The following is a 50597-nucleotide window of genomic DNA, read 5'->3' on the forward strand; positions in this document are numbered from 1 at the left end:
GCGCACGCGCGTCGGAGCGGCCAGGCCATCGGCCAGGGCGAGCGCCCGGCGCAGCGCCGCCGGCACCGGGTCGCCTTCGACCGCCTCGTCCACGATGCCGTGGCGCAGGGCATCCTCCGCCGTGACCGGCTCGCCGCTGACCACCATGGCCACTGCCGTCGCGGCCCCCGCCAGCCGCGGCAGGCGCTGCGTGCCGCCGGCGCCGGGCAGCAGGCCCAGCTTCACCTCCGGCAGACCGAGCTTCGCACCGCTCGTGGCCACCCGCTCGTGGCAGGCCATTGCCAGCTCCAGCCCGCCGCCCAGCGCGGCGCCGTTGATCGCCGCCACCAGCGGCTTCGGGCACGCATCGAGGAGTTCGACCACCTCCGGCAGGGTCGGTGACACGGGCGGCTTGCCGAACTCGCTGATGTCGGCCCCGGCCACAAAGGTGCGCCCGCTCGCCGCCAGCACGATGGCCCGGATTCCGGAATCGGCGGCTGCCTGCTGCATGGCATCCGCGATGGCGGACCGGAGGGCGGCGCTCAGCGCGTTGACTGGCGGATTGGCGATCCGCAGCACCGCGACCGCGTTGTCCACCGTGACGCCGACCAGCATGCGCTGTTCCATGCCCGTTCCCTTCCTCCGCAGTGATTGGCCTTATTCCGCATTGCGGAATTGAGTTCTGCGATTATGCTCAGACCTATCGGTCCGCGGACGGCCTCGTCAAGCGCTGGCTTTGGAAAGTGCGGGAAAGGACAGGTCATGCGAACACGGGCGCCGCGGAATGACGCACCAGGTGGCGGCGATGCAGCAGCCGACCGGCAATTCATCGCCGTGCTGGCCCGTGGCCTGGACATCCTGCGTGCCTTCAGCGCCGAGGATCGCGTGCTGGGCAACCAGGAGCTGGCGGAGCGGACCGGGCTGCCCAAGGCCACCGTGTCCCGCCTCACCTATACCCTGACGCGGCTCGGCTGCCTCAGCTACCTGCCACGCTTCGCCAAGTACCAGCTGGCCATCGGGCTGGTGCCGCTGGGGCAGCTCGCCCTGGCGAACATGACCATTCGCCAGGTGGCCGCGCCGCTGATGCGGCATCTGGCGGAGGAAACCCAGGCCTCGGTGTCGCTCGGCAGCCGCGAAGGAGCCGCCATGCTCTACATCGAGCATTTCTCGCCGCGCACCGCCGTGGCGCTGCAACTGGGCGTCGGGTCCCGGCTGCCGCTGGGGCTGACGGCGATGGGCCGGGCCTATTACGCCGTCGCGCCGGCCGCCGAGCGGGCGGAGCTGGATGCGGTGCTGTCGCAGGCCGATCCTGACGCCTGGCCCGCCACGCGGGAAGGGCTGCGCAAGGCGACCGAGATGCATGCCGCGCTGGGCTTCACCGCCTCGATCGGCGAATGGAACCACACGGTGCATGCGGCAGGCGCGGCCTTCGCCCTGCCGAATGGCGGCGGCATTGTCGCGATGAACTGCGGCGCGCCCGCCTTCATGTTGAGCGGCGAGCGCATCCTGCAGGATATCGGCCCCAGGCTGGCCGCCGTGATGCGGCGGCTGCAGGCACTGGCCGGGCTCGGCCGCTGAACCGGGCTTTCCGGCCGAGGTTGCACGCTCAGCCGCCCGGAAAGACCGGCGTCCGCTTTTCCAGAAAGGCGCTGCTGCCTTCCAGGAAATCCTCCGAGGCGTAGAGCAGGCCCTGGGCATCCGCCTCCGCCTGCAGCAACTCGCCCAGCGTCCCGGTCGCGCGGTTCAGCAGCGTCTTCGCCATGGCGTTGGAAAGCGGCGAGCGCGTGGCGATCTGCCGGGCCATCGCCCGCGCCGCTTCCAGCGCGCCGCCGGCCGGCGCGAGCCGGTCCACCAGGCCGAGCGCCGCCGCTTCGGCGGCAGGCATCGCCTCGCCGAGCAGCATCACCATCTTCGACCGGCCGAGGCCGATGCGACGGGACAGGGTCCAGGCCGCGCCCAGATCCGGCACCAGCCCCACCTTGTTGAAGGAACAGGTGAAGGTCGCCGTTTCCGAGGCCACCACGATGTCGCAGGCAGCGGCCATGGAGATCCCGGCGCCCGCCGCATGCCCTTCGACCGCGGCGATCACCGGCTTCTCGCCTTCCACCAGCAGGCGAATCATCCGATGCCCCGCCATCATCCGGCGACGTCCCCCCATGGCGGTGGGGCGACCCATGCCGGAGATGTCGCCGCCGGCGCAGAAATGCCCGCCCTCCCCCGTCAGGATGATGACGCGGCATTCCGGGTCGGCGAGGCCGCGTTCCAGATGTTCGACCAGCGCGGCCCGCAACTCCATGGCCAGGGCGTTGCGGCGGCGCGGATAGCTGAGCGTCAGCTCCAGCACGCCGTCGCTGAGCCGGGCATGGGTGGTGGGCGGGGCGGCTTCCGGGCTGGCATCGGTCATCGTCGAGCTTCCTTCATGGGGGCGCCGCGCTGCGGCGCCGCTGTTGTGCCGGCTGTCAGAGGGCCGCGCCGGCGTCGCGATATTCCGCCGCAAGGCGGGCGCAGAGCGCGCCGGCGGGGGGCAGGTCGTCGATCGAGCCGACGCCCTGCCCGGCCGACCAGATGTTCTTCCAGGGCCGCTTCTCGTGCTCGGTGAGGTTGAGCGCCTCCTGCTCGGCCATCCGGTCGAGGTCCAGCCCGGCGGCCACCAGGCTCTGGCGCAGGAAATTGCCTTTCACCCCGCTGATGGCCGCGGTGTAGACGATGTCGCCGGCGCGGGCCTCCAGCACCATGCGCTTGTATTCCGGCGCGGCGAGGCTTTCCTGCGTGGCGATGAAGCGGGTACCGACATAAGCGAGGTCGGCGCCCATCAATCGCGCCGCAGCGACCTGGCGGCCATGCGCGATGCCGCCGCCAAGCAGCAGCGTGCCGGGAAACATGGCGCGGAGCTCGGGCAGGAAGGCGAAGGGGCTCAGGGTTCCCGCATGGCCGCCGGCACCGGCGCAGACGGCGATCAGGCCATCCACCCCGGCCTCGGCCGCCTTGGTGGCATGCCGCATGTTGATCACGTCGTGAAACACCAGCCCGCCATAGCCGTGCACGGCATCGACCACCTCGCGCACCGCGCCCAATGAGGTGATCACCAGCGGCACGCGATGCGCGACCGTAGCCTCCAGATCCGCCTGCAGGCGCTTGTTGCTGCGGTGGACGATCAGGTTCACGCCGAAGGGCGCCGCCTGCGGCAGCGCGGCCAGCCGGCCGGCGATCTCGTCGAGCCAGCCCACATAGCCCGCCGTGTCCCGCTGGTTCAGCGCCGGAAAGGTGCCCACCATGCCGGCGCGGCAGGTTTCCACCACCAGATCCGGCCCGGACACCAGGAACAGCGGCGCCGCGACGGCCGGCAATGCCAGACGGCCTTGGAGCATGGCGGGGATCGGCATCGGTTCGTGTCCTCCTGCGTCGGTCGCCGGCCGACATCGGGTTGCCCGGCGCACCCACGGTTCATCTTATTTCACGGGAAGAATACCATTCCCCATATTGAATGGCGACACTCGGCTCTCTAACCTGCCAGCTATGAGGGAGGAGATGACGGGGCCAAGCGCCGCATCATCCGGAAAACAGGAAGAACGATTTGCCGCAGACCGAAGCCGACGCCGCTTTGTCCGCTCTGCTCCATCCGCGCAGCGTGGCGGTGGTTGGTGCGTCGGATGATCCGAGCCGCATCGGCGGCCGGCCCATCGCGGCCATGCTGGAGCGCGGCTTCGGGGGACGCATCTTTCCGGTCAATCCGAAGCGCCCCAGCATCCAGGGCCTGCCGGCCTTCGCCGGCGTGGCCGATCTTCCGGAAACGCCCGATGCCGCCATCATCGCGGTGCCGCCCGCCGCGGCGGAGGCTGCGCTCCAGGACCTCGCGGAGCGCGGCACCAGGGCGGCCATCCTGTTCACCGCGGGCTTCGCCGAGATGGGCGCGGAGGGTGCTGCGGCGCAGGCGCGGCTGGTGGCCATCGCCCGCCGGCGCGGCATGCGGCTGCTCGGGCCCAACAGCCTCGGCCTGCTGAACACCGCGAACGGCTTCTATGGCACCTTCACCTCCTCGCTGGAGCGCGGCTACCCGGTGCCGGGGCCGATCGGCATCGCCAGCCAGTCCGGCGCCTATGGCATGCACCTGTTCAGCATGGCGCGCGACCTCGGGATGGGACTGTCCTGCAGCATCACCACCGGCAACGAGGCCGATCTGACGGTGGGCGACTTCATCGCCTGGATGGCGCAGGATCCGAACACCGAGGTGATCGCCGCCTATTCGGAGGGCATCCGCGACGGTGACCGCTTCCTGGCGGCGCTGGAGCTGGCGCGGCGCAACCGCAAGCCTGTGGTGATCATGAAGGTCGGCCGCAGCGCGCTGGGCCGCGCGGCGGCGCAATCGCACACCGCCTCCCTAGCCGGCGACGATGCGGTGACGGATGCGGTGCTCGGCGAGTTCGGCGTGGTGCGCGCCCGCACCACGGAGGAGCTGCTCGATATTGCCCGCCTGGCGACCCGCAAGATTTATCCGGTGGGCAACACACTGGGCGTGCTGACGGTCAGCGGCGGCGCCGGCGTGCTGGTGTCCGACGCGGCCGATGCCGCCGGGTTGCCGATGCCGCCGATGCCGGAGGCGGCGCAGGCCGCGCTGCACCGTGACCTGCCCTTTTGCGCGCCGCAGAACCCGGTGGATTGCACGGCGCAGGTGTTGAACGACCTGACCCTGGTGGGCCGCTTCGGCGAGGCGCTGCTGGGCGAGGGCGGCTATCGTTCGGCGCTGCTGTTCTTCACCCATGCCGGCGGCGCGCCCTCCATCACCCCGCGCCTGCGCGAGCAGCTGCGCACGCTGCGCAGCCGCTATCCCGACCGGCTGATGGTGTTGTGCGTGCTCGCCGATCCGCCGCAGATCCGGCAATTCGAGGATGACGGCTTCGCGGTGTTCGCCGATCCGTCGCGCGCCGTGGCGGCGATCCACGCCATGGGGCGTTTCGGCGAGGCCTTCGCCGCCGGCCCGGTCCAGGCGCCGACCCCCGGTCCCCTGCTCGAATGGCCGGACGCCACGCCGAGCGAGGCCGAGGCCAAGCGGCTGCTGGCGTCGGGCGGCATCGTCGCCGCGCCCGAACGGGCCTGCGCCAGCGCCGAGGAGGCAGCCGCCGCGGCCGCGTCGCTCGGCTTTCCCGTGGTGCTGAAGATCCTGTCGCGGGACATCCTGCACAAATCGGAGATCGGCGGCGTGCTGCTGGGCGTCCCGGACGCGGCGGCCGTGCGCGACGGCTTCGAATTGCTGATGCACCGCGCCGCGGAGGCGGCGCCGGCCGCGCGGTTGGAAGGCGTGCTGGTGGCGAAGCAGCTCTCGGGCGGCGTGGAATGCATCCTGGGCGTTCACCGCGACCCGGTGTTCGGCCCGGTCGCGCTGTTCGGGCTGGGCGGCATCTTCGTCGAGGTGCTGCGCGACGTGGCGCTGCGGCGCTGCCCGTTCGGCGAGGCAGAGGCGGAAGCGATGATCCGCTCGATCCGCGGCGCCCCGCTGCTTCAGGGCGCGCGCGGGCGGCCGCCGGCCGACATCCCGGCGCTGGCGCGGATGCTGTCGCGGCTGTCGCTGCTGGCGCATGCCGCGGGGCCGCGCCTCGCCTCCATCGACCTCAACCCGGTCTTCGCCATGCCTGCGGGCGAAGGCGCCTTCGCCGCCGACGCGGTGATCGAGATCGCGAAGGACGCGCCATGATCGATTACGACACCCTGCGCCACTTCCCCATCCCCGAGGTGCGGCAGCGCGTGACCCCGCGCGACGCGGTGTTCTACGCCCTGTCGGTCGGGCTGGGGCAGGACCCGATGGATGCGCGGCAGCTCGACTTCGTGGATGCCGACCGCGGGCTGCGCGTGATGCCTTCCATGGCGGTGGTGCTGGCGCATCCCGGCTTCTGGGCCGCCGACCCGGCCACCGGCATCGATGCCGTGAAGGTGGTGCATGGCGAGCAGACCATCACCCTGCATCACCCCCTGCCGGCGGAAGGCGAGATCATCGGCCGCACCCGCGTGACCGGCCTGGTCGACAAGGGCGAGGGCAAGGGCGCGCTGCTGTATTCCGAGAAGGAGCTGCGCGACGCCGCGACCGGCACGCTGCTGGCGGTGACCGGCAGCACCACCTTCCTACGCGGCGATGGCGGGTTCGGCGGCCCCTCCGGCCCGGTGAAGCCGGCCCATCCGGTGCCGGACACGGCGCCCGAGCTGACGCTCGACCTGCCGACGCGGCCGGAGCAGGCGCTGTATTACCGCCTGAATGGCGACAACAACCCGTTGCACGCCGATCCGGAGGTGGCGGCGCGGGCCGGCTTCCCGCGCCCGATCCTGCATGGGCTGTGCACCCTGGGCGTGGTGGCGCATGCGTTGCTGCGCGAGCTGGGCGACTACCGGCCGGACGCGATGAGGAGCCTGTCGCTGCGCTTCTCCTCCCCGGTGTTTCCGGGCGAAACCATTCGCACCGAGATCTGGCGCAACGGCGCCTTCCGCGCCCGGGTGGTGGAGCGCGACGTGGTGGTGGTGAACAACGGCCTAGCGGTGTTCGCATGAGCGCCGCGCTGGACAATGCCGAGCTGGCCGAGGCGGTGCGCATGCTGCGCGACAGCGCCGCCGGCCTCGCGTCCCGGGGCGGCGACCGCCGCCGGGTCCGCGCCCTGCGCTTCCAGCCACCCGGCTTTGATCCGGCCGTGCTCGCCGCCATGGCCGAGCAGGGCTGGATCGGCCTGCTGCTGCCCGAGCAGAAGGGCGGCGCCGGGCTGGGCATGACGGCGCTCTGCGCCCTGGCTGAGGAGCTGGGCGCCGCCCTGGCGCCGGAGCCGCTGGTGCCCGCCATGCTGTCGGGATCGCTGCTGGCCGCCGCCGGTGCCGACATGCCGCTGGAGCGGCTGGTGGCCGGCGAGGCGCTGGTGCTGGCGGCGTGGCAGGAAGCGCCATCCACCCTCGAGGCGCCCGGGACGCCGGGCGCGCCGCGCCTGTTTATTCCGCAGGCCGGCGGCGCCAGCGCCTTTCTGGTTCCGGTGCGGCAGGCCCAGGGGCTGGAACTGTGGCTGCAGCCGGCCGAGGGGGCCGCGCTGCAGCTGGAGAAAACCCAGGATGGTGGCTTCTTCGGCACGCTGAGGCCGGAAGGCGGTGCTCTTTTGGGCTCGATCGGCGAGGACGCCGTGGCCGACGCGCTGGAACAGGCGACGCTGGCCACCGCCGCCACGCTGCTGGGCGTCATGGATCAGGCCTTCGTCCTCACCCTCGACTACCTGCGCACGCGGCAACAATTCGGCCGGCCGATCGGCAGCTTCCAGGCGCTGCAGCACCGCGCCGCCGACCTGCAGATCCAGATCGCCCTGAGCCGCGCCAGCATCGCCGCCGCCGCCGCCCTGCTGGACGATGGCAGCACGTCCCGCGCGGCGCGACGGGCTGCCGTGTCGCGGGCCAAGGCGCGCGCCTCCGATGCGGCGCTGCTGGTGACGCGGCAGGCCATCCAGCTGCATGGCGGCATCGGCTACACGGATGAGGCGGATATCAGCCTTTATCTGCGCCGGGCCATGGTGCTGGCCAACCAGTTCGGCTCCGCCGCGCTGCACCGGCGCCGCTTCGCGGCGGAGGCCCATGACGACATGCTGGGGGAGGATGCGGCGTGACCGACCTGAACGCACTGAGCGACGAGGCCTTCCGGGCCGAGGTGCGCCGCTTCGTCGAAGCCGAATATCCCCCCGAGCTGCGGCATCCGCCGCACCGGCTGCACTGGGAGCAGGGCCGCCCCTGGTTCGACAAGCTACAGGCCCGTGGCTGGGTGGCACCCGGCTGGCCGCGCGAGCATGGCGGGCTCGGCCTCGATGCCGGCAAGCAGATCATCCTGATCGAGGAATATGAGCGACACGGCGTCGCCCGCCTGCCCGATCATGGCGTGATCATGCTGGGCCCCCTGCTGATCCGCTTCGGCACGCAGGAGCAGCAGGAGCGCTTCCTGCCGCGGATCCTGGCCGGCGAGGACATCTGGTGCCAGGGCTATTCCGAACCCGGCGCCGGCTCGGACCTCGCCTCCCTCCGCACCGAGGCGGTGCCGGGAACGGACCAGGAGGGCGACCATTACGTCGTCAACGGCCAGAAGATCTGGACCACGCTGGCCACCGATGCCAACTGGATCTTCTGCCTGGTGCGCACGGACAAGGGCGGCAAGAAGCAGGAGGGGATTTCCTTCCTGCTGATCGACATGCGGTCGCCCGGCGTTACGGTGCGGCCGATCATCAACCTCGCACGGCATGACGAGTTCTGCGAGGTGTTCTTCGACAATGTCCGCGTGCCGCGCGAGAACCTGGTGGGCGAGCCCAACAAGGGCTGGAGCATGGCCAAGGCGCTGCTCGGCTTCGAACGCATCTTCCTCGGCTCGCCGCGACAATCCGGCTATGCGCTGGCACGGCTGAAGCTGCTGGCCGAGCGGATGGGCGTGTTCGACGAGCCTGATTTCCAGGACCGCTACACCCGCCTCCGCATGGATCTGGACGATCACAAGGATCTCTACGAGACCTTTGTCGCCGTGCTGCGCCGGGGCGACACGCTGGGACCGGACGTGTCCATGCTGAAGCTCCACCAGGCCGAGCTGTTCCAGCGCATCACCGAACTGATGCTGGAGATCGCCGGCGAGAATGCCGGCCTGCTGGAGCCGATGGGCGGCAATCGCGACCTGCATCCGGCGGGTCAGTTCATCGAGGCGCGGCCGACCACGATCTATGGCGGCAGCTCGGAGGTCCAGCGCGGCATCCTGGCCAAGAACGTGCTGGGCCTGCCCGGTTGACCGCCGGCGAAGGGAATGGATCGATGACGATGCGCCTGCGCCGACGGACCTTGCTCGCGGCCGGCTCGCTGCTCCCCGCCGGGCCCGCCATCGCCGCGCAGCAGGGCGCCTGGCCACAGCGCAGCCTGCGGCTGGTGATCCCCTTCCCACCCGGCGGCACCACCGACCTGATGGGCCGCTTCCTGGCCGAGCGGCTTTCAGTGCGGCTCGGCCAGCCTGTGGTGGTGGAGAACCGCAGCGGTGCCGGCGGCAACATCGGCGCCGATGCCGTGGCCAAGGCGGAGCCGGACGGCTACAGCTTCCTGATGGCCTCGATCGGAACGGCAGCCATCAACTACGCTGCCTATGGCGCGCGCATGCCCTACCGGCCGCAGGATCTCGCTGCTGTCGGGCTGGTGACGCGGGTGGCCAACGTTCTGCTGGCAGCAAAGACGACGCCGATCGCCGACACGGCCGCGCTGATCGCCGCCGCCAAGCGCGAGCCGGGCCGGTTGAACTACGGCACGTCGGGGGCTGGCGGCAGCCCACACGCCTGCATGGAACTGCTGGCGACACGCGCCGGCATCCGGCTGCAGCACGTGCCCTATCGCGGCTCCGGCCCGATGCTGACCGAGCTGATCGGCGGCCGCATCGAGTTGGGGATGGACAACATGCCCTCGGCGATCGGCTTCATCCGGGACGGGCAGATCCGGCCCCTGGCGGTGACCAGCCGCGAGCGGTCCCCCGTGCTGCCCGAAACCCCGACGCTGCACGAAGCGGGTCTGACCGATTTCGACGCCGTGTCCTGGTTCGGCGTCCAGGCGCCGGCCGCGACTCCCCGGCCGGTGATCCTCCGCATGGGGCAGGAGATCGATGCCGTGGTGCGCGACCCGGCCTGGATGGCCCGGATGCGCGACTTCGCCGCCGAATTGCCGCGCCTCACCCCGGATGGCGGCACGACGCCGGAGGCATTCGCCGATTTCATTCAACAGGAGATCGCGCGCTGGGCCGAGGTTGCGCGGGTCAGCGGCATGAGCGTCGAGTGATGACGCAGCAGAACAGAAGGAGGCACGACGCTTGAGCATCCGAGGCAAGGCCTGCATCGTCGGAGCCTATGAGCATCCGGCGCGCAAGGCGGAGAACAAGAGCACCGCGCAATTGCATGCGGAGGTGGCGCTCGGCGCACTGCGTGACGCCGGGTTGAGCCGCGCCGACGTGGACGGCTATTTCTGCGCCGGTGACGCGCCCGGCATGGGCCCGCTCAGCATGGTCGACTACATCGGGCTGGATCGGCTGCGGCACGTCGACTCCACCGATGTGGGCGGCAGCTCCTACCTGCTGCACGTGGCGCATGCGGCCGAGGCGATCGCGCTGGGCAAGTGCAACGTGGCGCTGATCACCCTCGCCGGGCGCCCGCGCTCCGAGGGCATGGCCACTGGCACCGCGCCGCGGGCCGGCAACCCGGCGCAGCCGGACGTCCAGTTCGAATATCCCTACGGCGCGGCGGTGGCCAACATGTACGCGCTCTGCGCCCGGCGGCACATGCATGAGTTCGGCACCACCTCCGAGCAGCTCGCCTGGATCAAGGTGGCCGCCAGCCATCACGCCCAGCACAATGAGCACGCCATGCTGCGCAAGCTGGTCACGGTGGAGGAGGTGGTGAACTCCCCCATGGTGGCCGATCCGCTGCACCGGCTGGATTGCTGCGTGATCAGCGATGGCGGCGGCGCGCTGGTGGTGACCCGGCCGGAGATCGCCCGTACGCTGAAGCGCCCGGTGGTGTCGGTGCGCGGCGCCGGCGAGGCGGTGAAGCACCAGATGGGCGGGCAGCTCGACCTCACCTACACCGGTGCCCGCTTCTCCGGCGCCCGGGCCTTCGAGGAAGCCGGGGTGACACCGGCCGACATCAAATATGCCAGCATCTACGACAGCTTCACCATTACCGTGCTGCTGCAGCTGGAGGACCTCGGCTTCTGCGAGAAGGGCCAGGGCGGCCGCTTCGTGGCCGATGGCAACCTGATCTCGGGAACCGGCAAGCTGCCCTTCAACACCGATGGCGGCGGGCTGTGCAACAATCATCCGGCCAATCGCGGCGGCATCACCAAGGTGATCGAAGCGGTGCGGCAGCTGCGGGGTGAGGCGCATCCGGCCGTGCAGGTGCCGAACTGCGACCTGGCGCTGGCGCATGGCACAGGCGGATCGCTCGGCACCCGCCACGGCAGCGCGACGCTTGTGCTGGAACGGGAGTAATCGATCATGAGCGAGAAGCTTGCCCCCCGCACGCCGCCGGCGCCGACGCCCGATCCCTCTACCCGCGCCTTCTGGGAGGCGGCGCGTGAAGGCCGCCTGCTGATCGGCCGCAACACCAAGACCGGCAAGGTCCACTACCCGCCGCGCCCGGTCTGCCCGTTCGATGACGAGGGCGAGGTGGAATTCGTCGCCGCCAGTGGCCGCGGCACGATCTACAGCTACAGCCACATGCATGCCAAGACGCCCTACGTCATCGCCTATGTGGAGCTGGCGGAAGGACCGCGGATGATGACCAACATCGTCGACTGCGACCCTGCCGCGCTGCGAGTGGGCCTGCCGGTCCGGCTGGTCTTCGTGCCCAGCGAGGACCCGGCCCAGCCCATTCCCATGTTCACCCCCGCCGAGGAGAAGTCCGACCATGCCCATGCTTGATGGAAAGGTCGCGATCGTCACCGGCGCGGGCGGCGGGATCGGGCGCGAGATCGCGCTGGCCATGGCGCTGGCCGGCGCCAAGGTGGTGATCAACGACATCGGCGCATCGCTCACCGGCCTGGGCGAAACCTCCGCCACGCCGGGGGAGCAGACCAAGGCGATCATCGAGCAGCGCGGCGGGCAGGCCGTGGTCAACACCGACAGCGTGGCGGAGTGGGATTCGGCGCGCCGCATCGTCGCCAGCGCCATCGACGCCTTCGGCCGCATCGACATCGTGGTCAACAATGCCGGCATCCTGCGCGACCAGATCTTCCACAAGATGACACCGGAGGAATGGCGCGCCGTCATCGACGTGCATCTCAACGGCAGCTTCTATGTCTCCCGCGCTGCGGCCGAGCACTTCCGGGCGCAGTCCTCCGGTGCCTATGTGCACATGACCTCGACCTCGGGTCTGATCGGCAATTTCGGGCAGGCGAACTACTCGGCTGCGAAGCTCGGAATCGTCGCCCTGTCGAAATCCATTGCCCTCGACATGCAGCGCTTCGGCATCCGCTCCAACTGCATCGCGCCCTTCGCCTGGAGCCGGATGACCAGCTCCATCCCGGCGGAGACGCCGGAGCAGCAGGCGCGGGTGGAGAAGCTGAAGCGGATGACACCGGAGAAGAACGCGCCGCTGGCGGTGTTCCTGGCGAGCGACCAGGCGAAGGACATCAGCGGCCAGGTCTTCGCCGCGCGCAACAACGAGATCTTCCTGATGACGCAGTCCCGCCCGGCGCGCAGCGCGCACCGCGGCGAGGGCTGGACGCCGGAGCTGATCGCCGAGCATGCCATGCCGGCCTTGCGCTCGGGCTTCATGCCGCTGGACCGCAGCGGCGAGGTCTTCTCCTGGGATCCTGTCTGACGCGACCTGACGAATGGCGCCCGACGGGGGCGCCATCCGCTCAGCCGATGTCCATCTGCAGTCCTTCGCGACGCACCACATTGCCCCATTTCTCGGTTTCGGCGCGCACAAAGGCAGCGTACTGGGCCGGCGTACCATAGGCCGGGACGCCACCCATTTCGGCGAAGCGCTGCTGCGTCTCGGGGCGGTCCAGCAACGCCTTGATGGCCGCGTTCAGAGCCTGCACCGCCGCCCCCGGCGTGCCGGCGGGAAGAAACGCGCCGAACCAGGTGCTGACATCATATTCCGCCAGCTCCGGCATGGTTTCCCGCAGCGCCGGCAGGTCAGGCAGCTGGGCATTGCGGTCGGCGCTGGTGACGCCGAGGGCGCGCACCTTGCCGGCGCGGATCTGCTCAACGGCGGTGGTAAGATTGTCCACCGCGAATTCCACATCCCCCCCCATCAAGGCCAGCATGGCGGGACCGGCGCCGCGGAAATGCACCGCGGTCGCCTGCGTTCCCGTGAGCTGCTGCAGCCAGACCGCGGCCAGATGCCCGGACTGGCCGGGTCCGGAGGTGCAGTAGTTGAGCCGCCCGTTCTTCTCCTTTAGGTAGCGGATGAATTCCGGCATGGTGCGCACCGGCACGGATGGGTGCAGCATCAGGACGTTTGGCCCGCGGATCATGTTGGAAACCGGGATCAGCTGCTGCGGCTGGTAGGGCAGGTTCCGGAACAGTGAATAGGCGATCGCCTGCGGGCCGATGTTGCCGACAAGGATCGTATGGCCGTCGGGCCTGGCGCGCACCGCCTCCGCCGTGCCGAGGGTGCCGCCCGCACCCGACCGGTTGTCCACCACCGCAGGCTGACCCCAGCGTTCCTGCAGCACCGGCGCAAGCATCCGGCCCATGATGTCGGTGGTGCCGGCCGCCGCAGCCGGCACGATGATGCGGACCGTTTGGGTGGCCCGCCAGGCGTCCTCGGCCCGCGCGAGCCTGGGCAGAACCATCCCGCCGAGGGCCAGCGCACCACCTCGCAGCACGATACGGCGATGTGTCGATGTCATGCCATCGTCCTCCCTCCTGGCCGGGCCTTTGCGGCCGGTCCGAAGGCGCGATGGTGCGTCAGGAACGCTGCGATGTCATGGCAATTCCGTGCCGGCCGCCCAGCCCGGCGGCGCGGCGAACAGCGCGCGGCTCGTCAGCCCTGCCATTTCGGCAAGATCCCTGCCCAGCACGGGAAAGGTCGCGGGATCATGCTGTGCCGCGATAGTGACGCCGCTGAGGCCGAAGCGTGGCTTTCCGGCCGCGTCGGTGATCAGCGCGGCAACCGTGACGATGCCGCGGTAGAGATGCCCGTCATCCATGCTCCAGCCCACCTCGCGCGCCGCACGCACCTCCGTCAGGTACGTCTCGAAGCTGGGCGATGCCTGCCAGCGCAGTTGCCCGAAGCGACGCCGGAGCTCCGCCTCCGGCAGGTCGAGCACGGCGGCGATGCAGCGGCCGACGGCGCCCACCAGCATCGGCAGCCGGATGCCGATCGACATCTCGACACGAACGCCATCCGGGTTGTGCGCGCGATCGGCCAGCACGATGTGCCCGTCCTCGGTGACGCGCCACAGGGCGATCAGCATGCCGTGTTTCATGGCCAGGCGGCGCAGCTCGGGCCGGATCAGTTCTGTGTGGCTCATGCCGAAGAAGCGCGTGGCCAGCTCGGCGACGGCGAGGCCGAGCGTGTATGTCTTGCCGGCCTCCTCGAAGGACACGAAATGGGTCCGCGTCAGGGTGCGCAGGATGTTGAAGCAGGTGCTGGCGCTGATGCCGGTGCCGCGCGCGATGGCGGCGACCCCGAGCGGCCGCGCCGCGGCGGCGAGGTGCCGCAGGATGGCGACGGCGTTGACCACGGCCCCGACATCCCGGCCATGGCCGGCCAGGCGTTCCGCGCCGGGTTCCGGCATCCCCAGGGTTCTGCTGTCCATCGGCCGCATGTTAGGGCGGCGTGGCCCGGCGCGGCAATGTGGCGGCGGGTTATCCCGGCAGCGCCAGCCCGGGCTCCAGCCACGGCATGGCCAGCAGGCGGCCGGTATGGGACAGGGTGACGAAGGCGGTGCGCAGGTCGGAACCACCGAAGCAGATGTTGGTCGGCATCCGCTCGTCGCAGCGCACCACGTCCAGGATCCGCCCGTCGGGCGAGACCGTGGTAATCTCCCCGGCCACCAGCGTCGCCACGCAGATATTGCCCGCGGCGGTCACGGCCAGGCTGTCCAGGCGGCGGAAGCCCGGGAACTGGCAGAGCATCCGGCCGCCATGCGGGCTCGGCCAAGGTTCCTTGCGCAGACGGCCCGGGCCGAGGATGTCAAAGGCCCAGAGCCGTCCCGTCTCGGTTTCCGCGACGTACAGGATGCGCCTGTCGGGCGAGAGCCCGATGCCGTTGGCGCCGCCGGGAAACGGGTGCGCGGCTTCCACGATGCGGCTGCCATCCAGGGTGATCCAGTAGACCGAGCCGTGGTCGCGGTCGCGCGCGCGGCTCTTGCCGTAGTCGCTGACCCAGGCGCCGCCCTGCCCGTCCAGCACGATGTCGTTCGGGCCGCGCAGAATGCGGCCGTCGCAGGAATCGTAGAGCCGCGTGACCGTGCCGGTCGTGGGATCGATGCGTTCGATCCAGCCGCCCGCGTAATCCGGCGGGGCGCCGTGCGGCCGCAGCCGTCCCTCCTCCTCGATCCATTCGAAGCCGCCATTGTTGCAACAATACAGCAGGCCATCCGATCCCAGCGCCAGTCCGTTGGGACCGCCGCCGGGACGGGCGAGGATGCTTCTGGTGCCGTCCGGGGTCACGGCGATGATGCGGCCGGCCTCGATCTCGGTCAGCGCCACACGGCCATCCGGCAGCATCACCGGCGCTTCCGGAAAACGCAGCCCGTCGGCGAGGATGCGTGCCCCCGCCAGCTCCGCGGCATCACGGCCCTCCGGTGTCATGCGTGTCATGGTTCTTCTTCCTCCTGCTTGTCAGCGGCCGGCCCGGCGGGCGATCTCCCACGCGCGCTCCGCCATGCCGCGGTAGCGTTCGCGGTAGCCGATGGCCCGCGGGTCGGCGGCGTTGCCATCCAGTGCACGGCGCCACACTCCCGCGACGATGGAGGCCAGCCGGAACATCGAGAAAACAATGAACACGTCGAGGTTCGGCGGAACGGGACGGCCGGCTTCCCGGCAATAAGCGGCGACGAAGCCGCTTTCCGTGGGAATGCCGGCGAGCTCCGCCTCGGAGCCCAGGACGCCGGTCAGGCCGCTCGGGCCGGGCGCCATGTGATAAGTGAGGCAGGCATAGGCGAGATCCGCCAGCGGATGTCCGAGCGTTGCCAGTTCCCAGTCCAGCACAGCCACGATGCGCGGCTCCTGAGGATGCAGGATGACGTTGCCGAGCCGGTAATCGCCATGCGCGAGGGCGATCTCCTCCTCGGCGGGCAGATGCGCGGCGAGCCACGTGGCGGTGTGGTCCATGGCCGGCATGTCCTCGACCTTCACCGCCTCCCATTGCCGCGTCCAGCGCTGGACCTGGCGGTCCATGTAGCGGCCGGGCCGGGCGAACTCGGCCAGCCCCGCCGCGCGCCAGTCGACGCGATGCAGCGCGGCCAGCACGCGCGCCAGGTCGGCGTAGACGGCCTCGCGCTCCCGCGGCGCCGCGGCCCGCAGGACCCTGTCGGGAAAGATCCGCCCAGGCACGTGATCCATGATGAAGAAGGGCGTGCCGATCACCGCCGCGTCCTCGCACAACAGCCGCGCCGCCGGCACGGGAACCTCGCTGCCGGCCAGCCCGCGCATCACCTGGAATTCGCGTTCCACCGCATGGGCCGAGGGCAGTAGCTTGCCGGGCGGCTTCTTGCGCAACACGTAGTCGGCGTCCGGCGTGTGCAGGTGGAAGGTCGGGTTGGATTGCCCGCCCTGGAACTGCCGCACCACCGGCGGGCCGGCGGCGAAGCCCGGCAGCCGTTCCGCGAGGTAGCGCGTCAGGGCGGCCTCGTCGAAGCGATGGTTCTCGAGCACCGGCACCAGCACCGGCACGCCGTCCGCCGCGGCAACGCTTCCCGTCATCGCCTCAATCCTCCTGCGGCAAGGGCGGGCCGGCCATCACGCCGCCGTCGATCACGATGGTCTGCCCGGTCATGAAGCGCCCGGCCGGGGCGGCCAGGAACACCGCGGCCCCGGCGATCTCGTCCGGCTCGCCGATGCGCTGCAGCGGCGTGTCGCGCATGCGCTTGCGGTAGGTCACGGGGTCCTCCCACAACGCGCGGGCGAAGTCGGTCCGCACCAGCCCCGGCGCGATGCAGTTGGCCCGGATGTTGCGCGGACCCCATTCCACGGCGAGGTTGCGCACCAATTGCATGTCCGCCGCCTTGGAGATGCCGTAGGCCCCCAGCACCGCCGAGCCGCGCAGCCCGCCGATGGAGGAGACCACGATCACCGAGCCGGAGCCGCGTTCCGCCATGCCCGGCAGCACCATCTGCGCCAGCCAGAGGTTGGAGCGGATGTTGGAGGCCATGATCTTGTCGAACGCCTCGTCCGGGATGTCCTGCGACGGGCCGAAATGCGGGTTCACGGCTGCGTTGCACACGATGCAGTCGATGCGGCCCCACCGCGCCAGGGTGGCGTCCACCAGCGCCTGCAAGTCGTCCTTGCGGCCGATGTTACAGGGTTGCGCGAAGGCTTGGCCGCCGCGCGTGGCGATGCCGGCCACCACGGCCTCGCACGCTTCCTGCTTGCGCGAGGACACGGCAACACGCGCGCCATGCTCCGCCATGCGTTCCGCGATGGCGCGGCCGATGCCGCGCGAGGCGCCGGTGACGATCGCCACCTGCCCCGACAGATCGAACAGCGCGCCGGTCACGCCATCGCCTCGCCGGGGGCGTTGCGCGGCGGGCGGTGCTTGTTCAGCTCCATGCGGCCAAGCTGGAAGCGGTGCACCTCGTCGGGCCCGTCGACGATGCGCAGGGTGCGGGCGATCTTGAACATGTAGGCGAGGCCGAAATCCTCGGTGACGCCGGCACCGCCATGCGCCTGGATGGCCCAGTCGATCACCTGGCAGGCCATCTCCGGCGCCGCCACCTTGATCTCGGCGATCTCGGCGCGCGCCACCTTGTTGCCCACGGTGTCCATCCGCCAGGCGGCGTGCAGCGTCAGCAGCCGGGTCTGGTCGATCAGGATGCGCGAACGCGCGATCCGGTCGATGATGACGCCCTGATCGGCCAGCGGCTTGCCGAAGGGGCGGCGCTCCAGCGTTCGCCGGCACATCATCTCCAGCGCCCGCTCGGCCAGGCCGATGGCCCGCATGCAGTGGTGGATGCGGCCCGGGCCGAGGCGCCCCTGCGCGATCTCGAATCCGCGCCCCTCGCCCAGCAGGATGTTCTCCGCCGGCACGCGCACATCCTCGAATTCCAGCTCGGCATGGCCGTGCGGCGCATCGTCGAAGCCGAACACCGGCAGCATGCGCTTGATGGTCAGGCCCGGCGTGTCGCGCGGTACCAGGATCATCGATTGCTGCTTGTGCTTCTCCGCTTCCGGGTCCGTCTTGCCCATCACGATGAAGATGGCGCAGCGCGGATCGCCGGCACCGGAGGACCACCATTTCCGCCCGTTGATCACGTAGTGGTCGCCACGCCGCTCGATCCGGGTGCGGATGTTGGTGGCGTCGGAGGAGGCGACGTCCGGCTCGGTCATGGCGAAGCAGGAGCGGATCTCGCCTTCCAGCAAGGGCCGCAGCCAGCGCGCTTTGTGGTCTTCCGTGCCGTAGCGTTCCAGCGTTTCCATGTTGCCGGTGTCCGGCGCGGAACAGTTGAACACCTCGCTCGACCACGGCACGCGCCCCATGATCTCGGCCAGCGGGGCGTATTCCAGGTTGGTCAGCCCGGCGCCGTGCGTCGAGGCCGGCAGGAACAGGTTCCACAATCCGGCTTCACGGGCCTTGGGCTTCAGGGCTTCCGTGATCGGCACCGGCTGCCAGCGATCCGTCATCGCCGCCTGCTGCGCATGATGCAGGGGATCGTTGGGCAGGATGTGCTCATCCATGAATTCCTGCAGCCGGCGCCGCAGATCCTGCACCTTGTCCGAGTGATTGAAGTCCATGCGCCTGCATCCTCCTTGTGGTCGGGCCTTGTGCCCTGGCCGGCCTTTCGCCCAGTCTGCCGCGTCATGCCCCTGATGGGCAGTACCTGTTGAGCAGCAAAAACCGGGAGAACGGGCGCCATGAAAGCCATCCTGTGCCGCGAATACGGTCCGCCATCCGCATTGCGCGTCGAATCGGTGCCGGAGCCGCATGCCGGCCCAGGGCAGCTGCTGCTGCGCGTGGAAGCCTGCGGCGTCAACTTCCCGGACACGTTGATCATCGAGGGCAAGTATCAGCAGAAGCCGCCGATGCCGTTTATCCCGGGCGGCGAGGTGTGCGGCGTGGTGACGGCGCTGGGCGAAGGCGTCAGCGGTCCGGCGCCGGGCACGCGCGTGGCCGCCGTGATCACCCATGGCGGCTTCGCGGAAGCCGTGGCGGTGGATGCCGGCAAGGCAGTGCCCGTGCCCGACGGCGTCGAGCCGGAGCAGGCGGCGGCGCTCGGCCTCGCCTACGGCACGGTGCTGCACGCGCTGGAGGATCGCGGCGCGCTGGTGGCCGGCGAGACGCTGCTGGTGCTGGGCGCCGCGGGCGGCGTCGGCATGGCGGCGATCCAGATCGGCAAGCTGCTGGGCGCCAGGGTGATCGCTGCCGCCTCCTCCGAGCAGAAGCTGGAAGCATGCCGCGCCGTCGGCGCCGATGCGCTGGTGAACTACAGCGCCGAGGGCTGGCGCGATCGGCTGAAGGAACTCACCGGCGGCGAGGGTCCCGACGTGATCTTCGATCCTGTTGGCGGGCCCTACACCGAACCGGCCCTGCGCTCCATCGCGTGGCGCGGGCGCTTCCTGGTGGTGGGCTTCGCCGCCGGCGAGATCCCGCGCATCCCGCTGAACCTGGCGCTGCTGAAAAATTGCGCCATCACCGGCGTGTTCTATGGCGGCTTCACCCGCCGCGAGCCGGATCGGAACCGCGCGCTGCTCACCCGGCTCTATGGCTGGGTGGCGGAAGGGCGGCTGCGCCCGGCCATCTCGGAGCGCTTCCCGCTGGAACAGGCCGCGGCGGCGCTGGAGATGCTGGCCGGCCGCCAGGCAACCGGCAAGCTCGTGCTGCTCACCCATCCGAGGCCGGCGCCTCCGCATCCAGGCTGATCAGCGCGTCCACCGCGATCTGCCGCGTGCCGGCGCAGATCACCGGATTGACGTCGATCTCGGTGATGTGGCCGGCATGGTCGGCGGCCAGTTCCGAAACGCGCCGCACGATGCCGACCAGGGTGTCGAGGTCGGCGGCCGGCAGGTTGCGGAAGCCGGACAACAGCGGCGCGCCCTTCAGGCGGTCCAGCATGGCCCGTGCCTCGGCTGCGCCGACCGGTGCCAGGGCCACGGCGCTGTCGCGCAGCAATTCCACCAGCACGCCGCCGAGCCCCACTAAAACGGTCGGGCCAAACAGCGGGTCGCGCCGGGCACCGACGACGATCTCGATGCCCCGGGGCACCATGGGCTGCACCAGAACACCGTTGACCGGCGCATCCGGCGCGGCGCGGCCGGCATTCGCCATTACCTCCGCGAAGGCCGCGCGCACCGCCGCCGCGTCGGGCAGATCGAGGCGGATCACCCCAGCCTCCGTCTTGTGCGGCAGGGCGGGGCTCTCGACCTTCAGCACCACCGGGTAGCCGGTGGCCTCGGCCGCCCGGACGGCGGCTTCCGCATCGGTGGCCAGCACTTCCTGCACCACGGGAACGCCGTAGGCGGCGAGCACGGCCTTGGCCTCGCGCTCGGTTAGCACCGAACCGCGGGCCTGGGCCAGCAGCCGGGCCGCCTCTTCCCGCGCCCCGGGAGGCGACAGCCGTGCCGGGGTTTCCTCCGGCAGCGGCGCGGAGGCCCGGGCCTGCCACGCGGCGATGGCGGCCATGCAGCGGTCCATGGAGCGGAACAGCGCCACCCGCTCCGTCGCTTCGGCTTCCCGCGCGCCGGGGCCTTCCAGCCATTGGCTGGTCCAGACCACGCAGCCCACCTTGCCGTGCCGCGCCGCCAGCTCATCGAGCAGCCGGAAGCGCGGCGTTGCCACGTCATAGGCGAAACCGTTCGGCAGCAGCAGCGCGCCATAAGCCGGATCGGCCAGCAGGGCGGCCATGCAGTCGCGCAGTGATCCGGGGTCGGTCAGTACCTGGGCGGTGACGTCGCACGGGTTGCGCGCCGAGCCGAATTCCGGGATGCGCGCCGCCAGCACCGCCTGCGCCTCGGGGCCGGGCTGCGGCAGCGGCACCCCATGCGGTTCGGCCCGGTCCGCCGCCATGATGGCGGCGCCGCCCGAGGTGGACAGCACAGCCACGCCCGGCGCCTTCGGCGTGCCGGCCTTGCCCAGGAAACTGGCCAGCTCCAGCAGCCCCTCATAGCTTTCGCACAGCACCATGCCGGCGCGGGAGAAGGCGGCGCGGTAGACCTCCTGGGCGCCGGCCAGCGAGCCGGTGTGCGACATGGCCGCCTGCGCGCCCTGCTCCCCGGTGCCGAGTTTGTGCACCACCACCGGCTTGTTGTTCCGGCGGGCGATGCCGGCAGCCTCGATCAGCCGCTGCGGCTCGGCCATGCCTTCGAACAGCAGGGCGATGGCGGAGCAGTTCGGGTCCTCGGCCAGGGCGGCCACCAGGTCGGCTACGTCGATGTCGCCGGAATTGCCGCAGGTCAGCACCCGCCCGATCTGCGCCCCCGCCTCCACCGCCTGCGCCAGCGCGAAGCCCAGATTGCCCGACTGGCTGACGATGCCGAGGGCGGGCCGTGCTGGCGGCGCCGCCGGGCGCGGAATGGCGACGAAGCTGATCTCGGCCCGCCGCGCGTAGTCGGTCAGGCCGATGCAGTTCGGGCCCAGCAGCCGAACGCCGCCGGCCCTGGCTTCCGCCGCCAGCTGCGCTTGCAAAGCGATTCGATCCGGCCGGCCGGTTTCGGCGAAGCCCGCGGCGTAGAGCACCAGGGCGCCCACCTCGGCGGCGGCGCAGTCGCGCACTACCTGGAGGGCCGCCTCCATCGGCGTCGCCGCCACCACGAGGTCCGGCACTTCCGGCAGGGCGGCGATGGAAGCATGGCAGGGACGCTCGCCCAGCCGGTCGTAGCGCGGGTTCACCAGATGCAGGCGGCCAGTGAAATCCGCCAGATTGGCCACCGTGCGCTCGCCGAAGGCGCCGGCGCGGGCGGATGCGCCGATCACGGCGATGCTGCGCGGCTCCAGCAGGGGCAAGAGGTCGGCACGGCGGTACAGCGCGCGGCGAGCCGGGGCGGGATCGGGATGCTCGGTCATGACTGGGTCGCGGTTCTCGTCTCGGAAAGGGGGATGGGCGGCGCGCGGCGGGCCAGCACGCGGCGCAGCAGGCCGTCCAGCCCGCCCGGCAGCAGCGCCAGGGCGACCACCAGCGCGCCGCCGAGGATGATGGCGTTGATGTCGCCGCCGAAGGACAGGAAGCGTTCCTGCCCGATCACCAGGGCAGTGCCGAGCAGCGGCCCGAACAGCCGCCGGCGGCCGACCAGCACCACCGCCGTCAGCATCAGCACCAGGAAATAGGTCTCGAACAGGTCCGGCCCGACATAGGCGCGCTGGTACGCGTAGAGCCAGCCGGCCGCCGCGCTGAACGGCGCCGACAGCACGAAGACCTGCAGCCGCACCCGCCGCACGTCGATGCCCGACATGGTGGCGAGGCGCGGGTTGAGGTGCACCATCATCGCCATGGCACCGAGCCGCGAGCGGCGGAACTGCCGCACCGCGTACAGCGTCAGCAGCATCAGCAGGAAGGCCAGGGGCCAGAGCTGCGCGTCGTTGACGGCGGTGAGCCGCAGCGGGCCCGCCGACAGGTCCAGCGTCGGGATGCCCGACACCCCGTCGGAGCCGCCAAGCAGGTTCCAGTTATGGGCGATGGCGGCCGCAACCACCGTGGCCGCGTAGGTCACCAGGGAAAACACGAATTCGCGCAGCGCCAGGGTGACGATGCCGAGCGCCAGGGCGATCAGCAACCCCGCCAGCAGCGCGCCGGCGAGCGTCACCCAGCCGCCGGCGCCGAGCCGCGTCGCCAGCAGGCCCGTCGCGTAGGCCCCCGCGGCGAAGAACACGGTGTGCGCCAGGCTGACCTCGCCCAGGTCGGACACCACAATGTCGAGGCCGTAGGCGGCGACGGCCAGGATGGCAATCACGGTGAAGGCGCCGTGCAGCCCGCCGAGCCAGCCGGGCAGCAGAAAGATCACGATCGCCGCCACCAAGGCGGCGAGCGGTGCGGGCCAGGAGCGCATCAGCGTCCTCCTGCGCGCAGGGCTAGGCCGCTCGGGCGCAGCACCAGCACAACGATCAGCACGCCGAACGCCGCCGTGGTGGCATAGGCGGGCGAAACGAAGCCGCCGAACAGGGCGGTGAACACGCCGAGCCCGAGCCCGGCCAGGTAGCTGCCGCTGACCGAGCCGATGCCGCCCAGCACCACCACCACGAAGGTGACGATCACCTCCTCGAAGCCGATGCTGGTCAGGATCGGCGTGCGCGGCGCCACCAGCGCGGCGGCCAGCGCCACGGCCGCGCCCTCGAAGGCGAACACCGCGAAGTAGACGCGGCTGACATTGATCCCGGCGAGCTGCGCCAGCTTCGGGTCCTCCGCCACCATGCGCGCGGTGCGGCCCAGCGTGCCGCGCTCCAGCCCGAAATGCAGCAGGGCGAAGGCGGCGATGCTGACTAGGATCACCGCCAGGTCCTGCGCCGTGACCCAGGCGCCGGCGATCTCGAAGTCGATGTAGCTGAGCGGCGTTTCCAGCACCTGCGGCTGGCCGCCGAACACCAGCCCGGCGATGCCGCGCATCATGTGGCCGAAGCCCAGCGTCACGATCATGATGGCAACCAGATCCTGCCGGAAGGTCAGGCGCAGCATGGCCGCCTGCATCACCAGCCCGATCAGCACCCCGGCCAGCATGGCCACCAGGATGGCCAGGGGATAGGGCAGGCCGAGCCCGGCCACGGCCCACCAGGTGACGAAGGCGGCCAGCATGTAGATCTGGCCATGGCCGAAATTGACCAGCCGGGCGACGCCGAGCAGCACCGTCCAGCCCACCGCGATCAACGCATAGGCATGGCCCAGCACGATGCCGTTGATCAGTTGCTGCACGAGGTTCATGCGGCGGCCTCCCCGAGATAGGCTTCCAGGATGCGCGGGTCGTCCCGCATGGCGGCCACCGGCCCCTGGGCCAGGATGCGGCCGCGCTCCAGCAGCACCAGCCGGTCCACCACGGCGATGGCGGCGCGCACATTCTGCTCCACCAGCAGCACCGACAGGTCCGGCCCGACCAGGCCGCGCACCGTTCGCAGCACATCGGCCACCAGGCGCGGCGCCAGGCCGATGGATGGCTCGTCCAGCAGCAGCGCGCGCGGGCCGAGGCGCAGCGCGCGGGCGACCGCCAGCATCTGCCGCTCGCCGCCCGACAAGGCCGATGCGGCGTGGTGCTGCCGCTCCGCCAGCCGGGGAAACAGGGCGTGGATCGCCGCCGCGTCATGCGGCCGGCCGCGCGTGCCGGACAACGGGCGCGCGGCCGCGAGGTTCTCGGCCACGGAAAGCCGCATGAACACCGCGCCTCCCTCGGGCACCAGCGCGAGGCCGCGCGCCACGCGACGGTGCGGCGGCAGGGCGCCGATCTCCTCCCCATCCAGCCGCACGCTGCCGCTGACGGCGGGGGCGCCGCGCGACCAGCCGAGCAAGGCGTTCACCAGGGTCGACTTGCCGGCCCCGTTGGCGCCGACCACGCCCACCAGCTCCCCCGGCGCGATGGCGAGGTGCGGAATGTCCAGCGCCACATGCCCGCCATAGGCGACGCGCAGCTCGCGCGCTTCCAGCACCGGCACCGCCGCATTCATGCCGCCTGCCCCAGATAGGCTTCGCGCACCCGCGGATCGGCCTGGATCTCCGCTGGTCGCCCGGTGGCCAGCGGACGCCCCTGCTCCAGAACTAGGATGCGGTCGGCAACCGACATCACCAGGTCCATGTGGTGCTCGATCAGCACCAGTGCGACGCCCTCGGCGCGCAACCGGCGCAGCAGGGTGGCGAGCTGCGCCATATCGGCGCCGCCGAGGCCGGCGGCCGGCTCGTCCAGCATCAGCACGCGGGCGCCGCGGCCGAAAGCCAGTGCGATGGAGAGCATGCGCTGGCTGCCATACGGGATGTTGGGAGGCCGCAGCGCGTGCAGCTCGCGCGGCACGCCGAAGCGTTCCAGCACCTCCACCGCCTCGTTCTGCAGGGCGGCGCGACGCGACGCCTCGCGCCAGGGCAGCAGCAGACTCGGCAGCAGGCCGGTGCCGGCCTCGCGCGCCAGCACCGCCACCATATTGTCACGCACGCTCAGGGTGGCGAAGAAGGCGTTTTGCTGAAAGGCCCGCTTCAGCCCGAGGGCGGCGAGGCCGTGCGGCGGCAGGTCCGTCACATCCCGCTCTTCCAGCCAGACCCGCCCGCTGCGCGTCGCCAGGTGCGTGGTGGCGTCATAGCAGGTGCTCTTGCCGGCGCCGTTCGGCCCGATGATGCCCAGGATCTCGCCGGGCGATACCTGCCAGCTGACGTCCTGCAGCGCCACCAGCGCGCCGTAGCGCACGCCGAGCCCTTCCACCCGCAGGGCGGGCGGCGGCGGCGCGGCGTTCGTCACGTGCGCACCTCGATCCGCCCTTCGCGCACGGTGAAGAGCTGGTGCCGGGTCGACAATTGCCCGTCGGTGCCGAAATTCACCTCGCCCATTACCGTGCCGGCGAAGCGGCCGCCGCGGATGCGCGTGGCGATCTTCTCCCGCTCCAGCGTCTTCAGCTCGTTCGCCGCCAGCGCCCAGACCTGCAGCGCCGTGGCGCCCAACGCCATGAACTTGTCCGGCGTGTACTGGATCTTCTCCTCGGCACGACGCACGAAATCCTGGTTCACCGGGTTGGACACGAACGGCTCGACCTTGGGGAAGTAGATGTCGGCACCGACGATGCCGTTCGCCGCCTCCCCCGCCACCTGGATCACGCTGGGGGCCACGGTGCCCACCGCCGTCACCAGCTCGCCGCGCAGCCGCATCTGCCGTGCCTGGCGCAGCAGCGCCGGCAGGCCGGAGCCCTCATTGGCGTTGATGGCGATGATTGCATCGGCGTTGGCCGAGCGGATGTTGGTCAGCGCCACGCGGAAATCCGCCTGCGCAAAGGGAAACCGCTCCTCCCCCACCTTGGTGTAGTCGTGGCCGATGTTCTTCAGCTCGCCCTCGATCGAGGCCTGCGCGCCGTTGCCATAGGCATCATTCTGGGTGAGGAACGCGATGCGCTTCGCCCCCGAGGCCTTCAGGTGCTCGGCGATCACTCGGCCATCCTGCGCGTTGGAGGAATTCAGCCGGATCGCCAGCGGGTTGCCGCCGCCGCTCAGGATCTGGTCGGCCTTGGAAATGGCCGTGATGTCCAGCACGCCGGCGCGGGCCAGCACCGTCTGCAGCGCCAGCGTCACCGGGCTGTTCCAACCCTCGATCACCACCGAAACGCCCTCAGCCACCAGCTCGCTGGCGCGGCTGACGCCGACAGCGGGGGTGGATTCATCGTCGCGCCGCACCACCTGCACCATTCTGCCCAGCACACCGCCGGCATCATTGACCATGGCGGCGGCGACCTCGATGGCCTCGCACACATGCTGCCCCTGCACAGCGGCGCCGCCGGAGAGCGGAAACAGCGCGCCGACCTTCACCGGATCGGCGGCGCGGGCCAGGCGCGGCGTGGCCAGCCCCAGCGCACCGGCGGCGGACAGCATCAGGAAGCCCTTGCGTGACAGGGTCATGGAAACCTCCTCCAAAGCCGCCATGTCTTCATGGTCGGCGCGCTTCGCCCGGCTCGAATCCCCTGCCGGGCTACCGGGTGCTCGCTGCCCTCAGGATGGCAGGATCCGCTGGCGTTGCAGGTCGCGGAGCCACCATTCCAGCATCGCCTCCGTATCGATGCAGTCGCCGAAGCCCGCCTGCCGAATCTTCACCGTGCTGACCAGCGATGCCACCTGGTCGTCGCGGCTGAACGCGAAGTCGGCAAACTGCCAGGAATCACCCACCAGCTCACGCAGCGTGTGCTCCTGCAAGCCGTGCTCCCGCACGACTTCGCGCCAGACCGGCTCCTTGTCCGCCATCACCGCCGGCATCGGCATCGGGTGCGGTGCGCCCTGCTGCATGCCGAAAACGCGGGCCACCGTGGGAAACAGCCCGCGCCAGGTCAGCACGTCGCCATTCGCGACGTTGAAGATCCGGTTTCCGGCCGCCTCGCTTTGTCCGGCCCACAGGATCGCCTCGGCCAGCAGTCGGGCATCGGTCACTTCGGTAATGCGGTCGCCGCGGCCGGGAAACGCCAGCGGCAGGCCAAGATGGCGGCTCACCGCCGCATAGGTGCCAATCGCGGACAACAGGTTCATGGCGCTGCCCAGGGCAAAGCCGATCACCGCCTGGGGCCGCAGCACCGTCCAATGCCAGTCCCGCCCGCGCTGCCGCTCCCGCAGCTCATCTTCCTGCCGCCAATAGAAGTTCGGATGGATGTGGCGCGGCGCATCCTCCTTGCCGGGGACCGGCATCTGCCCGAGATGCACGCCATAGGCCTTGGTACCCTGCAGCAGCGTGACGTGCCGGAGCGGGCCGCCCTCCAGCGCCGCGACGCAGTTCGCCAGCATGGCGTGGTTGATGCGCATCTGCTCCTCATCGAGCCAGCCGGCGCGCAGTTCCGGCTTCTCGTACAGCGCGCTGTAGACCAGATGCGTGGCGCCGAGGCCGGACAGCGCAGCCCGGCAGGCGTCGGCGTCGGTCAGGTCCAGGGCGAGGAAGCGCGCCCCGGTGTTCCCGCCCGGAGTGCGCCGGGACAGACCGATCACCTTCCAGCCCTCGGCGACGTAGCGGCGCAGGGCCGCCCCGCCGACCAGCCCCAGCGCACCCGCGATGACCACCGTGCCGGACATGACCCGCCTCAGGCCTTCGCCAGCCGGCCGACCAAGTCGCGCCAGCGATCCGCGTCACGGCGCAGATAGGTGGCGTAATCCTCGGGCGAGCCGCCGGCGACGTATTGCCCTTCCTCCAGCAGCCGCTGCCGCAGCTCCGGTGCCTGCATCGCCTGCAGCGCCACCTGGTTCAGCCGCAGCACGGCAGCGGCGGGGGTGCGGGCCGGCACCAGCAGGCCGAAATGGGTCTGGCACACCATGCCCGGACCCTGCTCGGAGAAGTTCGGCACCTCCGGCGTCACCGCCAGCCGCTCGCCTTCCCCGGTCCAGCCGATGATGGTGCCGCGGCCGGAGCGGTGTGCCGCCAGCGCCGAGCTGCCGCCCACCACGATCACGTCCAGCGTGCCGGCCATCAGATCCGTCAGCTGCTGCGCATCGCCGCGGTAGCTGATCTCCTGCATGCGGATGTTGAGGCCGTTCATCACCGACACGGCGGCCAGGTTGTTGAAGCTGGTCGGGCCGTTGGAGCCATAGTTCAGTTGTCCGTTACGGGACTTCGCCAGCGCCACGAATCCTGCCACGTCCTGCGCCAGTCCCTTCCGCACCACCACGCCGAAGGGCAGCGTGGTGACCAGCACCACGGGCGAAAGATCCTCGGCACGGTAGGACAGCTTTTCCGGCAAGAGCGGGTTCAGCGTCATCGTGGTGCCGGAGGCCATCAGCAGGGTGTGGCCATCCGCCGGGGCGCGCGCCACGGCGTCGGCGCCGATCGCCGTCTGCGCGCCGGGCTTGTTGTCCACGATCACTGGATGGCCCAGCACCGGCGCCATCTTCTCGCCCATGATGCGGGCCGCGACGTCGGTGGCACCACCGGGCGGAAACGGTACCACCAGGGTCAGCGGCCGCGAGGGAAACGCCTCGGCGCCATGCGCCGCGCCGGGTGCCAGCCAAGGTCGTGCCAGCACTCCGGCGGCCATCGCCGCCGGTGCCAGGCGCAGCATGCCTCGTCTCCGCATCGTCTTCTCCTCCCCATTGGCGCCGGCCTTGCTGACCGGTCGCGATTGTGTAGCCCGGCGCTACTCCAGCAGGGCGTCGCGCAGCGCGGCGAGGCGCGCCGGGCCGAAGCCGAGGGCGCCAGCCAGGAAATCCTCCGGGCTGGCGTAACCGGCCATGGCACGGTGCAGCGCGCCTTCCAGCAGCGGCGCATGCGCGCTGAGCAGCGCCTCCGCCACCTCCGGCGGCTTGCCGGGCGGCAGGGCACGCTCGCGGCGCCACAGGCGGTTGGTGGCCAGGTAGTCGGCGATGATCACGTCCCGGCCGACGCCGAGCGCGGTCAGCAGCAGGGCCGTGGCGAAGCCGGTGCGATCCTTGCCGGCCGTGCAATGGAACAACAGCGGCCGCCGGGTTGCGTCGGCCGCCAGCTCCAGCAGGGCATGGAACTGCGGCAGCTTGTCCGTGGCATAGGCGTCATAAGCCCGGGCCAGCAGCGCCAGCACGCCTTCCCCCGTCGCCTCGCCGCGCGCCAGCAGGTCGCGCAGAGAGGCACCCACCGTGGGCTCGACCGGCAGCGCCACCTGCTCGGGCGGCGCGGCGGGCAGGCGGGACGGCGCACGCTCACGCTCCGCCTCGCCGCGCAGATCGACCACCGTGCGCAGCCCGAGCGAAGCCAGTGCCGCCTGATCTGCGTCGGTCAGCGCGAACAGGGAGGAAGCGCGGAACAGCTGCCCCATGCGGACCCGCCGACCCCCGGCGCCGCGATAACCGCCGAGGTCGCGCAGGTTGCTGCACCCTTCCAGGGTGATGTGACGCGGCAGCAGGTCGGCGTCCGGCGGGGCTGCCATGCTCAGCATCCCTCGAAACGGGGCGGGCGCTTCTCGAACCAGGCATTCACCGCCTCCTCGTGGTCGCGCGTGGTGTGCGCCAGGGCCTGGAAGGCCGCGGACATTTCCAGCAGGGAGGACAGCCGCATGTGCTGTCCCTCACGCAACAGGCGCTTGGTCATGCGCAACACCTGCGGCGGGTTGCGGGCGATGCGCGCGGCCAGCGCCCGCGCCGCGTCCATCAGCTCCGCATCGGGCACCAGGCGGGAGATCAGGCCGCATTCCAGCGCCGCGCGCGCGTCCAGCCGGTCGCCGGTGAAGGCCATCTCTGCGGCGCGCGAATGACCGACGGCGCGCGGCAGCAACCAAGCGCCACCATCGCCGGGCACAATGCCGACGCTGACGAAGCTTTCGGCATAGGAGGAGCTTTCGGCGCCGATGCGGATGTCGCACATGCAGGCGAGATCCAGTCCGGCGCCGATCGCCGGGCCGTTCACCGCGGCGATGGTGGGAACATCCAGCTCGAACAGCGCCAGTGGAATCTGCTGGATGCCGCGGCGGTAGCTGTCCCGGATGGCGGCGGGCGGCATGCCGAAGCGCTCCCGCATCGATTTCAGGTCGCCGCCGGCCGAAAAGGCGCTGCCGGCGCCGGTCAGGATCACCGCCCGCACATCGGGCTCGGCGGCGATGCGGCGGCAGGCGGACACAAAGGCATCGGTGCTGCCGCCCTCGATCGCCAAGGCGTTGCGCCGCTCCGGCGCGTTCATGGTCAGGGTGACGATCGGGCCGTCGCGCTCGAACAACAGGAAATCGCTCATGACGTGGTCTCCAGTTCGGCGGGCCCCAGATGCGCGCGCGCGAAGGCCAGGGTGTCGGAGGCGGGGTCGGCCAGCACCTGCCGACCCAGCCAGCTGGCCCAGTATCCTTCGCCGCCGAACCGCAGCCGTGCCGCCTGCAGCCGCCCGGTCAGCCGGTGCAGCGGCACTTCCCCGGTGATGCCCATGGCGCCCTGCACCGCATGCGCGATGCCCGCCGCCCGCTGCGCCGCCTCCCCGACGCGCAGCTTGGCGGCGGCGACGCGCATCCTGGACAGGCCGGCGACACCCGCTCCGTCGGGCACCGAGGCGAGCTGCGCCGCCATGCGGGCGGCGAACACATCCTCGGTCAGCACGCTGAGCTGCTGCTGCACCGCCTGGAAGGCGGCCACCGGGCGGCCGAATTGCTGGCGCTCCTGGGCGTGGCGCACCGTGTCCTCCAGGATGGGCTGCAGCGCGCCTGCCATGACCGCGACCTCGGCCCAGGCGCCGGCGGCCAGGAGGTCCAGAACCGGCAGGCGCTGTCCGCCCGACCGGTGCCAGCGGAACACGGCACTGCCGGGCGCCGTGTCGGCCTCCACGGCTTCGGCCTCGGCCAGGGGCAGCAACAGCGTCGCGTCGCCGCGTGGCAGCAGCGCCCAGGCATCCGGTGCTCCGGCCAGCGGCGGCAGCCGTGCGGCCTCGCTTCCCCAGGGCTCCGCGAGAACCACCAGACCAGGGGGCGGCGAAACCCCCGCCATGGCCAACGCGGCACGGGCCAGCATGGTGTCGCCGAGCGGCAGCGGCACGGCAAAGCGCCCCGCGGCAAGCAGGATGGGCAGCGCCCCGGACGGGTCCAGGCCGATGCCGCCCGCCGCCTCCGGCACCAGGGCCTGGAGGAAACCGGCCTCCTCCACCGCTTCCAGCAATCCGGGCGGCGCCTCACTCGGTGCGAGGCCGCGCAGCCGCTCCGGGGCCGCGAGGCGGGCGAACAATTCCTCGGCGGAGCGGGCGAGCAGCTCGTCCATCAGCGCAATCCCATGCCGCGCGCGATCATGCCGCGCAGGATTTCCCGGGTGCCGCCGCGCAGCGAGAAGGAGGGCGCCATGGCGGCGGTGTAGGCCAGGGTGCGCATCAGGCCGCCCGGCACGGCCTGGCCCGGCTCCGCCAGCAGGGGTGTGAGCAGGGCCGGGATCGCCTGTTCGAACTCGGTGCCGAGATCCTTGACCAGCGCCGCCTCCACCACCGGGCTCTCGCCGGCCACCAGACGGCCGGTGACCGAGACCGACATGGCGCGCAGCACTGCCAGATGCGCCACCAGCCGCCCGAGCAGCGCCGTGGCCGCTTCCGGGGCGCCGTCCTGGCGCAGCCAGCGCAGCCATTCATCCAGCAGTACGGCGGAGGACAGGACCCGCTCCGGTCCGCTGCGCTCAAAGGCCAGCTCGGCGTTGACCTGCATCCATCCGGAGCCCTCCTCGCCGATCAGGGCCTCGGCCGGCAGCAGCACGTCCTCGAACACCACTTCGGCGAAATGGGCATCGCCGGCGAGGTCGCGGATCGGGTTGATCGTGATGCCGGGCAGGCCGAGATCGATGATCAGCTGCGACAGGCCCTTGTGGCGGTCGCCTGGCGCGCCGCTGGTCCGCACCAGGGCGATCATATAGTGGGCATGCTGCGCGTTGGTGGTCCAGATCTTGGCGCCGTTCAGCCGCCATCCGCCATCCTCCCGCACCGCCCGGGTGCCGACGCTGGCCAGGTCGGAACCGGTGTTGGGTTCGCTCATGCCGATGCAGAAGAAGGCTTCGGCCCGGCAGATGCGGGGCAGAAAGAAGCGCCGCTGCGCCTCGGTGCCGAAGCGCTGGATCAGCGGTCCGCTCTGCCGGTCGGCGATCCAGTGCGCGGCCACCGGCGCACCGGCGGCCAGCAGCTCCTCCGACAGCACGTAGCGGGCGAAGGCGCCGCGCCCCGCGCCGCCATGGTCGCGCGGCAGGGTCAGGCCGAGCCAGCCGCGCTCGGCCAGGGCGCGGCTGAAGCCGGCGTCGAAGCCCATCCAGGAGCGGGCGCGGCGCTCCGGCGGGATCTGCGGCACCGACTCACGCAGGAACTCGCGGATCGCCGGACGCAGGGCCTCGTCCTCGGGCGGGATGGCGGCCAGGGGCAGAACACCGATCATCGCGCCTACTCCAGCCTCACGCCGCTTTCGGCGATCACCCCGCCCCAGCGGGCGATCTCGGCGCGAAGGATGCGCCCGTACTCGTCCGGGCTGGTGCCGAGCGGCTCGGTCGCCTGCTCGGCGAGGCGCGCCCTCACATCGGTGTCGGCCAACGTGCGCAGCACCGCAGCGTTCAGCCGCTGCACCACCGGCTGCGGCGTGCGGGCAGGCACCATGATGCCCTGCCAGGCGCCAACCTCGAAGCCGGGCACCAGCGCCTCGGCCACGGTGGGCACATCGGGCAGCGGCGCCAGCCGGGCCCGGCTGGTCACCGCCAGGGCGCGCAGCCGCCCTTCGCGGATCAGCGGCAGGGCGGAGTTCACCGTGTCGGTCAGGAACTGCACCTGCCCGGCCGCCGCATCCACCAGCGCCGGTGCGCTGCCGCGATACGGCACGTGCACCGCCTCCAGCCCCTGCGAGCGCAGCAGCAGGAACGCCGCGAGGTGCGTCACGTTGCCACTGCCGGCGGAGCCATAGGACAGCGCGCCCGGCCGTGCCCGCAGGTGATCCACGAAGCCGCGGAGGTCCCGCACCGGCAGCGAGGGTGTCACCGCCAGCACCAGCGGAATGGTGGCGGTCTGCGCGACCGGCGCCAGGTCCCGCAGCACGTCGTAGGAGAGCCGCGTGTACAGCGCCGGGCTCAGCGCGATCGAAGAGGTGTTGTACAGAACCGTGTAGCCGTCGGGCTCGGCCTTGGCGACGGCGTCGTTGCCGATGTTGCCATTCGCCCCTGCGCGGTTCTCGGTCACCACGGGCTGGCCCAGCTCCTGCGCCAAGCGCTGCGCCAGCACGCGGGCGACGATGTCGGTCGGCCCGCCCGGCGGAAACGGCACCACCAGGCGCAGCGGCCGCGCGGGCCACGCCGCCTCGGCGGCGCGGGCCGCCGGTGCGACCGACAGGGCCGTCACCGTGGACAGCAGGGCGCGGCGGGTGGGACGGATCATGCCGAACGCTCCCTGGCCGGATGCGGCTCCGCCAGGGCGATCACCCCGGCCGTGCGCAGCGCCTCGATCTCCGCGGCAGCGAGACCGAGCGCCTCCGCCAGCACCGCCCCGGTGTCCTGGCCGAGCCGCGGCGGCGCCAGCCGGTAGGAGGCCGGGCTGCGCGGCAGCCGCCCGGGAAAGCCGATCACCCTGACCGCCGTGCCATCATCGCGCCGCATCTCCTGCAGCATTCCGCGCGCCAGCACCTGCGGGTCTTCCAGCACCTGGTCGACGCCATTGATCGGGCCGCCCGGCACCCCGGCCTCGGCCATGGCGGCGAGTAGCTCGGCGGCGCGCCAGGGGGCGATGGCGCGGGCCAGCTCCACTTCCAGCGCTCGGCGCTCGCGGCTGCGTCCGGCATTGGTGGCGAAGCGCGGGTCCGCCGCCAGATCGTCTCGCCCGAGCAGCCGGCACAGGGCGCGGAACTGCGTGTCGCTGCCGCAGGCGACGAGGATGTAGTCGTCGCTGGTGGCGAAGTCGCGATAGGGCACCACGTTGGGATGCGCATTGCCGAGGCGCCGCGGCACCTCGCCGCCGACCAGGTAGTTCATCGCCTGGTTGACCAGCAGCGACACCTGGCTGTCCAGCAAGGCGCAGTCGATGTGCTGACCTTCCCCGCTGCGCTCGCGATGCCGCAGCGCCGCCAGGATCGACACGGCGGCATACAGCCCGGTGAACAGGTCGCTGACCGGCAATCCGACCTTGATCGGCCCGGCGCCGGGCTCGCCCTCGGGGCGGCCGGTGACGCTCATCAGCCCGCTCATGCCCTGGATCAGGAAGTCATAGCCGCCGCGCGTCGCGTAGGGCCCGGTCTGGCCGAACCCGGTTACCGAGCAGTAGATCAGCCGTGGGTTGTCGCGCAGCAGCGTCGCGGCGTCGAGACCGTGGCGCGCCAAGCCGCCCGTGCGGAAATTCTCCACCAGGATGTCGGCTCCGGCGGCCAGCCGGCGCAGCAGGGCCGCGCCCTCGGCGGTCGCGAAGTCGATGGCGACGGAACGCTTGTTGCGGTTGGCGCAGAAATAATAGGCGGCATCAGGCCGCTCCGAACCGTCCTCCAGGAAGGGCGGGCCCCAGCCGCGCGTGTCGTCGCCGCGGCCGGGCTGCTCGATCTTCAGCACCTCGGCCCCGAGATCGCCCAGGATCTGCGTCGCCAGCGGCGCCGCCAGGACGCGTGACAGGTCCAGCACCTTCAGGCCGTGCAGAGGGCCCGGCGCGGGCGTCGACGCGGCGGCATCGCGCTCCGGCGTCACGCAGCGGCATCCATCGGGCGCGCGTTGCACCTGTTCATTCATTCCTCCCCGCCCGGGGCTTTCCGGCCGCGGCATCGCTACCGGGCGGGCCCCTTGTCTTGATCGGAATTTCATGATGTGAAATACCGTTTCACAAGCAGCTTCGCACGCCTCTCCGGTCGTTGGAAGCGGAAAACGTTTTGTCCTGTCGCGGGAGTGAGACCATGCCGTCCTATGAGCCGGTCACCGCTCTGATGCGCGGCCTCGACGTGCTGCGGGCGGTGAATCGGCTGAATTCGGCTAGCGTGCGGGAGATTCACGCGCTGACCGGGCTGAACGCGCCAACGGTTGTGCGCATGCTGGAAACACTGATCCATGCCGGCTTCATCCGTCGCCATCCGCAACAGGCGATCTACCTGCCCACCGGCAAGACGCTGGAACTGAGCGGCGGCTACGCCCTGCACCGCGAAGTCGGCGTCGCCGCCATGCCGGTGATGACGCGGCTGCGGCAGGCCGTCGGCTGGCCATCCGATGTGGGCGTGTTCGACGGCGACGCGATGGTGGTGGCCCATACCAGCCGCGGGGAAGGCCGCTTCCTGTTCGAGCGGCGCACCGGCTTCCGCGCGCCGATCCTGGCGACCTCACTGGGGCGGGCCTATCTGGCCTTCTGCGACAACGCCGACCGCGAGCGCGCGCTGGTCCTGGCCGCGCGCTCACCCGAGCCGTGGAACACCATCCTGCAACGCCCGGAAGCGTTGGAGCAGGACCTCGCGGCGATCCGCGCCGCCGGCTTCGCCTGCATGGAGGAAAGCTACGCCCAGCGGGAATATGGCGGCCTCGCCAGCGCCATCGCCGTGCCGGTGCTGGCGCAGGGCCGCGCCGTGGCCTCCCTCAACCTCATGTATCTGCGCGACGCCATGGACCTCGACACGGTGGTGCAGCGGATGATGCCGCTGCTGCGGGACGCGGCCTCCGAGCTGAGCCTCGCGGTGGGCCGCCGCGAGGCGGCGGCCCCGTGACCGGTGAGGCACGGACGGCCTGACGGCCTCAGTCGGCGCGGATATTGGCCGCCGCGGCGATTTCGCGCCAGCCGCCGATCTCGCGCCGAAGCCGCTGCGCAACCTCCTCCGGTCCCTGGAAATTGACCAGGGAGCCTGCTTCGAAGGCGCGCTGGCGGATCTGCGGTTCCGCGAGAGAGGCCCGCATGGCCTCGGTGAGCTGGGCACGCAGGCCGGCCGGCACGTCGCGCGGTGCGTACAGGGCGAACCACACGTTGAGTGGCAGGTCGCGCAGCCCCTCGCCGGCGATGGGGGGAATGCCGGGCAGGCCCGGATGCGGGTCGTTGGAGCTGACGCACAGCGCCCGCACCTTGCCATCCCGCACCAGGCTGACCAGCGGCGGGGGTGAATTCATGTAGAACTGAATGCGGCCGGCGATGAGATCGCTGATCGTCTCGCCGGTGCCACGGTAAGGCACATGCAGCATGTCGATCCCGGCGCGCGATTTCAGCAGCTCCGTGCCCAGATGATGCATTGAGCCGTTGCCGGCGGACGCATAGCTCAGCTTGCCGGGATTCGCCTTCGCATAGGCGATGAACTCCGGCAGCGTGGTCGCTGGAACCGAGGGATGCACCACGAAGAGCTGCGGCGTGTCGGAAACCTGCCCGATGGGCACGAAGTCATCGGCGGTGCTGACGCTGCCGGTTCCGCCGATCGCCGCCCGCCCCGCCATGGTGCCGCAATAGCCCATCAGCAGCGTGTAGCCATCGGGCTGCGAGCGCGCCACGTGCATCAGCCCGACCACGTCGTTGCCACCCGGCCGGTTCTCCACCACCACCGGCTGGCCCAGCAGGCGGCCCATCGGCTCGGCGATCAGGCGGGCGGCGTAGTCCGTGCCGCCGCCGGCCGGGATCGGCACCACGATGGTCAGCGGCCTGCGGGGAAAGGCTTCCTGCGCGATGGCAGGGCGCGCGCCGGACCATGCCGCCGCCGCCGCGCCGGCGGCACCGATCACCGTGCGCCGGCGGATGCCGGATTTCATTGATGGGCTCATGACATTCCCTTCCCTGCCCCGGACTGTTGCCGGTTGTTCCGTGCGGCGGCGGGCCTATGGCATCGCTGCCGAGATCCCGCCATCCACGATCAGCTCGGTTCCGGTGATGTGCCGCGCCTCGGCGGAAGCGAGGAACAGCACGGCATGCGCGATGTCCCAGGCATCGCCCATCTTTCCCATGGGCACCTGCGCGTTGCGCCGGGCGATCAACTGCGCCGCGTCATTGGCGCCGAGCTGGCGCACGAGGCGGTTCTCCACCAGGGGTGTGTGCATCAGGCCCGGCACCACGGTGTTGCAGCGCACGCTGGCCCGGGCCTGCTCCATGGCGATAGATTTACTGAGCGCCAGGATGCCGTATTTCGATGCGCTGTAGGCGATATGCGGCCGGTCCGCGCTCATGCGCAGCGCGGCGATCGAGGACAGGTTCACTATGGCGCCGCTGCGCTGCCGCAGATGCGGCATGGCGTGCTTGCAGCACAGGAAGGCGCTGCGCAGGTTCATGTCGATCTGGTGTTCCCAATCGGCCTCGGCCAGGGATTCGGCGCTGCCCGGAAAGGAACCGCCGACATTGTTCACCAGGATGTCGAGCCCGCCATAAGCCGCTACGCAGGCCGCAACCGCCGCCGCGACCTCGGCCGAGTTGGTAACGTCGGCCAGATGGCCCGACGCGGTTCCGCCCTCGGATTCGATGATGGCCACGGTTTCCGCCACGGCCTCGGCGCGGTTGTCGAGCGCGAAGACCCTGGCGCCCTGGCGGGCCAGCAGCACTGCCGTGGCCTTGCCGTTGCCCCAGCCGGGACCCGCCGATCCGGCGCCGGTCACGAAGGCGATCCTGTTGTCCAGCCTCAGCATCGGGCCGCGTCCTCCCCCTGCATGCTCAGCCGCGCACGGCCGCGCACAACCCGCCATCCACCAGGATCTCGGTTCCGGTGATGTAGCGGGCCGCATCCGAGGCGAGGAACAGCGCCGCCTCCGCGACATCCCAGGCCTCGCCCATGCGGCCCATCGGCACCTGCTCATGCCGGCGGCGATAGAAGGTGTCGCGGTCGGTGCCGGTTTCGCGGCTGGCGAAATCCTGCGCCAGCTTCTCCACCAGCGGCGTGTCCATGAGGCCGGGCAGCACGCAGTTGAGCCGCACCCCGCGCCGCGCGTAATCCACCGCGACGACGCGGCTGAACTGCACCAGCCCCGCCTTGGCCGCGGCATAGCCGGCTTGCGGCTTGCCGGTGTAGCGGATGGCGGCGGTCGAGGCGATGGAAACGATGGCGCCCTGCCCCTGCGCCTCCATCAGCGGCAGCACTGCCTTGCAGCACAGAAAGGCGCTCTTGAGGTTGACATCGATCTGCCGGTCCCAGATTTCTTCCGGCATGGTCGCCGGATCACCAGGCAGGGAATGGCCGACATTGTTGACCAGCACGTCGACCCGGCCGAAACGGGCGACGCAATCCGCCACCAGCGCATCGACGGCCGGCTTGCTGGTGACGTCGCCGGCACCGACGGCAAACCGTCCGCCTTCCGCTTCGACGATGGCGCGGGTTTCCTCGGCGGCCTCTCGATCGAGGTCGATGCCGTAGATGGCCGCGCCATGCCGCGCGAAGGTCACGGCGATGGCCTTGCCATTGCCCCAGCCCGGCCCCTGCGAGCCGCATCCGGTGACCATGGCGACCCGCCCTTCCAGCGCCCTCATCCCGGATGGTCCGGCAGCGGGTCACGCGCATCGATGCCCATCGCCTCGAGAAAGCGCGACACCATGTTGTAGGCGCCGATCGTGGCGGTCAGCTCCACCAATTCGCGTGGCGGCAGCGCGTTCCGCACGGCGGCGAAGACGGGTTCCGGCACATGGATTTCGCGGGTCATGGCCTCGCAATAGGCAAGCGCCGCCTGCTGCACCGCATCAAACAGGCCGGTGTTCCGCCAGTCCGGCAGGGCATCGAGCTGTGCCTGGGTGACGCCTTCGCGCAGGGCGATCGGCATATGCTGCTCGGCCTCGTAGGCGGCGCCGTTCAGATGCGCGATCTGGATGATCACCAGCTCGCGGAGCGGCGCCGGCAGGGCGCATTCGTGGCGGATCGCCGTGAGGTAGCGGAGCCAGCCCTCCGCGACCGGCCCGCTGTGCAGCAGCATGGCGTACAGGTGCAGCACGCTGCCGCGCTCACGAATGATTCGGTCGACGAGCTGGCGCGTTTCCGGATTGGCGGGATCGGCGTAGGGGATGCGGGCCAAGGGCGTTTCCTCAGGGGGCGGGGCTTTCTTGTGCATCGAAGCCCGCGCCGCGGTGAGGACCACCGAACAACACCGCGGCGGCTCCGTCAACCATGAAGGCAGGTGCTGCAAGCGGTGCGTTGCGCCGGCCGCTGTGGCGGCACCATCGGGTGCCGCCACAGCGCCTGTCGGGCCGTGGCCGCTCCGATCCCTGCGCTCCGGGCGCAGAGAGCGGCTATTGCACAGTGATGTTGGCAGCGCGCACCAGCGGCTCCCATTTGCTCATCTCGGCCTGCAGCCAAGCCGTAGCGGAGGCTGGCGTGCTGTCGGAGCGCGCCTGGATCGACAGGTCGCGGAAGCGTTGCAGCAGGGCCGGCTGCCGGGTGACCTTGTTCACGGCCTCGTTCAACTGATTGACGATTTCGGGCGGGGTGTTCGCCGGTGCGAACAGCATGTGCCAAGTGTAGGCCTCGTAGCCGGGCAGCCCGGCCTCGGCGAAGGTCGGAACATCGGGCAATTGCGGCAGGCGCTCCGTGGAACTGACCGCCAGGCCCCGCGTGGTCCCGCGCTGCACGCTGGCGATGCCGTCCGACGCCACATTGAGGAACATGGTAAGGTTGCCGTTCAGCAGGTCGGGCATCGCCGGCGCCGAGCCGCGATAGGGGATGTGGTTGACCTTCAGCTTGCCGGCCTGCTGCAGAAACAGCTCGGTCGCGAGATGCACGGCGCCGCCCGCGCCGGAACTCCCATAGGTATATTGATTAGGCTTGTCGCGGAACATGGCGATCAGCTGCTGCAAGTCGCGCGCCGGAACGGCGTTGTTCACCATCAGCAGCATCGGCACGACGCCGACCAGCGCGACCGGCTGGAAATCGGCCACCGGGTCGAAGTTCAGGTTGGAGAAGAGCGGCCGCAGCACCGCATGGGCAATGGTGCTGTAGAGAATGGTGTAACCATCCGCGGGGGATTTCGCCACAGCCTCGGTTCCGACCACCACGCCGGAGCCGGTGCGGTTCTCCACCAGCACCCGCTGCGGCAGAAGCCCGGTGAGGCTTTCGGCAACGAGCCTGGCCGCCACATCGGTCGGGCCGCCCGCGGCGAAGGGACAGATGAAGCGCACGGCTTGGTTCGGCCATGCGGGGGCCGCGGCGGTCGCGGCGGAGGCGGCCGTTCCAAGTCCGGCGGCGAGTGGCACCAGTGAGCGGCGTGTGATGGCAGGCATGCTGTTCCCCCTGTTTCGGCTTCCGTCCCGGACGGGCTCCGCGCGCCCGGATCGATGCCGGGTCGGCGGGTCCTGGCGGCCGTGCCTGAGCGGGGTCTCGTGCCCCTTGGCTCAGGCAGCCGCCATGACCCCCGCAGGGTAGAACGGAACGTTGGCGAAAGTCCTGATCAAAGCCGCGCTTCCGGTCAGGATGAGCGGAACGGCGGAGTGCGCCGGGGCTGAGGGTTCAGGCCGGGGAACGTTCGCGGGGACGCGGCGTGCCACCGCTCGCCCGGGCCGGCCTGCCCCGCATCCGGGGTCTCGCCGGCATCGGGTCCGTCGTCAGCGGCCTTCCTGCTTTTTCGGGGCGGATGGCACCTTGAACATGTTGGACATGGCTTCCTGCATCTGGGCCGGCGACCAGGGCGAGAGGGGCAGCCATGCCCTGAGCATCGCCTCGGGCGTCAGGCTCGCGACGGCGTCGGTCATCTGCTGGCTGAGCTTCGCCATGGCGGCATCCTGCATCGGCTTCACGTCGGGAAGGCCGAAGAAATGCCTCGCCTCGTCGGCGGTGCAGTCGATCTCGATAGTGAACTTCATCGCTCTTCCCTATTTCTCCAGAACGTAGCGGCCGGGGGCGTCGTCGAGCGGCGGATGAGCCGGGCCACCCATCGGCGGCGGAGTGGACCTGGAGCCCGAGCGCTCCGCGAGCCATCGGCTCCAATCGTCCCACCAGCTGCCATCATGCTTGATCGCGTTCTGCCGCCACTCGGCGGCGGTGGAGCCGGCCGCCGCCCCCGGCGGCAGGGTCCAGTGGGCGCCCTTGCCGCCGGAAGGATTGATGATGCCGGCGATATGGCCGCTCGACGCCAGCACGTAGCGGACCTCGCCGCCGACAAGCTGGGTGATGCGCCACGCCGCGTCCCACGGCACGATGTGATCGCGCTCGGCGCCGACGGCGTAGATATCCTGGCGGATGCGGCCGAGGTCGATCGCCTCATCCTTCAGCCTGATGCGCCCGGGCACGATCAGGTTGTTCTCGCGGTAGGTGTTGCGCAGGTACCAGCTATGGGCAGCACGGGTCATCCGGGTGCCGTCGCTGTTCCAGTACAGCAGGTCAAAGGCGGGCGGCTTCTCGCCCATGAGGTAGTTGTTGACGACGTTGGCCCAGATCAGGTCGTTCGACCGCAGCAGGTTGAACATATTCGACATCTCGCGGCTGTCGAGGTAACCGCGTTCCATCATCTGCTGCTCGATCAGCTCGATGGATTCGTCGCCCATGAAGACGGCGGTGTCGCCCACTCGGGAGAAGTCCTGGAGAGACACCATGAAGGTGGCCGCACTGATGCGCTCATCCCCTTTGGCCGCCAGCCAGGCCAGCGTCATGGCCAGCAGCGTGCCGCCGATGCAATAGCCCATCACGTTGACGGTGGGGCTGCCGGTGATCTCCCGCACGACGTCGCTGGCCTCCAGCGGGCCGAGATCCATGTAATCCTCGATGGTGATGCCATCCATCGAGGCGTCCGGATTTTTCCAGGACACCATGAACACGGTGAAGCCCTGCTCCGTGAGGTAGCGGACCATGCTGTTCTTCGGCTGCAGGTCGAGGATGTAGTATTTGTTGATCCAGGGCGGCAGGATCAGCAGCGGCACCGCATGGGCCGTCTCTCCGGCGGGTGCGTACTGGATCAGCTCCATCAGCTTGTTGCGGTGCACGACCTTGCCCGGGGAGAGGGCCAGGTTCCGGCCCGGTGCAAAGGCGGCCGTGTCCACCAGGCTCAGGCGTCCGGCCTTCAGATCCCCGAGAAGGTTGCGCGCTCCGTCCGCCAGGCTTGCGCCACCGGTTTCCAATGCGCGACGCAGCGCGGCCGGGTTGGAGAAGAGCAGCAGGGACGGGCTCATCGCATCGACGAATTGCTGCAGGTGAAACGTCAGGCGCTGCCGTTCCGCCTCGTCCATGTCCTCGGCCTTGCCCTGCTGGAGCAGCCAGTCCGAGGCCAGCAGATAGGCGTCCTTCAAGGCGCGGAAGGCGGGATTGGCATGCCATTCCGGTGCGGCGAAACGCTTGTCGGCCGGCCTGCCAGAAGGCCCCGGGGCCGGTGTTCCCGCGAGGCCCAGCCAGCGCTGTCCGGCCTGGTTCCACGCTTCCATTGCCGAGCGCCACAGATCGGCGTTCAACCGGACAGCCGAGGTCATCGCATCGGCGGGGTTCCCCAGATTGCGGAGCCAGACCGTCCGGAGCGCCCGGGCGACCTCCGCCCAATCGACCGGAACCACGTCGCGGAGCGGATTGGCATTCCACATCTGGTCGAGGGAGCGAAGCATCGGGTCCCGCACGAATTGCTCGCCGGCTTCCTTTGCCGCCGTCGCGAACTGCCCGCCGCGCAGCTCCCCGGCGGGCATGGGCCGCCACATCCCGGGACCGCTCCAGGCGGGGTTGGTTTCGGAGATCGCCTTCACCCAGGAGGTCCAGAAGCCGAACAGGACCTCCGGTCCGATCGCGGTGGCCGCCGCACTCGAGGAGCCCCGTTCCGGAGCGTCCGAACCGCGAGGAACAGCTGGCTCCGCCTGAGGTTTCTCGTTGTTCCCTTTGCCGGCTGGCATGATGCCTCTCCCTGATATGGCCCGTTGCGCTTCTGGAACGGCGGTGCTTTCCGCCCGGTTCCGCGTCCTCATTCCGGCCCACGCCCGAGGCCCCTCTCCGGGCCCGCGAGCCAAGTCCCTCCTGTAGAACGCGGGCCCGCTTGAAAGTTTAGAAAGTGTCGCGCGTTTGGCTCGGCTGTCCCCCTGGGCATCGCCGGCGATGCGGGCTGGGGGGCGTCGGTACGGGCATGCCGCGTTGCCGCCGGAACAGCTCCGACGCGCCAGCAGGCCAGGTCAACCGCGGCATCGGCGAAACGTTTGTGTCTGCTCCTGGGGGACATGGTCCCGATCACCCCTTCACCCGGAGGCGCCTCATGACCGCTCCACGGAGCCTTACCTCATCCCGCCGCGCCGCGCTCGGGGTTTCGGCCGCGGTGACGCTGGCGGCCTGCGCTGGTCCGGCCGGCGCGCAGCCCGCCCGAAGGCGGGATGCGGGGCATGTGGTCCTGCTGGGGGATTCCGTGCTGGATAATTCAGGCTATCTCCAGGGTAGCGGTCCGGACGTGGTGGCGCAGCTCCGCACCCGATTGCCGGCCGGATGGCGGGCAACGCTTGCGGCGCAGGGCGGCGCCGTGGCGGCCGATGTTGCGGCCCAACTCGGCCGGCTGCCCGCGGACGCCACTCATCTCGTCATCAGCGCCGGGGGCAACAATGCGGCACGCCAGGAAACGATGCTCGGCGCGGCCGCGCGCAGCGTAGCCGACGGGCTCGCACGCATGGCCGGCCTTCGCGAGGAATTCGCGCGGGAATACCGGACCATGCTCGATGCGGCCAGCCGGCCGGATCTGCCGCTCGCGCTCTGCACCATCTATGATCCGCGCTTCACCGATCCCCTGCGCCGCCGGATCACGGTAGCAGCCCTGGCCACCTTCAACGACGTCATCACGCGCGAGGCGTTCGCGCGCGGCCTGGCCGTGATCGACCTCCGGCTGATCTGCAACCAGGATGCCGATTTCGCCGGCCCGACCGGGCCATCGGTCCAGGGTGGCGGCAAGATCGCCGCCGCCGTGGCGGAATGGGCCGCGAGCCCCGACCCGGCTCGGGGGCGGTCCGAGGTCTTCGTGAAGGGCGGGAAGGAGAACCGCTAGGGCCCGGATCTCGCCCCCGCACCCTTCGTCGGACGGGCTGCACGCCGGCGGGCATCGGCCGCCGCGGACCGGCGCGGGTTCCATCCGGGCGCCTCGGACCCGGGCTGCACCACAGCTCAGCGATCGGCCCATCCTGTTGCAGCCTGTTCAACAACCCTCCGGGGCCTTCGCTGGCGTCGCGTCTACCGGGCGTGTTCGCGAACCATCACTCGGTCACCTCATCGGAAATGATCGTCCTGATCCGCGTTGCCAGGGTTTCCAGCGGGAAAGGCTTCGTCAGCACGTGCATGCCCGGCTCGAGATAGCCGTGGCGGGCAATGGCGTTCTCAGCGAAGCCGGTGATGAACAGCACCTTCAGGTGCGGGCGGAACTGGCGCGCCGCATCCGCCATCTGCCGCCCGTTCATGCCGCCCGGCAGGCCGACATCGCTGACCAGCAGGTCGATACGGGCATCGGATCGCAGCACCGCCAGGCCGGAAGCACCGTCCGCAGCTTCGATCGCGGCATAGCCGAGCCCATCCAGCACCTCGGTGATCAGCATGCGCACCGTGGGCTCGTCATCGACCACGAGCACGGTTTGTCCCCGCTCCGCACGCGGGGCATCGGCCAGCACCGCCCGCGCCGCGTCACCGGCCGCTGTTTCCCTGCTGCGGGGCAGGTAAAGGCGCATGGTGGTGCCATGGCCTTCCTGCGAGCGGATGCGCACCTGGCCGCTCGACTGCTTCGCGAAGCCGTAGATCATGGACAGGCCCAGCCCGGTGCCCTGGCCGGCCGGCTTGGTGGTGAAGAAGGGATCAAAGGCGTGCGCGATCACGTCCGGCGACATCCCGGTGCCGGTATCGGTCACGCAGATCACGACGTATTCCCCGGGCTGCATGTCGCGCATCCTGGCGCCGCGCTCGTCGATCGCGGCATTGACTGTCTCGATGGTCAGCCGCCCGCCCTCCGGCATGGCGTCGCGGGCATTGATGCACAGGTTCAGCAACGCGTTCTCAAGCTGGTTCGGATCGCACAGCGTGGTCCAGAGTTCGGCATGCAGCACCGTTTCCACGATGATCTGCGGTCCGGTCGTGCGGCGGATCAGCTCCTCCATCTCCTGGATCAACCGGTTCGCATTGATCGGCCGCGGATCGAGCGTCTGGCGCCGGGAGAAGGCCAGCAGGCGGTGCGTCAGCGCCGCTGCCCGGGTCGCGGCGGCCTGCGCCGCGGAGACGTAGCGTTCGAGGTTGCCAAGGCGCCCCTGCGTCACCCGGGTCGACAACAGTTCCAGGCTGCCGGTGATACCGGTCAGGAGATTGTTGAAGTCGTGCGCGATGCCGCCGGTGAGTTGCCCCACGGCCTCCATCTTCTGGCTTTGCCGAAGGGCCTCCTCGGTCTGGCGCAGCGTCTCGGCCTGCTCCTTCTCGGCCTGGATGTCGCGGCCCACGGCGTGGATGAACCGCTCATCCGGCATGGCGGTCCATGACAGCCAGCGGTAGTCGCCGTCTTTCCGGCGATAGCGGTTCTCGAATTTCAGGGTGGTCAGACCTTCCATCAGCCTCCCGACCTCGGCCAGGGTGGAGGCCACGTCATCCGGGTGCACCAGCCGCATGAAGTCGCTGCCGATGAGCTCCTCCTGGCTCCAGCCGAGCACGCTGGTCCAGGCCGGGTTCACCGCCTCGATCCGGGCGTCGAAATCGGCCACCAGCATGATGTCGCTGGACAACCGCCACATGCGGTTGCGATCCGCCGTCCGCTCCGCAACCTGTTGCTCCAGGGTTTCGGCCGAGGCGCGCAGAACGCGCTCGGCCTCCTTCATGGGCGTGACATCGGCGTTGCTGCCGAGCCATCCGATCAGGCGGCCTGCTCCGTCCCGCTGCGGCGTGGCCCGCGAGCTGTACCAGCGATACTGGCCGTCGTTGCGCCGGAGGCGGAATTCGAGGTCAAAGGGAACCTCGCGGGCGTGGGCGTCGTCCCAGGCGGCCCGGACCCGCGGCAAGTCGTCCGGATGCACGGCCACCGCCGATGCCCAGCCGTGGCCCACCGCGTCCTCGGGCGTGCTGCCGGTCAGATCGTAATAATGCTGGTTCAGGTAGATCAGCTTGCCGTCTGGATCACTGAGCCAGACCAGGGCCGGCGAGAGCTCCGTCAGGTGCCGGAAGCGCTGATCGCTTTCGCGGGCTGCCTGTTCCGCCAGCCTCTGCTCGGTGATGTCGAGAACGAGCTCGACCACCTCCTGCTCGTTCATGCGGCGCGCGGCGAACAGGCCCCACCAGCGCGAGCCATCCTTCCTGAAGCACTGCTTCTGGTACGGCGTGTTCTCGTCCGCCGCGCCCATCTCGGACACGGCCTTCATCGAAGCTGGAAAGAACTCCGCCGGGGTGAGGTCCTGCCAGGTCTTGCCGAGAGCCTCCTCCCGGCTGAAGCCGGTCATCTGCAGAAAAGCGTCGTTGACCTCCACCAGCTCCAGGCCCGGTCCCCAGACCATCACGCCGACCGTTCTGATGCCGAAGAGGGTCCGGAACCGTTCCTCGCTGCGGCGGAGCCGCTGCCCGGCCTCGTGCTGCTCCGTCCGGTCGCGGACGATCTTGACATAGCCGAGATGGGCGCCGCTTTCCTTGTCCTCGAGCCGCGTCATGGAGCCCGCGCCCCAGAAGCGGGTACCATCCTTGCGGAGGTGCCAGCGTTCATCGACGGCCCGGCCCTCGAGGCGCGCGGCCGACATTTCTCCCTGGCAGGCTCCGCTCGCCCGATCCTCGGGCGTGAAGATCATGCAAGCGTCCTGGCCAAGGGCTTCCCCGGGAGACCATCCCATCACTGCCTCGGCGGAACTGTTCCAGGAGGTGATGATCCCCTCCAGATCCAGCGTCAGGATCGCGAAATCGGCCGAGCTCTCCAGGATGAGTTCGGCCAGGCGGCCAGGGCTCAACTGCGCAGGGTGGCTGGTGCTGGCAGGCGAGATCATCGCTGCGGCTCGCCCTGCAGGGTGAAGGCGCCGGTCCGCCGCTGGTCGAGGGGGTCGGCCTCGGCCTGCTCCAGAAGGCGCAGGGCCGCGCGGACAGCCTCGCTGGAGCTTTGGTAACGGCCCGAGGCGACAAGGCGGGCGACGAACTCGCAGAGCTCGCGCGTGAGTGCGACATGAAGGCTGTGGTGGGCTGGCATGCCGCTGCCTTAGCCGGGGCATGGCCAGGGTGTCACCCTGGAAAAATCGCGATCATCAGGGGCCTGGTTTCCGCGGCGGCGAACCAGGATCGGGCGGCCCGCATGAGCCGTCATCGACGTCATCCACCACCGCATGCGGGTCGTTCGCAGGCGGATGATCGGGGCGTGCGCCCGAAGGTGGAGCGGGGGACGGATCCTGCAGATGTTCCGGCGGGCCCGCGGGGGCGGGCGCCTATCCTCGCGCCACCCTCTTGAACCTCCAGTGACTGGAAGTCGTATCTGAGGTGCCATTGAGCGGAGATAGGCAATGGATGGCTTCGGAGGTGGGCGCGGCGAGACGCGATCCCTGGCGTGGAAGGTCACCGGCATGGATTGCGCGTCCTGTGCCGCCAAGCTCGAGAAAGCGGTGGCTCGCCTGCCCGGCGTCAGCGATGTGCGCGTCAGTCTGATGGCGGAACGCCTGTCGGCGGTTCTGGAAGCCGGTGGCAGTTCGGCCGCCCAGGTGGAGGAGCGGATCGCCGCGCTGGGCTTCCGATCGCTGCGGATCGGCCCGCCCTCGGCCTCGCCGCTCCTGGCCTGGCACGTCGAAGGCATGGATTGCGCCTCCTGCGTCGCGAAGGTGGGCACCGCCCTGCGGCGGATGCCGGGTGTCTCCGAGGTCGCGGTGAACCTGATGGCGGAACGCCTCACCCTGCGGCTGGCTCCTGGCCAGACCGATGCCACCGCCATCGAAGCGGCGCTGTCGGCGCTGGGCTATCCGGCGCGGCCAGTGCCGGGAGACGGACCCGAAGCCGCAACTGGCCTGGTGGATGCGACAGGAAGGTTCGCCGCCGGGTCTGGGATATCGGGCCGGGAATCCGGCCATGTTCCGGCTTCCGCTTCTGTAGGCGCTGTTCAGGAGAATGCGCAGGGCGCCGCCACGCGCTGGTATTCCACGGGGAAGGCGCGCCTGGTATGGTTGCTCGGCGCGCTCGTGGCCGCCGCCTATCTGCTGTCCCTGGTGCTGCCGGGATCGCTGACCTATCCGCTGTTCCTCGTGGCAACGGGCGTGGCGCTGCTGCCCTTCGGGCGCCGCGCCCTGGCCTTGGCGCGGGCAGGCACTCCGTTCTCGATCGAAACCTTGATGGTCACGGCCGCCATCGGCGCCGTCGCGATCGGCGCCGCCGAGGAGGCGGCGATGGTGGTGCTGCTCTTCGCCGTTGGGGAATTGCTGGAGAATGTCGCGGCGGGCCATGCCAGAGCCGGCATCCGCGCCCTGGCGGAGCTGATGCCCTCGACCGCGCTGCGTGTTCGCGATGATGGCGCGGCCGTGCCGGTTCCCGCCGCGGCGCTCGGCATCGGCGACCTCGTTCTGATCCGGCCGGGCGACCGCGTGGCCTGCGACGGCAGCATCGAGAATGGCGAGTCATCGATCGATGAAAGCTCGGTGACGGGTGAAAGCGTGCCGGTTCTGCGCGGCGCCGGGGCCTTCGTCATGGCGGGTTCGATCAACGTCGATGGGGTGCTCCGCGTGCGCGTCACGCGGGCCGCCTCCGACAACACCATCGCCCGCATCATTCGCCTGGTGGAGGATGCCACCACGTCCCGCGCGCCGACCCAGCGCTTCATCGAGCGGTTCTCCGCCTGGTGGACACCGGGTGCCATGGCCGTGTCCCTGCTCGTCATCCTCGTGCCACCTGTCCTGCTGGGATGGGATTGGTGGACCAGCACCTATCGGGGTCTGGCCGTGCTGCTCATCGCCTGTCCCTGCGCCCTGGTCATTTCCGTCCCCGCCGCCATGGCCGCCGGACTGTCATCCGGCGCCCGGCGGGGCCTGCTGATCAAGGGGGGAGCGGCGCTGGAGAAGATCGGCGCCGCCAGAACAGTGGCTTTTGACAAGACAGGCACGGTGACCAAGGGCCGCCCACGGATCACGGATCTCCTTCCTGCGCAGGGCAGCTCCGAGGGCAGGCTTCTGGCCTTGGCAGCCGCGGTTGAGCAGGCATCCGCCCATCCGCTCGCCAGGGCTGTGCTGGCCGAGGTGGCGAGGCGCGGCATCGCCATTCCCGAGGCCTCCGCGCAAGCCGCCATTCCGGGAAAAGCGGTGTCCGCGATGGTGGACGGGCACGCGGTCAGCGTCGGCAGTCTGCGCCACGCGGCGGAAACCGGCGCGATCCCGGATCATCTGGTGGAGACCGCCTCCCAGTTGGAAGCCGAGGGCAAGACCGTCGTGGTGGTGCTCGCCGATGCGAAGGTCCAGGGCATCCTGGCGCTGCGCGACGAGCTGCGCGCCGACGCGGCCGCCGGCGTAGCCGCCCTGGCCAGGATGGGCATCCGCTCCGTGATGCTCACGGGTGACAACCGGCGCACCGGAGAGGCCATAGGCCGGAGCCTAGGGCTGGAGGCGAAGGCAGAGTTGCTGCCCGCTGACAAGCTCCGCGAGATCATCGCTCTGGGCAGCGCGGGACCGGTGGTGATGGTGGGCGACGGCATCAATGATGCGCCTGCATTGGCAGCGGCGTCGGTTGGGATTGCCATGGGGGGCGGCACGGATGTCGCCCTCGAAACGGCCGACGCTGCCCTTCTCAAGGATCGCGTGACGGGTGTCTCCGAATTGATCCGTTTGTCACGTGCCACCATGACGAATGTGAAGGTGAATGTGGCGATCGCGGTGGGGCTCAAAGGCGTGTTTCTTGCCACCACGGTGCTGGGGCTGACGGGCCTATGGCCAGCGATTTTGTCGGATACGGGTGCCACGGTGCTTGTGACCCTGAATGCCCTGCGGCTTCTGTGCTGGAAGCCGGATGCGTGACGAAACCGGAGTTGAGGGATCGACGGCATAAGGCATCCGCTTTGATCGTATGGGGGCAATCCGGACAGGACGTAGGTCGCCCCGTGTACTCGTTGTGCGGCACGTCACATAGTTGCGGTGTTCTGGCTGAAGGATTCCGCCGCCGCACAGGCAGGATGTCGGGATAGTGGCACGGTCGGATAGGCTGGAAGGCTGCCGGAATCAGCAGCTTCTTCCGGCACTTCGATCATGTACCTGATAGGAAAGCAAGAAATGAGCGTTGCCAGCGCCAAGCGGTAGGTGAGCGCATCGAAGCGATACTGACATCGCTTGTCGGTCCAGCTCGCAGGAGGCGAGGCGTCTGGAGCCCCGCCTCCTGCCGCTTCACGTGACGCGGAGCGTTTCCAGAACCTTTACTTTAGAATCCTGCTCTAGCGACGGGCCTTGCGAGCCGCGTAGCGAGCGTCGCGCAACGCTTTCTGCTCCGCCGCAAGAGCGAGCGCCCGGGCCTTGGCCTCGCTGTCGAGGATCGCAGCACGTGTCTCCTGATCCGCCTTCTGCAACGCCGCCTGGGCGGCCTCGGCGGCTTCCTGACGGAGCTGTTCGAGAGCTGCGGCAGCTTCCTCGGCTTTCTGCGCTTCTCGCGCAGCGTCCTCCATGGCTTGCCGGGCCGCCAACTCCGCAGCCTCGCGCTCACGCGCTATCTTCCGCTCCGCCACGCGGGCCTCGCGGGCGGCAGCGACGGCAATCTGCGCCTCACGCCGGGCGACAACCACAGGATTGTCCGCTGCCGGCTGAGCGCGGAATTTCGCTAGGGCCGAGGCTTTTGCCTCAGCGGAGGAGTTCAATCGCGTGTCGAAGCGGTCATTCTGATAATGATTGTTCTGAATACGATGCATCATGAGATCTTACACGATATTCGTACATCGTGTGTGTTGTAAATTTGATGCACTGCTTCTTCGTGTTAATGTTCTGAGGAGCCGTGTTTCAGACAGGTTATCAATCTGCGAAGCTTGGTGGCTTGAGGTGCCGGCACAACAACCTTGGCCTGCACTTGCATGGTTGACGAAGACCTTCTCGCTAGGTAGGGGACTCATTTAGATCCACTCCGTGACGACAGCGACGAGGGCGAGCGCGGCGAGGAAGTTCTGAGCCA

The 50597-nt window shown here is 70.1% G+C and carries 46 protein-coding genes; 13 read left to right on the forward strand and 33 right to left on the reverse strand.

Translation table 11 applies throughout. The annotated features are described in order from the left end of the window. Positions 1-606 (reverse strand): enoyl-CoA hydratase-related protein (locus D2K64_RS17210; protein WP_238384255.1); only part of this gene is annotated, 606 nt, incomplete at its 3' end. 135 nt (positions 607-741) lie between these two features. On the opposite strand from D2K64_RS17210, the gene D2K64_RS17215 reads away from it, so the two are divergent. Beyond that, the gene (locus D2K64_RS17215; RefSeq protein WP_120009626.1) at positions 742-1557 is read left to right on the forward strand and encodes an IclR family transcriptional regulator; all 816 of its coding nucleotides are present in this window, start codon (positions 742-744) and stop codon (positions 1555-1557) included. 28 nt (positions 1558-1585) lie between these two features. Here D2K64_RS17215 and D2K64_RS17220 read toward each other — a convergent pair whose 3' ends face one another. Both D2K64_RS17220 and D2K64_RS17225 read right to left on the reverse strand, forming a co-directional pair. Then, positions 1586-2383 carry an enoyl-CoA hydratase/isomerase family protein gene (locus D2K64_RS17220; protein ID WP_120009627.1) on the reverse strand — a complete coding sequence of 266 codons (798 nt, stop codon included), beginning with the start codon at positions 2381-2383 and terminating at the stop codon, positions 1586-1588. A gap of 55 nt (positions 2384-2438) precedes the next feature. Beyond that, the gene (locus D2K64_RS17225; protein WP_120009628.1) at positions 2439-3362 is read right to left on the reverse strand and encodes an NAD(P)H-dependent flavin oxidoreductase; all 924 of its coding nucleotides are present in this window, start codon (positions 3360-3362) and stop codon (positions 2439-2441) included. A 191-nt stretch (positions 3363-3553) separates the two neighbouring features. Between D2K64_RS17225 and D2K64_RS17230 the strand changes: the two genes are divergently transcribed. From D2K64_RS17230 to D2K64_RS17265, 8 genes are read left to right on the forward strand one after another with little or no spacing between them, the layout of a single operon-like run. Continuing rightward, positions 3554-5668: an acetate--CoA ligase family protein gene (locus tag D2K64_RS17230; RefSeq protein WP_120009629.1), complete on the forward strand. Its 2115-nt coding sequence runs from the start codon at positions 3554-3556 to the stop codon at positions 5666-5668. Further along, entirely contained in the window at positions 5665-6513 is an 849-nt protein-coding gene (locus tag D2K64_RS17235; protein WP_120009630.1) for a MaoC/PaaZ C-terminal domain-containing protein, read from the forward strand. The genes D2K64_RS17230 and D2K64_RS17235 overlap by 4 nt, the downstream gene beginning before the upstream one ends. After that, entirely contained in the window at positions 6510-7598 is a 1089-nt protein-coding gene (locus D2K64_RS17240; RefSeq protein ID WP_120009631.1) for an acyl-CoA dehydrogenase family protein, read from the forward strand. The genes D2K64_RS17235 and D2K64_RS17240 overlap by 4 nt, the downstream gene beginning before the upstream one ends. Next, a complete protein-coding gene (locus D2K64_RS17245) occupies positions 7595-8752 on the forward strand; it encodes an acyl-CoA dehydrogenase family protein (RefSeq protein WP_120009632.1) in 1158 nt (385 codons plus the stop codon). The genes D2K64_RS17240 and D2K64_RS17245 overlap by 4 nt, the downstream gene beginning before the upstream one ends. Before the next feature lie 23 nt (positions 8753-8775). Next, positions 8776-9777, forward strand: coding sequence for a Bug family tripartite tricarboxylate transporter substrate binding protein (locus D2K64_RS17250; RefSeq protein WP_120009633.1), 1002 nt, complete (start codon positions 8776-8778; stop codon positions 9775-9777). Between the two features lie 31 nt (positions 9778-9808). Continuing rightward, positions 9809-10981, forward strand: coding sequence for a thiolase domain-containing protein (locus tag D2K64_RS17255; RefSeq protein WP_120009634.1), 1173 nt, complete (start codon positions 9809-9811; stop codon positions 10979-10981). A gap of 6 nt (positions 10982-10987) precedes the next feature. Then, on the forward strand, positions 10988-11413 hold the full coding sequence (locus D2K64_RS17260; RefSeq protein ID WP_120009635.1) for a Zn-ribbon domain-containing OB-fold protein: 426 nt from the start codon (positions 10988-10990) through the stop codon (positions 11411-11413). Beyond that, the gene (locus D2K64_RS17265) at positions 11400-12314 is read left to right on the forward strand and encodes an SDR family oxidoreductase (RefSeq protein WP_120009636.1); all 915 of its coding nucleotides are present in this window, start codon (positions 11400-11402) and stop codon (positions 12312-12314) included. The genes D2K64_RS17260 and D2K64_RS17265 overlap by 14 nt, the downstream gene beginning before the upstream one ends. 40 nt (positions 12315-12354) lie before the next feature. Here the strand turns inward: D2K64_RS17265 and D2K64_RS17270 are convergent, their stop codons facing one another. The 6 genes from D2K64_RS17270 to D2K64_RS17295 form a co-directional block, all read right to left on the reverse strand. Beyond that, a complete protein-coding gene (locus D2K64_RS17270) occupies positions 12355-13356 on the reverse strand; it encodes a Bug family tripartite tricarboxylate transporter substrate binding protein (protein ID WP_120009637.1) in 1002 nt (333 codons plus the stop codon). A gap of 75 nt (positions 13357-13431) precedes the next feature. Then, entirely contained in the window at positions 13432-14268 is an 837-nt protein-coding gene (locus D2K64_RS17275; protein WP_238384256.1) for an IclR family transcriptional regulator, read from the reverse strand. Positions 14269-14317: 49 nt separating this feature from the next. Further along, positions 14318-15274 (reverse strand): SMP-30/gluconolactonase/LRE family protein, encoded by a 957-nt coding sequence (locus D2K64_RS17280; protein WP_238384257.1) that lies wholly within the window; start codon positions 15272-15274, stop codon positions 14318-14320. Positions 15275-15295: 21 nt separating this feature from the next. Further along, entirely contained in the window at positions 15296-16378 is a 1083-nt protein-coding gene (locus tag D2K64_RS17285; protein ID WP_120009639.1) for a phosphotransferase, read from the reverse strand. Between the two features lie 4 nt (positions 16379-16382). Continuing rightward, complete coding sequence (locus D2K64_RS17290) at positions 16383-17171, reverse strand: SDR family NAD(P)-dependent oxidoreductase (protein WP_120009640.1); 789 nt, start codon at positions 17169-17171, stop codon at positions 16383-16385. Continuing rightward, the gene (locus tag D2K64_RS17295; RefSeq protein ID WP_120009641.1) at positions 17168-18406 is read right to left on the reverse strand and encodes an acyl-CoA dehydrogenase family protein; all 1239 of its coding nucleotides are present in this window, start codon (positions 18404-18406) and stop codon (positions 17168-17170) included. Before D2K64_RS17295 ends, D2K64_RS17290 begins: the two co-directional genes overlap by 4 nt. Before the next feature lie 120 nt (positions 18407-18526). On the opposite strand from D2K64_RS17295, the gene D2K64_RS17300 reads away from it, so the two are divergent. After that, positions 18527-19531 (forward strand): NADPH:quinone oxidoreductase family protein, encoded by a 1005-nt coding sequence (locus D2K64_RS17300; protein WP_120009642.1) that lies wholly within the window; start codon positions 18527-18529, stop codon positions 19529-19531. Here D2K64_RS17300 and D2K64_RS17305 read toward each other — a convergent pair. The 14 genes from D2K64_RS17305 to D2K64_RS17370 all read right to left on the reverse strand — a co-directional run bounded on the left by D2K64_RS17305 (position 19494) and on the right by D2K64_RS17370 (position 34395). After that, positions 19494-21671: an acetate--CoA ligase family protein gene (locus D2K64_RS17305; RefSeq protein WP_120009643.1), complete on the reverse strand. Its 2178-nt coding sequence runs from the start codon at positions 21669-21671 to the stop codon at positions 19494-19496. The genes D2K64_RS17300 and D2K64_RS17305 overlap by 38 nt on opposite strands. Continuing rightward, positions 21668-22651 (reverse strand): branched-chain amino acid ABC transporter permease, encoded by a 984-nt coding sequence (locus D2K64_RS17310; protein ID WP_120009644.1) that lies wholly within the window; start codon positions 22649-22651, stop codon positions 21668-21670. The genes D2K64_RS17305 and D2K64_RS17310 overlap by 4 nt, the downstream gene beginning before the upstream one ends. After that, positions 22651-23517: a branched-chain amino acid ABC transporter permease gene (locus D2K64_RS17315; protein WP_120009645.1), complete on the reverse strand. Its 867-nt coding sequence runs from the start codon at positions 23515-23517 to the stop codon at positions 22651-22653. Before D2K64_RS17315 ends, D2K64_RS17310 begins: the two co-directional genes overlap by 1 nt. Then, positions 23514-24251, reverse strand: a complete 738-nt coding sequence (locus D2K64_RS17320; RefSeq protein ID WP_120009646.1) for an ABC transporter ATP-binding protein — start codon at positions 24249-24251, stop codon at positions 23514-23516. Before D2K64_RS17320 ends, D2K64_RS17315 begins: the two co-directional genes overlap by 4 nt. Next, the gene (locus D2K64_RS17325) at positions 24248-25030 is read right to left on the reverse strand and encodes an ABC transporter ATP-binding protein (protein WP_120009647.1); all 783 of its coding nucleotides are present in this window, start codon (positions 25028-25030) and stop codon (positions 24248-24250) included. Before D2K64_RS17325 ends, D2K64_RS17320 begins: the two co-directional genes overlap by 4 nt. Then, positions 25027-26175, reverse strand: coding sequence for an ABC transporter substrate-binding protein (locus D2K64_RS17330; protein ID WP_202910723.1), 1149 nt, complete (start codon positions 26173-26175; stop codon positions 25027-25029). Before D2K64_RS17330 ends, D2K64_RS17325 begins: the two co-directional genes overlap by 4 nt. Before the next feature lie 90 nt (positions 26176-26265). After that, positions 26266-27327 (reverse strand): SDR family oxidoreductase, encoded by a 1062-nt coding sequence (locus D2K64_RS17335; RefSeq protein ID WP_120009648.1) that lies wholly within the window; start codon positions 27325-27327, stop codon positions 26266-26268. 8 nt (positions 27328-27335) lie between these two features. Beyond that, positions 27336-28307, reverse strand: coding sequence for a Bug family tripartite tricarboxylate transporter substrate binding protein (locus tag D2K64_RS17340; protein WP_157985903.1), 972 nt, complete (start codon positions 28305-28307; stop codon positions 27336-27338). Between the two features lie 75 nt (positions 28308-28382). Then, positions 28383-29147: a tyrosine-protein phosphatase gene (locus D2K64_RS17345; protein WP_157985904.1), complete on the reverse strand. Its 765-nt coding sequence runs from the start codon at positions 29145-29147 to the stop codon at positions 28383-28385. 2 nt (positions 29148-29149) lie between these two features. Then, the gene (locus D2K64_RS17350; RefSeq protein ID WP_120009651.1) at positions 29150-29944 is read right to left on the reverse strand and encodes a crotonase/enoyl-CoA hydratase family protein; all 795 of its coding nucleotides are present in this window, start codon (positions 29942-29944) and stop codon (positions 29150-29152) included. After that, positions 29941-30948, reverse strand: coding sequence for an acyl-CoA dehydrogenase (locus tag D2K64_RS17355; protein ID WP_120009652.1), 1008 nt, complete (start codon positions 30946-30948; stop codon positions 29941-29943). Before D2K64_RS17355 ends, D2K64_RS17350 begins: the two co-directional genes overlap by 4 nt. Then, complete coding sequence (locus tag D2K64_RS17360) at positions 30948-32093, reverse strand: acyl-CoA dehydrogenase family protein (protein WP_120009653.1); 1146 nt, start codon at positions 32091-32093, stop codon at positions 30948-30950. The genes D2K64_RS17355 and D2K64_RS17360 overlap by 1 nt, the downstream gene beginning before the upstream one ends. Positions 32094-32098: 5 nt before the next feature. Beyond that, positions 32099-33076: a tripartite tricarboxylate transporter substrate binding protein gene (locus D2K64_RS17365; protein WP_120009654.1), complete on the reverse strand. Its 978-nt coding sequence runs from the start codon at positions 33074-33076 to the stop codon at positions 32099-32101. After that, a complete protein-coding gene (locus D2K64_RS17370; RefSeq protein WP_370765075.1) occupies positions 33073-34395 on the reverse strand; it encodes a CaiB/BaiF CoA transferase family protein in 1323 nt (440 codons plus the stop codon). Before D2K64_RS17370 ends, D2K64_RS17365 begins: the two co-directional genes overlap by 4 nt. Positions 34396-34568: 173 nt before the next feature. Here D2K64_RS17370 and D2K64_RS17375 point away from each other — a divergent pair, with 173 nt between their 5' ends. Beyond that, positions 34569-35363, forward strand: coding sequence for an IclR family transcriptional regulator domain-containing protein (locus tag D2K64_RS17375; RefSeq protein WP_120009656.1), 795 nt, complete (start codon positions 34569-34571; stop codon positions 35361-35363). A 28-nt stretch (positions 35364-35391) separates the two neighbouring features. Here D2K64_RS17375 and D2K64_RS17380 read toward each other — a convergent pair whose 3' ends face one another. The 7 genes from D2K64_RS17380 to D2K64_RS17410 form a co-directional block, all read right to left on the reverse strand. Next, positions 35392-36396, reverse strand: coding sequence for a Bug family tripartite tricarboxylate transporter substrate binding protein (locus D2K64_RS17380; protein ID WP_120009657.1), 1005 nt, complete (start codon positions 36394-36396; stop codon positions 35392-35394). Positions 36397-36450: 54 nt separating this feature from the next. Further along, the gene (locus D2K64_RS17385) at positions 36451-37248 is read right to left on the reverse strand and encodes an SDR family NAD(P)-dependent oxidoreductase (protein ID WP_120009658.1); all 798 of its coding nucleotides are present in this window, start codon (positions 37246-37248) and stop codon (positions 36451-36453) included. Positions 37249-37273: 25 nt separating this feature from the next. Continuing rightward, positions 37274-38083, reverse strand: a complete 810-nt coding sequence (locus D2K64_RS17390; RefSeq protein WP_120009659.1) for an SDR family NAD(P)-dependent oxidoreductase — start codon at positions 38081-38083, stop codon at positions 37274-37276. Then, positions 38080-38619 carry a carboxymuconolactone decarboxylase family protein gene (locus D2K64_RS17395; RefSeq protein WP_120009660.1) on the reverse strand — a complete coding sequence of 180 codons (540 nt, stop codon included), beginning with the start codon at positions 38617-38619 and terminating at the stop codon, positions 38080-38082. The genes D2K64_RS17390 and D2K64_RS17395 overlap by 4 nt, the downstream gene beginning before the upstream one ends. 214 nt (positions 38620-38833) lie before the next feature. After that, the gene (locus D2K64_RS17400; RefSeq protein ID WP_238384258.1) at positions 38834-39820 is read right to left on the reverse strand and encodes a Bug family tripartite tricarboxylate transporter substrate binding protein; all 987 of its coding nucleotides are present in this window, start codon (positions 39818-39820) and stop codon (positions 38834-38836) included. Positions 39821-40141: 321 nt separating this feature from the next. Then, positions 40142-40399, reverse strand: coding sequence for a DUF6489 family protein (locus tag D2K64_RS17405; protein WP_120009661.1), 258 nt, complete (start codon positions 40397-40399; stop codon positions 40142-40144). Positions 40400-40408: 9 nt separating this feature from the next. Then, a complete protein-coding gene (locus D2K64_RS17410; RefSeq protein ID WP_202910724.1) occupies positions 40409-42202 on the reverse strand; it encodes a PHA/PHB synthase family protein in 1794 nt (597 codons plus the stop codon). Positions 42203-42756: 554 nt separating this feature from the next. On the opposite strand from D2K64_RS17410, the gene D2K64_RS17415 reads away from it, so the two are divergent. After that, complete coding sequence (locus D2K64_RS17415; protein WP_120009663.1) at positions 42757-43530, forward strand: SGNH/GDSL hydrolase family protein; 774 nt, start codon at positions 42757-42759, stop codon at positions 43528-43530. Positions 43531-43735: 205 nt separating this feature from the next. On the opposite strand, the gene D2K64_RS17420 is transcribed toward D2K64_RS17415, so the two are convergent. Both D2K64_RS17420 and D2K64_RS17425 read right to left on the reverse strand, forming a co-directional pair. Beyond that, the gene (locus D2K64_RS17420; protein WP_120009664.1) at positions 43736-46474 is read right to left on the reverse strand and encodes a hybrid sensor histidine kinase/response regulator; all 2739 of its coding nucleotides are present in this window, start codon (positions 46472-46474) and stop codon (positions 43736-43738) included. Beyond that, positions 46471-46671: a type II toxin-antitoxin system ParD family antitoxin gene (locus tag D2K64_RS17425; RefSeq protein ID WP_120009665.1), complete on the reverse strand. Its 201-nt coding sequence runs from the start codon at positions 46669-46671 to the stop codon at positions 46471-46473. Before D2K64_RS17425 ends, D2K64_RS17420 begins: the two co-directional genes overlap by 4 nt. A 307-nt stretch (positions 46672-46978) precedes the next feature. On the opposite strand from D2K64_RS17425, the gene D2K64_RS17430 reads away from it, so the two are divergent. Next, positions 46979-49462 carry a heavy metal translocating P-type ATPase gene (locus D2K64_RS17430; RefSeq protein ID WP_202910725.1) on the forward strand — a complete coding sequence of 828 codons (2484 nt, stop codon included), beginning with the start codon at positions 46979-46981 and terminating at the stop codon, positions 49460-49462. A 410-nt stretch (positions 49463-49872) separates the two neighbouring features. Here the strand turns inward: D2K64_RS17430 and D2K64_RS17435 are convergent, their stop codons facing one another. Continuing rightward, positions 49873-50343 (reverse strand): DUF6481 family protein, encoded by a 471-nt coding sequence (locus D2K64_RS17435; RefSeq protein WP_238384259.1) that lies wholly within the window; start codon positions 50341-50343, stop codon positions 49873-49875. Positions 50344-50597: the final 254 nt, after the last annotated feature.

This window comes from Teichococcus vastitatis, from assembly GCF_003604215.1.
Taxonomy (GTDB): domain Bacteria; phylum Pseudomonadota; class Alphaproteobacteria; order Acetobacterales; family Acetobacteraceae; genus Pseudoroseomonas; species Pseudoroseomonas vastitatis.

Bases quoted from the DNA above. Each gene is read 5' to 3' on its own strand.
- D2K64_RS17340 (WP_157985903.1), bottom strand. From the start codon at position 28,307: ATGCTGCGCCTGGCACCGGCGGCGATGGCCGCCGGAGTGCTGGCACGA.
- D2K64_RS17430 (WP_202910725.1), top strand. From the start codon at position 46,979: ATGGATGGCTTCGGAGGTGGGCGCGGCGAGACGCGATCCCTGGCGTGG.
- D2K64_RS17375 (WP_120009656.1), top strand. From the start codon at position 34,569: ATGCCGTCCTATGAGCCGGTCACCGCTCTGATGCGCGGCCTCGACGTG.
- D2K64_RS17300 (WP_120009642.1), top strand. From the start codon at position 18,527: ATGAAAGCCATCCTGTGCCGCGAATACGGTCCGCCATCCGCATTGCGC.
- D2K64_RS17280 (WP_238384257.1), bottom strand. From the start codon at position 15,274: ATGACACGCATGACACCGGAGGGCCGTGATGCCGCGGAGCTGGCGGGG.
- D2K64_RS17275 (WP_238384256.1), bottom strand. From the start codon at position 14,268: ATGGACAGCAGAACCCTGGGGATGCCGGAACCCGGCGCGGAACGCCTG.
- D2K64_RS17265 (WP_120009636.1), top strand. From the start codon at position 11,400: ATGCCCATGCTTGATGGAAAGGTCGCGATCGTCACCGGCGCGGGCGGC.
- D2K64_RS17330 (WP_202910723.1), bottom strand. From the start codon at position 26,175: ATGACCCTGTCACGCAAGGGCTTCCTGATGCTGTCCGCCGCCGGTGCG.
- D2K64_RS17235 (WP_120009630.1), top strand. From the start codon at position 5,665: ATGATCGATTACGACACCCTGCGCCACTTCCCCATCCCCGAGGTGCGG.
- D2K64_RS17320 (WP_120009646.1), bottom strand. From the start codon at position 24,251: ATGAATGCGGCGGTGCCGGTGCTGGAAGCGCGCGAGCTGCGCGTCGCC.
- D2K64_RS17415 (WP_120009663.1), top strand. From the start codon at position 42,757: ATGACCGCTCCACGGAGCCTTACCTCATCCCGCCGCGCCGCGCTCGGG.
- D2K64_RS17425 (WP_120009665.1), bottom strand. From the start codon at position 46,671: ATGCCAGCCCACCACAGCCTTCATGTCGCACTCACGCGCGAGCTCTGC.
- D2K64_RS17345 (WP_157985904.1), bottom strand. From the start codon at position 29,147: ATGGCAGCCCCGCCGGACGCCGACCTGCTGCCGCGTCACATCACCCTG.
- D2K64_RS17400 (WP_238384258.1), bottom strand. From the start codon at position 39,820: ATGCCTGCCATCACACGCCGCTCACTGGTGCCACTCGCCGCCGGACTT.
- D2K64_RS17215 (WP_120009626.1), top strand. From the start codon at position 742: ATGCGAACACGGGCGCCGCGGAATGACGCACCAGGTGGCGGCGATGCA.
- D2K64_RS17225 (WP_120009628.1), bottom strand. From the start codon at position 3,362: ATGCCGATCCCCGCCATGCTCCAAGGCCGTCTGGCATTGCCGGCCGTC.
- D2K64_RS17420 (WP_120009664.1), bottom strand. From the start codon at position 46,474: ATGATCTCGCCTGCCAGCACCAGCCACCCTGCGCAGTTGAGCCCTGGC.
- D2K64_RS17350 (WP_120009651.1), bottom strand. From the start codon at position 29,944: ATGAGCGATTTCCTGTTGTTCGAGCGCGACGGCCCGATCGTCACCCTG.
- D2K64_RS17390 (WP_120009659.1), bottom strand. From the start codon at position 38,083: ATGAGGGCGCTGGAAGGGCGGGTCGCCATGGTCACCGGATGCGGCTCG.
- D2K64_RS17315 (WP_120009645.1), bottom strand. From the start codon at position 23,517: ATGAACCTCGTGCAGCAACTGATCAACGGCATCGTGCTGGGCCATGCC.
- D2K64_RS17305 (WP_120009643.1), bottom strand. From the start codon at position 21,671: ATGACCGAGCATCCCGATCCCGCCCCGGCTCGCCGCGCGCTGTACCGC.
- D2K64_RS17435 (WP_238384259.1), bottom strand. From the start codon at position 50,343: ATGATGCATCGTATTCAGAACAATCATTATCAGAATGACCGCTTCGAC.
- D2K64_RS17310 (WP_120009644.1), bottom strand. From the start codon at position 22,651: ATGCGCTCCTGGCCCGCACCGCTCGCCGCCTTGGTGGCGGCGATCGTG.
- D2K64_RS17250 (WP_120009633.1), top strand. From the start codon at position 8,776: ATGACGATGCGCCTGCGCCGACGGACCTTGCTCGCGGCCGGCTCGCTG.
- D2K64_RS17220 (WP_120009627.1), bottom strand. From the start codon at position 2,383: ATGACCGATGCCAGCCCGGAAGCCGCCCCGCCCACCACCCATGCCCGG.
- D2K64_RS17355 (WP_120009652.1), bottom strand. From the start codon at position 30,948: ATGGACGAGCTGCTCGCCCGCTCCGCCGAGGAATTGTTCGCCCGCCTC.
- D2K64_RS17365 (WP_120009654.1), bottom strand. From the start codon at position 33,076: ATGATCCGTCCCACCCGCCGCGCCCTGCTGTCCACGGTGACGGCCCTG.
- D2K64_RS17405 (WP_120009661.1), bottom strand. From the start codon at position 40,399: ATGAAGTTCACTATCGAGATCGACTGCACCGCCGACGAGGCGAGGCAT.
- D2K64_RS17285 (WP_120009639.1), bottom strand. From the start codon at position 16,378: ATGACGGGAAGCGTTGCCGCGGCGGACGGCGTGCCGGTGCTGGTGCCG.
- D2K64_RS17270 (WP_120009637.1), bottom strand. From the start codon at position 13,356: ATGACATCGACACATCGCCGTATCGTGCTGCGAGGTGGTGCGCTGGCC.
- D2K64_RS17335 (WP_120009648.1), bottom strand. From the start codon at position 27,327: ATGTCCGGCACGGTGGTCATCGCGGGTGCGCTGGGGCTGGTCGGCGGG.
- D2K64_RS17410 (WP_202910724.1), bottom strand. From the start codon at position 42,202: ATGCCCGCCGGGGAGCTGCGCGGCGGGCAGTTCGCGACGGCGGCAAAG.
- D2K64_RS17240 (WP_120009631.1), top strand. From the start codon at position 6,510: ATGAGCGCCGCGCTGGACAATGCCGAGCTGGCCGAGGCGGTGCGCATG.
- D2K64_RS17385 (WP_120009658.1), bottom strand. From the start codon at position 37,248: ATGCTGAGGCTGGACAACAGGATCGCCTTCGTGACCGGCGCCGGATCG.
- D2K64_RS17360 (WP_120009653.1), bottom strand. From the start codon at position 32,093: ATGATCGGTGTTCTGCCCCTGGCCGCCATCCCGCCCGAGGACGAGGCC.
- D2K64_RS17295 (WP_120009641.1), bottom strand. From the start codon at position 18,406: ATGGACTTCAATCACTCGGACAAGGTGCAGGATCTGCGGCGCCGGCTG.
- D2K64_RS17260 (WP_120009635.1), top strand. From the start codon at position 10,988: ATGAGCGAGAAGCTTGCCCCCCGCACGCCGCCGGCGCCGACGCCCGAT.
- D2K64_RS17380 (WP_120009657.1), bottom strand. From the start codon at position 36,396: ATGAGCCCATCAATGAAATCCGGCATCCGCCGGCGCACGGTGATCGGT.